Raw genomic sequence first — 57671 nt, forward strand, 5'->3', positions numbered from 1 at the left:
CCTTCTCGCCGTCGCGCTTGAACACGACCAGCGCCGGGTACTCGCTGCCGTCCGCGAGCAGCACGCCCAGGTCCTTCGCGTAGTCGTCGCCGACCGTCTGCACGAAGTTCAGGTCGCGCCAGCCGCGCTCCTGGGCGAAGGCGTACTGCCGCTCCACCGGCGAGCGCCCGAGGATCTTCAGCGCCACGCGCTGCTTGATGTCGGCCGCGTTGCCGTTCACCGCGCCGAGCCAGTTGGTGCACATCGGGCACGGGCGCTCGCGCTGCGGCCCGTACATCCAGAAGTAGGTGACGAGCGTGTCCTTGTCGCCGAAGAGATCGGCCAGGCCGACCTCGAAGGCCTGTTCGTCCTTGAAGCGGTAGTCCTTCTGGATCACGGGCCCCGGCGGCAGCGCGCGCCGCTGCTCGCCCAGCCGTGTCATGTGCCGGCGGAATTCGATTTCTTCGGCCAGCAGCGCCTGCCGGGCAGCGGCGTACGCCGCCGAGGCGCCGGGAAAAGAGGTCTTGCCCTGGGCCGCCAGCAGGGCGGCCGGAATGCGTGAGTCTTGCATGGGTGGCTCCTTGTAGAGAGAGGCCGTCGCGGCGCGACATGCACGAGGCGACCTGAAAGCATGCTCCTGCCGTCTTACAGCGCGCGAGGTAGGCGCAGGCCGCGCATCGGCTGTCGGCCCTGTCCACGAGAGGGGCATGGCAGGCGCTGATGCGTGCCCGCCACACCGCCCCTGCGGCGGCTGTGACCAATCGCGGCAATATCGTTACGGCCTGTTGAGCGCGGCGCCCAAGCCGCGTTGTCGGCGTCGCGCGCGCAGCGCAGCCTTCATCGGACCGGGCCCTCGGCGCCTCCCGAGACAAACGGGATCGCGCGGTGGTCCGGCGTGCCGACACGCCCGGCCCGTGTCAACCCCCCCGCGCAGCAAAACCAATGTAGGACTTCGCCCGGTCCGGGGCCGAAAAGTAGATGTGAAGTTCGCACATATTGTTTCTCCCGGAAGCAGCTCGCGCCGCGCTTTGGGCGTAACTTTATTGCACCGCAGCACGAGAAATCGAAGGCGCGGACCTGCGATCGGGCAGGGGTGCGTCAAGACTTTTTTCTTCATCTGAGGGCATGCCGGACATGGCAGGCCATCGACGTTTTCAAGAGGTGGCTATGCGAGTGCTCAGATCCAATTCTTCTCCATCGAAACCGGGCCGACAGCCCGCCAGGCCGCATGCGCGTGCCGGGCGCGGCCGGCGCCGACGCCAGCGAGGCGCCCTCGTTCCCAAGCTGGCGGGCTATGTGCTGCTGGCCTTCGTGCTGTGGCTCATGGTCGCCACGCTGGTCGAACCGTTGATGTCCTCGCAGGCCACGCGGGCCGTGCTGCAGGCGCCGGTCGGCATCGTCACCTCGCCGATCAACGGCGTGGTGACGCAGATGGCGGTGCGCTCGCGCGACGCGGTGGCGCCCGGCACGCTGGTGGCGACGGTGCGCAACCCGACCGTCAGCCAGGAGATCCTCACCACGCTGACCACGCAGCGCCTCGGCCTGCAGAGCCAGATGGCGCAGCTGGGCAACCAGTACAAGACCGACAGCCAGGAGATGCGCTCCATCGGCCAGCAGGCGCAGGTGACGCGGCAGGCCTCGCTGGCGCAGACCTGGGATGCGTGGGAGATCGCGCAGCGCCAGCGCGACGTGGCGCACAGCATGGTCGCCGAGCAGGAGAACAAGGTGCGCACCAACGAAGCGCTGCTGAAAGAGGGCGCCATCAGCGAACAGGTGATGAACGCGGCCGAGGCCCAGTTGAGCACCGCGCGCGCCGCCGCGGCGGTGGCCGAGCAGGCCTTCGCGGGGCAGGCGCAGACCGTGGCGAGCGCGGGGCAGGGCGCCTTCGTGGGCACCGGGGGCAACAGCATGTTCCAGACGCTCGCCAGCCGGCGCGAAGCGCTGCGCAACAGCACCGACCGCGCACGCCAGGACGGCACCGCGATCTACAAGCAGCTCAAGGAAATCTCGCAGCTCGAGGAAGAAGAGCGTCGCCGCGTCGAAAAGCTCGCCGCCTACGAAGTCAAGGCGACCCAGCCCGGCATGGTGCACACGGTGCTGACGCCCGAGGGCGCCTATGTCACGGCGGGTGCGTCGCTGGTGCGCGTGACCGACTGCAGCCGGATCGGCGTCGTCGCCGTGTTTCCCGCGCGGCTGGCCAAGCGCCTGAGCGTCGGCTCGATGCTCGATGTGAAGGTGGCGGAAAACGTCGCGGTGCCGGCGCGCGTCGAGCAGCTGCTGCCCGTGGCCTCCGACGCGCTGCAGAGCACGTACAGCGTGCCCTTCCCGTTTGCCGAGCAGGGCTCGATCTACGCCGTGGCGCGCATTGAGGCGGCCGAGCCGCCGCAGTCCGCCGACGGAAGCCGTCAGACCTTGTGCGTGCCGGGCAAGGTGGTGTCGGCCAGCTTGGCCAAGGCCTGAGCGCACAGCAGGTAAGAGTGCCATGCCGATTCCTGTTTCGCTCGTCCGAGGGGCGCGCTGCGCCGCTGCATCGATCGCGCTTGTCGGGGCTGCGGCTGCTGCTGCACCTTCGCCCGGCCCCACGCAGCAGGCCCTTGCGCGCGACAGCTGCGATGGCCTGCGGCGCGCCGTCACGCAGGAGCAGGGCAGCGCGGCCTCGGGGCCGCTGTTCCTGACCAGCTACCGCCCGGCGAATGCGCCCGGCGAGCCGCCGTTCGAGCCCGCGCTGGCGGGCGCCGGCTTCACCTACGACAACGCGCTGGCCGGCATCGCGCTGCTCGCGTGCGGCGACCGCGCTGCCGCACGGCGCATCGGCGATGCCGTGGTGCGCGCCGTGGCGCACGACCAGTCGATGCCCGACGGCCGCGTGCGCAACGCCTACCGCGCCGGGCCGGTCACCGAGGAAAAGCCCGCGCTGCCCGGCCGCTGGGACGCCGGGCGCAAGCAGTGGATCGCCGACGCGTACCAGGTCAGCACCGCCACCGGCAACGTGGCCTGGGCCGCGCTGCTGCTGCTGAACCTGCACCAGGCCGAGCCGACGCCCGCCTACCTGGCGACCGCGCGCCGGCTGCTGGCCTGGACCGAGCAGAACACGCGCGCCAAGAACGGACCCGACGGCTACAACGGCGGGCGCCATGGATGGGACAACGCCCAGCGTGCGCAGACCTGGAAGTCGACCGAGCACAACCTGGACATCGCGATGGCCGCCGCATGGGCCGCGCGCGCGGCGCGCGCCGATGGCCAGCCCGACGCAGCGGAGCAACGGCAGGCGCGCACCGCGCTCGATTTCGTGGGCCGCATGTGGAACCCGTCGGAGCAGCGCTTCCACATCGGCACCAAGGAGGATGGCGCCACCGTCTCCACCGAAGGCTCCGGCCTCGACACGCAGCTGTGGCCCTTGCTCGCGGCGCCCGAGGGCTCGTGCGCGTGGGGTCGCAGCCTCGACTGGGTGGAGAAGCACCACCGCTCCGGCGCGGGCTACGGTTTCTCGCGCGAGCCCGATGGCATCTGGACCGAAGGCAGCGCGCAGGCCGCCGCCACGCTGGTGGCCCGCAAGGGCGCGGCACCCGACGCGCTGTGGCAGCTGCTCGCTTCGCAGCGCGCCGGCAACGGCCTGTACTACGCCACGCCGAGCGCGCGCATCTCCACCGGCCTGGCCATCGGCCCCGATTCGACCGGTGCCGATTTCTTCTACTACCGCTGGCCGCACCTCGGCGCGACCGCCTGGATCGCCTTGGCCGCCACGGGCTTCAACCCCTTCACCGGCAAGACCATTGCCTCAGGAGCCGTTCCATCATGTCCAGCCTGATCGCCACTCCGGAATTCCAGCTCAACGCACTGGTCGGGGGGCTCGCCTTGCTCCTCATGTCCTGGGCCAAAGTCGAGCGCATCACCCACCGCGTGCTGTTTGGCGCGCTGACGGCGCTGCTGCTGCTGCGCTACGCCGTCTGGCGCATCGTGGCGACGATGCCGCCCTCGGACCTGGGCTTTGAAACCCTGTTCGCGTGGGTGTTCCTGTGCTTCGAGCTGACCGCCATCGTCTACACGCTGATGTCGATCCACATGCTCATGCGGCGTCGCGACAACCGTGCGCAGGCCGACCGGGGCGAGGCCGCATTGCGGGCGCGTGGCGAGGACGTGCCGGCCGTCGATGTCTTCATCTGCACCTACAACGAAGAGCTGGCCGTGCTCGAGAAAACCATCATCGCCGCGCAGGCCATCGACTACCCGCGGCTGAACGTCTGGGTGCTCGACGACACGCGGCGCGACTGGCTGCGCGACTACTGCGAGCGCCGCGGCGTGCACTACGCGCGGCGGCCCGACAACAGCCACGCCAAGGCCGGCAACCTCAACAACGGCCTGCGCCTGTCCGCGGGCGTGACCGATGCGCCGTTCATCCTCGTGCTCGACGCCGACTTCGCACCGCAGCGCCAGATCGTCTACCGCATGCTCGGCCTGTTCGAGGACCAACGCGTGGGGGTGGTGCAGACGCCGCAGTTCTATTACAACGCCGACCCCATCCAGCACAACCTGCGCGCCACCGACAGCTGGGTCGACGAGCAGCGCGTGTTCTTCGACGTGCTGCAGCCCGCGAAGGACGCGGTCGATTCGGCCTTCTGCGTGGGCACCTCGTTCATCGTGCGGCGCGACGCGATCACCGAGGCCGGCGGGTTCCCGGTCGGCAGCGTGTGCGAGGACATCCACACCACCTACCTGCTGCTGCGCCGGGGCCGCATCACGCGCTGGCTGGGCGAGCGGCTGTCGAACGGGTTGTCGGCCGAGAGCATCATCGACTACATCAACCAGCGCAGCCGCTGGTGCCTGGGCACCGTGCAGCTCGCGCTGTTGCCCAACGGGCCCTTGCTCGGCCGCGGCTACAGCCTGTCGGCGCGGCTGCACTTCGTGCACGGGCTGCTGCATTGGCTGGGCAAGCCGTTCATGGTGCTGATCCTGCTGGCGCCCGCGTTGTACTGGTATGCGGGCGTCTCGGCCTTCCATGCCACGCCGCAGGCCTTTGCGGCCTACGGCCTGCCGTCGCTCATGATGTTCTGGGCCTACAGCTACTGGATCAGCCAGCGGCGCTGCCTGCCCGTGTTCAGCGAGGTGAGCCAGCTGGTGGCGGCGATGGCCGTGAGCGGCACGCTGGCCCGCGCGATGCTGAAGCCTTTCGGGCATCCGTTCAAGGTGACGGCCAAAGGGCTCGATCGCTCGCGCACGGTGGTGCACTGGAAGCTGGTGGGCGTCTTCGGCGGCCTGCTCGTCGCGCTGCAGGGCGCGGCCGCGATGGCGGCCCTGAGTGGCGCGGCGCTGACGCCGGGCGACCAGCTCAACCTCGTGTGGACCGGCATCGCGCTGGTGCTGTGCCTGGGCGCGCTCATGGCCTGCGTCGACCTGCCGCGCCCGCAGCAGGAAGAGCGCTTTCCCTGGCGCGCACTGACACGGGTGCGCACGGCCGCGGGCGAGGGCGAGTCGCGCTTCGTCAACATCGCGACCGACGGCGCACTGCTCGAAGGCCGGGGCCTGCTGAAGCGCCTGCGCGTCGGTCAGCCGCTGGAGGTGCATGTCGAGCCGATCGGCTGGCTGTCGGCCCACCTCGCCGCGCGCGGCAGGGCGGGCGCCGAGTTGAAGTTTGCCGCCACCGAGGCGCAGCGCGAACACCTCGTGCGCCATGTCTTCAACGTGCCGCCAAGCCACGTGGCGGTGCAGGTGCGGCCCTGGCAAGCGGCGTCGGCCCTGATGGCGAGCGCGGGGATTCGCGCGCCCGGCGCGGGCTTTGCGCGCCTGTCGCTGCGACTGCTGCTGGCGGTGCTGGCCGTGTGCATCGTGCTGGTGACGACCGGATGCAACCTCACGCCGCCGCTCAAGGAGCCCGACCTCACGGTGCCGACGCAATGGCCGGCCGGCGCCACGGCGCCCAGCGCGCAGCCCGTGGACTGGCGCAGCTTCGTGCAGGACGAGGAGCTGCGCGGCCTGATCGCCACGGCGCTCGACAACAACCGCGACCTGCGCGTCTATGCCGCGAAGGCCCGCGAGGCGCGCGCGACCTATGCCGGCAGCCGCGCCTCGCTGTTTCCGCAGGTGGGCCTGTCGGCGCACGGCCAGCGGGCGCAGACCACGCCGCAAGGCTCGCTCAGCCCGGTCGGCAACCTGCCGTCGGACGGGCGCGTGTCGAGCAGCTTCGACATCCAGGCGGGCGTGATGTCGTACGAGCTGGACTTTTTCGGCCGGCAGCAAAGTGCTGCGCAACAAAGCGGCGCGCTCGCCGAGGCCGGCGACAAGGACCACGCCGCCGCGCGCATGAACCTGGTGGGCGAGGTGTCGAACGCCTACCTCACGCTGCGCGCCGACCGCGCCTTGCTCGCCCTCGCCATGGCCAACGAGACCGCGCTGAACGCCAACGCCGACATGATCGGGCGCGCCCGCGCCGTCGGCGGCGCCGCGCAGCTCGACGTGTACCGGGTGCAGTCGCTGCTGCAGAACGCGCGCGTGCGGCAGGAGGAATACCGCATGCGTGTCGCACAGGACCTGCAGTGGCTCAACGTGCTGGTCGGGCGCCCCGTGCCGCCCGAGACAGGCACTGCGCGACCCTGGCCGGAAAGCTCCACGGCGCAGGTCGCGGCCGGGTTGCCGTCGAGCCTGCTGCAGCGCCGGCCGGACCTGCTCGCGGCCTATGCGCGCGTCGAAGCCGCCAACGCGGGCGTGGGCGCGGCCAAGGCCGCCATGTTGCCGACCATCTCGCTCACGGCGCTGGCCGGCGGTGTCAGCAAGGAGCTGTCGACCTTGCTCGCCAGCAGCAACAGCAGCTGGGCCGGCGTGCTGGGCGTGTCGCTGCCGATCTTCGACTGGGGCCGGCGCTCCGCCAATGTCAGCGCCAACCAGGAGCGGCTGGCCGCCGCGATGGCCGGGTACGAATCCGCGGCGCAGGTGGCCTTTCGCGAGGTGGCTAACGCGCTGATCGCCGGCGACCACCTGCAGCCGCAGCTGGAGGCGCAGCAGGCGCGCATGCAGGTGCTCGAGAAGGTGGCCAGCATCTCGCGCACGCGTTATCGCAGCGGCATGGAAGACTACTTCTCGAGCCAGGATGCGCAGCGCGAGCTGTACACCGGGCAGCAGCAGCTCATCGAACTGCAGCTCAAGGCGGCGGTGAACACCGTGAACCTGTACAAGGCCTTGGGCGGGGGCTGGGGCAGCGCGTAAGGGGCAGGGGCCGCTGCGACGCTGACTTGCGGCCATTGGCGAACGAGGCCTACACCGCCGCCAGCGTCCCGGTGAAAGCTTCGGGGCATGGGTGAACGCCATGCGCAATCCAACGAAATCGATGTGTGCCGGATGCCTTGCGATCGCTGTGTTCAGCGTCGCGTCGCTCGTCGCCGGGCCAGCCGCCGCGCAGTCGGCCGACAAGCCGCCGCCACCACCGGTCAAATCGGAGGCGCAACCCGGCCCCGACCCCGAGTTCCTCGTGAAGCCGCCTCCCCATGGCAATCCGCGGCTGGTGAAACCCGCGCCGCCCGACCGGGACCCCGGCATGGTGAAAAAGCCACCGGCAGACGCCAAGCCGGTCGGCGAGAACAAGGACAGCAAGCCCCGCGTTGACGATCCCGGCGCGCCCTCGCGCCAGGACGACTGCCGGGGCACCGCCGAGGACTGCAAGCAGAACTCCCCGCGCTGACGCTGCGAACGGAAGGACGCGCTTCGACGCTTGAGGTGCTACTGATCGCGTCGCCGGGCTGCCTGCGCAAGACCTGCGACCGCGAGCGCGGCCTGGCGCTGATCGATATCGACGCCTGAGCAGGCGTCAGCTGTGCGCGGTGGGCTTGTTTACTGGCACTGGAACAGCACGCCCGATTCGGCGGGCGCCTTGCCAAGCCACTTGGGGTCCTGTCCCTTGGCGCTGCAGTAGTCCGAGGCCTGGGTGTAGGTCATGGCGCGCAGCACACCGTCGCGGAAGGGAACGATCTGGTTGGGCGGCGTCGAGCAGCCGGCAATGATCAAAGCCAGGGGAAACAGAGTGATGCGCCAGTTCATCGGGCCATTCTAAGGAGGTCGCACAGGCGCCGAAGTCCGCGCCGAGAGGGAGGGCGGGTCGACCCGCACCGGCTTCTTTTTGCGAGGGCACGGGGCTATAGTCTGCGAGCACTGCTGCAGCCCCTCCCGCTCCCCAAAGGACGTTCGTGCCGGACTCTCTGACTTCCACGCTCACCAGCTACTACGATGCGGTGCCCTACGACTCGCACCCGTTCCCCCAGTCCGCCGTGGAGCACCTGGAAGCCCTGGCTTTCCTGTTCGGCCTCGATGCGCCGCCGCCCCGGACCGCGCGCGTGCTGGAACTGGGCTGCGCCGCCGGCGGCAACCTGATTCCATTCGCGGTGCGCCACCCGGAGGCGCACGCGGTGGGCGTCGACCTGTCGCGCGTGCAGGTGGCCCAGGGCGCCGCCGCGCTCGATCAGGCGGGGCTGTCGAACATCGAGTTGAAGACCTTCAACATCGCCGACATCGACGCCTCGTTCGGCCTCTTCGACTACATCGTCTGCCACGGCGTCTACAGCTGGGTGCCGGGGCCGGTGCAGGACGCCATCCTGCGCATTTGCTCGGAGAACCTGGCGCCCAATGGCGTGGCCTACGTGAGCTACAACGTGTACCCGGGCTGGAAGGCGCGCGAGATCGTGCGCGACGCGATGATCTTGCGCGGCGGCCCGCGCGACACGCCCGAAGAAAAGCTCTCGTACGCGCGCGGCATGCTCGAATTTTTGGAGCAGTCGGCCCGGGCCGACAGCGTGCTCAAGAAGACGCTCGAAGAGACGATGCCGATCGTGCGCAACTCCGGCAATTACTACCTGCTGCACGAGTTCCTCGAGCCCTGCAACGAGCCCTGCTATTTCAAGGCGTTCGTCGCCCGTGCCGAGGCCCGTGGGCTGGCCTACCTGTGCGACGCCGAGCCCTCGACCATGTTCGTGCAGAACTACGGCGAGAAGGTGCGCGACCCGCTGTTGCGCGAATGCGGCGGCAGCCAGGTGATGATGGAGCAGTACCTCGACTTTCTGGTCAACCGCACCTTCCGCCAGACGCTGCTGGTGAAGCAGGGCAACGCCGCGAACATCCGCTACCGGCTCGAAGTCCCCCGCCTGCGCGCGCTGGAATTCGCCGGCATCTTCCGCGTCGATGGCGGTGATGCGCTCACCATCGACACTCGCGAGCAGCCCTGCACCGCGCTGCGCGACCTGAAGGTCACCTTGCGGCTGCCGGCGCACAAGGCGGTGGCGCAGGCGCTCGACGCGAGCTATCCGTGTTCGATGTCGACCGAAGCGCTGCTGGCCGCCGTGGTGACGCTCACCGACGAGCCGCGCGCGGCCGTCGAGCCGATCGTGCTCGCCATGCTCGAAGAGCTGTTGATTCTGGGCGCGCTGCGCATCCGGCGCACGCCGGTGCCGGCGGCTTCGTCGGTGTCCGCGTTGCCGCAGGTGCTGGCACCCGTGCGCCGCGCGCTGGCCGGCATGCCTGCATCGCAAGCGTCGGCCGTGCTCTGCAACCAGTGGCACGAGCCGGTGTCGCTCTCGGTGCTCGAGCGCAGCCTGGTGCCGCTGCTCGACGGGGCGCACACGCACGAGGCGCTGGCCGTTTTCCTGCTCGACGAGGTGCGCGCCGAACGCCTGCGCTTCCTCAAGGACGACCAGCCGCTGACCGACCCGTCGGCGCTCCACGCCTTCGCGCAGGAGCAGGTCGCGCAGGCGCTGCAGAGCCTGCGGCGCAAGGCGCTGCTCACGGCCTGACGGCCCGCACCATTCACCCCTCCCTCATTCTTCATCCAACGCACAGAGGAGACTTTTCCATGCAGCACTTCAAGTGGACCCCCACATTGCGCGCCGCCGTCGCGGCCGCGCTCACGTTGGCGGCGGCCGGGGCCTCGCAGGCCGCGTCGCAGGCGCCGGTCGCGGCCGAGCACGGCATGGTCGTGAGCGCGCAGCACCTGGCCAGCAAGGTCGGCGTCGATGTGCTCAAGCGCGGCGGCAACGCGGTCGATGCGGCCGTGGCCGTGGGCTATGCGCTGGCGGTGGTGTATCCGGCCGCCGGCAACCTGGGCGGCGGCGGCTTCATGACCGTGCAGCTGGCCGACGGCCGCAAGACTTTTCTCGACTTCCGCGAGAAGGCTCCGCTGGCCGCCACGGCCAACATGTACCTCGACAAGGACGGCAACGTCGTCAAGGGCCTGAGCACCAACGGCCACCTCGCCGTGGGCGTGCCGGGCTCGGTCTCGGGCATGGAATACGCGCGCGAGAAGTACGGCACGATGAAGCGCGTCGACCTCATCGCCCCGTCGGTCCAGCTGGCCGACAAGGGCTTCGCGCTGGAGCAGGGCGACATCGACATGCTGCTCACCGCCACCAACGACTTCAAGAAAGACCCGGTCTCCGGCGCCATCTTCCTGAACAAGGGCGAGCCCTTCGCGGTCGGCCAGAAGCTGGTGCAGAAAGACTTGGCCAAGACGCTGAAGGAAATCAGTGCCAAGGGCACCGACGGCTTCTACAAGGGCTGGGTCGGCAAGGCGATCGTGGCGTCGAGCCAGGCCGGCAAGGGCATCATCACGCAGGCCGACCTCGACCAGTACAAGACGCGCGAACTCGCGCCGGTCGAGTGCGACTACCGCGGCTACCGCGTGGTGTCGGCGCCGCCGCCGAGCTCGGGCGGCGTGATCATCTGCGAGATGCTCAACATCCTGGAGGGCTACCCGCTGAAAGACCTGGGCTACCGCTCGGCCGAGTCGGTGCACTACCAGATCGAAGCCATGCGCCATTCCTACGTGGACCGCAACAGCTACCTGGGCGACCCCGACTTCGTGAAGAACCCGCTCGATCGCCTGCTCGACAAGGGCTACGCCGCGAAGATCCGCGCTGCCATCGACCCGAAGAAGGCCGGCGTGTCCAAGGACATCAAGCCCGGCGTGGCGCCGCATGAAGGCAGCAACACCACCCACTACTCGATCACCGACAAGTGGGGCAATGCGGTGTCGGTCACCTACACGCTGAACGACTGGTTCGGCGCCAAGGTCACGGCCGACAAGACGGGCGTGCTGCTGAACAACGAGATGGACGACTTCACCTCGAAGGTCGGCGTGCCCAATCTCTACGGCCTGGTGCAGGGCGAGGCCAACAAGATCGAGCCGGGCAAGCGCCCGCTGAGCTCGATGAGCCCGACCATCGTGTCGAAAGACGGCAAGCCGGTGTTCGTGGTCGGCACGCCGGGCGGCAGCCGCATCATCACGGCCGTGCTGCACACCATCCTGAACGTGGTCGACTACGGCATGAACGTGCAAGAGGCCGTCGATGCGCCGCGCTTCCACCAGCAGTGGCTGCCCGACGTGACCAACGTCGAGACCTTCGCGATCAGCCCCGACACCCGCAAGATCCTGACCGACATGGGCCACAACCTGGGCGTGCCGCAGCCGGCCAACCACCTGGCGGCGATCATCGTCGGCGCGCCCTCGCTGGGCGGCAAGCCGGTGGGCGCGAATCGCTTCTACGGCGCCAACGATCCGCGCCGCAACACGGGCTTGGCCGCCGGGTACTGAACCTGCGGCACACTTGAAGGCGGTCGTGCCCCTGTCGGCACGGCCGCTTTTTTCATTTTTCATGCACCTGCAAGACATCCTCTATACCCAGGGCTTCGGCACCCGCCGCGTGTGCGCGGGCCTGGTCCAGCAAGGCCACGTGAGCATTGCCGGCGCGGCCGTGACCGATCCCTTTGCCGACCTCGACCCCGAAGGCCTGCTCTTCACCGTGCAGGGCACCGAGTGGGCCTGCCACGAGAAGGCCTACCTGATGCTGCACAAGCCGGCCGGCACCGAGTGCTCGCAGAAGCCCTCGACCTACCCGAGCATCTACACGCTGCTGCCGTCGCCGCTGCGGCTGCGGCCCAACAAGGGCGCGGTGCAGGGCGTGCAGGCCATCGGCCGGCTCGACCAGGACACGACCGGCCTGCTGCTGCTGACCGACGACGGCCAGTTCATCCACAAGATGGGCTCGCCCAAGCACCATGTGCCCAAGGTCTACGAGGTGACGGCCAAGCACCCGATCGACGAGGCGCAAATCGCCAAGCTGCTGGCCGGCGTGGTGCTCGACGACGACCCGAAGCCCGTGCGCGCGGCGGCCTGCGAATCGGACAGCCCGTTGCACCTGCGGCTCACGCTCACCGAAGGCAAGTACCACCAGGTCAAGCGCATGCTGGCCGCGGTCGGCAACCGGGTCGAGGGCCTGCATCGCTCGCGCATCGGCGGCCTGGCGCTGCCGGACGACCTGGCGCCGGGCCAATGGCGCTGGCTCACGGCCGAGCAGGTGGCTCAGCTGCGGGCGCCGGTGCCCCGGGCCGCGGCTTGACATAGGTCAAGGCGCGGGGCCCGACAGCGGGTGAGGGGGCACTGGCGGTCAGCTGTTTGTCGGGTTGGGCCGTTAAGATTGTTAACCCTCTCCCGGAACCTTCCCTTGCGACTCCCTGCCCGACCGAACGGCCGCATCGCGGCCTTCCTGCTGTCCTGCCTGACAGCCCTGGTGACCCTCCCCGCCGCGGCGGCGCCGCCGGCCCCCCCACCGGTCTTTGTGCTCAATTCGCTCGACGCCAGCGTGAGCGTGATCAACCCGGTCGACTGGACCGAAAAGCAGCGCATTCCGACCGGCAAGGAGCCGCACCACATCTACATGACGCCCGACGAGAAGTCGGTCATCGTGGCCAATTCGGCGGGCGACTCGCTCACGTTCCTGGACCCGCGCACGGCCGAAGTGCAGCGCGTGGTGTACGGCATCATCGACCCGTACCAGCTGCAGTTCTCGCGCGACATGAAGTGGTTCGTCACGGCGGCCAACCGCCTGAACCACGTCGACGTGTACCGCTGGGACGGCAAGGACCTGAAGCTGGCCAAGCGCATCGCCACCGGCAAGACGCCCAGCCACATCTGGATCGACAACACCAGCACCGTGGCCTACGTCACCATGCAGGACAGCGACGAGCTCATTGCCGTCGACCTGCCCACGCAGACCGTCCGCTGGCGCATGGCCACCGGCGCCATGCCGGCCGACATCTTCGGCGCCCACAACGACAAGACGCTGCTCGTGGGCCTCACCGGCAGCGACGGCGTGCAGGTGTTCGACGTGGCCGGCGCGCAGCCCAAGCTGGTCGGCAAGATCCCCACCGGCAAGGGCGCCCACGCCTTCCGCTCGGCCGGCGACGGCAAGACCGTGTTCGTGAGCAACCGGGTGGCCAACACCATCAGCCGCATCGACCTGAGCACGCTGAAGGTCGTCGCCACCTACAACGTGCCGGGCGGCCCCGACTGCATGGACGTGTCGGCCGACGGCAAGACGCTGTACGTGACCTCGCGCTGGGCCAAGAAGCTCACGGTGGTCGATCTGGCGAGCCAGAAGGTCGTGCGGCAGGTCAACGTCGGCCGTTCGCCGCACGGCGTCTGGACCCTCGACCATGCGAAGCGGACCTGAGCGGGTGCGCACCGCTGGTGTCGCCTTGGCCGTCGCGGCGCTCGCCTGCGTCACCGTGCCTGCGGCCGGCGCACAGGAAGCCGCCGCCTGCGACAAGCCCGTCTACCTGACGCTGGACACCGGCCACATGGGCGTCGCCCCGCTGGTGGCCGACGTGCTCAAGCGCCAGGACGTGCGCGTCACCTTCTTTGCCGCCGCCGAGCGGACCCAGACCGACGGCGACAGCCTGGACGACCACTGGGCGCCGTGGTGGAAGGCGAGGGCGGCCGAAGGCCACGAGTTCGGCTCGCACACCTATGACCACGCCTACTGGCGCGGCGACGTCAATGGCACGCCGCCGAGCTTTCGCATCAAGCCGTCGGCCGGCCCGCAGACCGGGAAAGAGTCGGTCTGGAGCGCAGCCCAGTACTGCGCCGACATCCGCAAGTCGTCCGACCGGCTGGCCGCCATCACCGGCAAGAAGCCGCTGCCGCTGTACCGCGCGCCGGGCGGCAAGACCTCGCCCGCGCTGCTGGCGGCTGCCAAGGATTGCGGCTATGCGCACGTGGGCTGGTCGCCCGCCGGCTTCCTGGGCGACGAGTTGCCGAGCGAGACGTTCAGCAACCCCAAGCTGCTGACGCAGGCGCTGGCGGGCATCCGCCCCGGCGACATCCTGCTGGCGCATCTGGGCATCTGGTCGCGCAAGGACCCGTGGGCGCCCGCCAACCTGGAGCCACTCATCGTCGGGCTGAAGGCCAAGGGCTTCTGCTTTCGCACGCTGCGCCAGCATCCGGACTACCGCGCCTGGATTGCCTCCCACCCTTGACTCCTGAGTTTTCGCCGTGATCGATTGGTTGACCGACGTTTTTTCTGCCATGCAGGGCTGGCTCTTCGAGACCGCCGTGCAGCCGCTGGTGTACGCCATCGGCCTGGGCGGCTGGGCCGAGGACGCTTTCGACGCCACCGGCTGGCTGCTGGTCGGCGTGGTCCAGATCCTGGTGTTGCTGGCCGTGATCGGCCCGCTGCAGCGCTGGCGCGCGGTCGAGCCCGTGACCGACCGCCGCGCCATCCGCACCGACGTGCTCTACACGCTGATCCACCGGCTGGGCCTGTTCCGGCTGGCGCTGTTCTTCGTGCTGCAGCCCGTGTTCGACGACCTGCTCGGCAGCCTGCGCATGGCGGGGTGGGGCACCTTCCACCTGGACGAGGTCTGGCCCGGCGTGACCGACGTGCCGTGGGTGGCCTTTGCCATCTACCTCGTGGTGCTCGACTTTGTCGGCTACTGGATTCACCGCGGCCAGCACCACTTCAACGCGTGGTGGAGCCTGCATTCGCTGCACCACTCGCAGCGCCAGATGACGATGTGGAGCGACGACCGCAACCACCTGCTCGACGACGTGATCCACGACACGCTCATCGTCATCGTGGCGCAGCTGATCGGCGTGGCGCCGGGCCAGTTCATCGCCGTCGTGGCCTTCACCCAGCTCAGCGAAAGCCTGCAGCACGCCAACCTGCGGCTGAGCTTCGGGGCCATCGGCGAGCGGCTGTGGGTCAGCCCGCGCTTTCACCGGCTGCACCACAGCATCGGGCTGGGCCACGAATCGCACGGCAAGAGCACGCTGGGCGGCCACAACTTCGGCGTGCTGCTGCCCTGGTGGGACATGCTCTTTCGCACCGCCAACTTCGAGAACCGCTACGACCCGACCGGCATCCGCGACCAGGTCGAGCCCGGCGCCGACGGCCGCCTGCGCGACTACGGCCAGGGCTTCTGGTCGCAGCAGTGGCTGGGGTTGAAGCGGCTGTTCGGCCGCGCCTGATTCCGTCGCCGAGGCACGGCGGGATCGTCGGGGCCTTGCGCTATCCTCGAACCTCATGCGCCTGCTCCTCGACTCCTTCTGGCGCGCGGTGGCCTATTGCATGCTCCCGCGCGTGATCGTGCTGTCGCTCCTGCCGCTGGCACTCATGGTGCTGCTGGCCGCGGGGCTCGGTTACTTCTACTGGGACGCGGCCGTCGCCTGGACGCGCGAAGCCCTCGACGCCTGGCCGCTGCTGTCCAGCTTCTGGGCCTGGATCGGGCGCCTGTTCTCGAGCGACGTCACGGCTGCGCTGGCGCCGCTGGTGGTGGTGTTCGGCGTCACGCCGCTGATCGTGGTGCTGTCGCTGCTGATCGTGGCCGGCTTCATGGCGCCGGCGCTCACCAAGCTCGCGGCCGAACGGCGCTTTCCGACGCTGGAACAGAAAAAGGGTGCCTCTTTCTTCGGCAGCGTGCTGCGTTCGCTCGGCGCCACCTTGCTGGCGCTGATTGCCCTCGTGGTGTCGATGCCGCTGTGGCTCATTCCGCCGCTGGTGCTGATCCTGCCGCCGCTGATCTGGGGTTGGCTCACCTACCGCGTGATGAGCTTCGATGCGCTGGCCGAGCACGCCAGCCCCGAAGAACGCGCCACGCTGCTGCGCACCCACCGGCTGCCGCTGCTGTGCATCGGCGTGCTGTGCGGCTACCTGGGCGCCGCGCCGAGCATCGTCTGGGCCTCGGGCCTGCTGTTCGCCGCCGCCTTCTTCGTGCTGGTGCCGATCGCCATCTGGATCTACACGCTGGTCTTTGCTTTCTCTGCGCTCTGGTTTGCCCACTACTGCCTGGACGCGCTGGCCCAGCTGCGCGCCCAGCGCGCGGCGCTGCAGCCCGCGGCCGGCAGTGGGCTGCAGCAGACGCTCGAGGCGGCCGAAGCCACCGAGGCCAACAAGGCCGCTCTCTCTCAATGGGGTTCACCATGACACGCGCATTCGGTCTCATCGTCGTCGGCGACGAGATCCTTTCCGGCAAGCGGGCCGACAAGCACATGGCCAAGGTCATCGAGTTGCTGGCCGCGCGCGGCCTGCAGCTGGGCTGGGCCGAGTACGTGGGCGACGAGCCCACGCGGATCACCGCGGCCCTCATGCGCGCCTTCGCCTCGGGCGACATCGTGTTCTCGACCGGCGGCATCGGCGCCACGCCCGACGACCACACCCGCCAGTGCGCCGCCCAGGCCCTGCGCGTGCCGCTGGCGCTGCACCCCGAGGCCGAAGTGCTGATCCGCGAGCGCATGCAGGACACGGCCAAGGAGCAGGGCGTGCCGTACGAGCCCGACCGGTCCGACAACATCCACCGCCTGAACATGGGCGTGTTTCCGCAGGGCGCGTCGATCATCCGCAACCCGTACAACAAGATTCCGGGGTTCAGCGTCGAGCACGTCCATTTCGTGCCGGGCTTTCCGGTCATGGCCTGGCCGATGATCGAGTCGGTGCTCGACAGCCGGTATGCCGACCTTTTCACCCGCAACGCCATCGCCGAGAAGTCCGTGATCGTTTTCGGTGCGATGGAAGCCACCCTCACGCCGTTGATGCAGGCCATCGAGCAGGCCCACGCCGGCATCAAGGTGTTCAGTCTCCCCAACGTGGATCACCCGCAGTACGGGCGCCACATCGAGCTGGGCGTCAAGGGCGACCCCGGGCTGCTCGATGCCGCCTATGGCCAGCTCATCGAAGGCCTGCACACCTTTGATGCGAAGCTTGGCCCTGAATTGGTGCGTTAATTCGTATCGCACCATTTTGGTGATTAATTCCTTTTCCGGCAGCCCCTGGGCCGTCACCCGGGCCTCATCCGGCGGGGTGACAATGGCACAGAAACTGCATCCTTCCGTTCCCGTATTCCTAACCACCATCCAACTCAGGAGAAACTGATGGCAAAGACCGTCGCCGATGTACTCAAGCTCGTCAAGGAAAACGAGGTCAAGTTCGTCGACTTGCGCTTCACCGACACCCGCGGCAAAGAGCAGCACGTCACCGTGCCTGTGTCGCATTTCGATGAAGACAAATTCACCTCGGGCCACGCGTTCGACGGTTCGTCCATCGCCGGTTGGAAGGGCATCGAAGCCTCGGACATGCAGCTCATGCCCGACCCGAACACCGCCAACATCGACCCGTTCTTCGAAGAAACGACGCTGATCCTGACCTGCGACGTGATCGACCCGGCCGACGGCAAGGCCTACGAGCGCGACCCGCGTTCGCTCGCCAAGCGCGCCGAGGCGTACATGAAGGCTTCCGGCCTGGGCGACACCGCCTACTTCGGACCGGAACCCGAATTCTTCGTGTTCGACGGCGTGCGCTGGAAGAACGACATGTCGGGCTGCTTCGTGAAGATCGAGTCCGAAGAAGCCTCGTGGAACACCGACAAGGAGTTCGAGCACGGCAACAGCGGCCACCGTCCCGCAGTCAAGGGCGGCTACTTCCCCGTGCCCCCGGTCGACAGCTTCCAGGACATGCGCTCGGAAATGAGCCTGGTGCTCGAATCGCTGGGCATCCCGGTCGAAGTGCATCACCATGAAGTGGCCAACGCCGGCCAGCTCGAAATCGGCACCCGCTTCAGCACGCTGGTTCAGCGCGCCGACTGGGTCCAGCTGCAGAAGTACGTGATCCACAACGTGGCCCACGCCTACGGCAAGACCGCCACCTTCATGCCCAAGCCCATCGTTGGCGACAACGGCTCCGGCATGCACGTGCACCAGTCGGTCTGGAAAGACGGCAAGAACCTGTTCGCCGGCGACGGCTATGCAGGCCTGTCGGACTTCGCGCTGCACTACATCGGCGGCATCATCAAGCACGCCCGTGCCCTGAACGCCATCACGAACCCCGGCACCAACAGCTACAAGCGCCTGGTGCCCGGCTTCGAAGCCCCGGTGAAGCTGGCCTACTCGGCCAAGAACCGCTCGGCCTCGATCCGCATTCCGTTCGTGGCCAACCCGAAGGGCCGCCGCGTCGAAGCGCGCTTCCCCGATCCGCTGATGAACCCGTACCTGGGCTTTGCCGCGCTGCTGATGGCCGGCCTGGACGGCGTGGAAAACAAGATCCATCCGGGCGAAGCCGCCAGCAAGGACCTGTACCACCTGCCGCCGGAAGAAGACGCGCTGATCCCGACCGTCTGCCACAGCCTGGACCAGGCCCTGGAGCACCTGGACAAGGACCGTGCGTTCCTGACCAAGGGCGGCGTGTTCACCGACTCGTACATCGACGCGTACATCGACCTCAAGATGCAGGAAGTCACGCGCTTCCGCATGGCGACGCATCCGGTCGAATTCGACATGTACTACTCGCTGTAAAAAGCGTGGTACCCGGCCCGCCTCGGCGGGCAGGTAAGACAAAAGGACGGCCCCGGCCGTCCTTTTTCCTTGGTGCGGAACATCCCATCGTGAGAGGGCCCGAATTGCATCAAAATGCGCGTTTGTCGCGCCCTCTCCGGAATCAAATGAAGACTGTCTCCCTGATTTTCCTGGCCGCCGCCTCGTTCGCCACCGCCACGGCGGCGCTCGCGCAAGAGCGCGTCTGGCGTTGCGGCAACGAGTACACCAACAACGCGACCGTGGCCCAGCAAAAGGGCTGCAAGATCATGGAAGGCGGCAACGTCACCGTCGTGCAGGGCACGAAGCCCTCGGGCGGTGGTGGTGGCGGCAGCGCGTCGTCGTCGGGCGGCTCATCCGCCGCGCGCGCTCCGGCGGGCAGTCCGCGCGTCGAAGGCGTCGACCAGCGCGCCCGCGACGGCGAGGCGCGCTCTGTGCTCGAAACCGAGCTGCGCAAGGCCGAGGCGCGCCAGACCGAGCTCAAGAAGGAATTCAACAACGGCGAGCCCGAGAAGCAGGGCAGCGAAGGCCGCAACTACCAGAAGTACCTCGACCGCGTGGCTGAAATGAAGGCCGAACTCGCGCGCAACGAGAGCGACATCGCCGGCATCCGCCGCGAAATCGGCCGCCTGCCCGGCAAGCCGCAAGCGCAGTAAGCGGCGTCACCATGGTGTTCGGGAAGAAGGCGACTGGCGCCAATCCGCGCTTTCGTGCCTTCGACCTGCTGTCCACGCTGATCGCGGTGGTCAACAGCGACGGCTCGGTGCTGTTCGCCAACGCAGGCCTCGAAGACGCGCTGGGTACCTCGCGGCGCACGCTAGAGGGCTCGCAGTTCGGCGCCTGTTTTCATGAGCCGCAGGTGCTGCGCACCGCGCTCGACGGCGCCAGCAGCAACGACTTCGCCACGCTGCGCTACGAGGCTTTTTTGCGGCGCGTGAACCACGAGCTGATGCCCGTGCAGGTCACGCTCGCACACGGCGACAAGAAGGGCGAGCTCATCATCGAGATGTCGCCGCTGGAGCAGCAGGTGCGCCAGGACCGCGAAGAGCGCCTCATCGACCAGGCGCAGGCGAACAAGGAACTCATCCGCAACCTTGCGCACGAGATCAAGAACCCGCTGGGCGGCATCCGCGGCGCGGCGCAGCTGCTGCAGATGGAGGTCGAGTCGCGCGACCTCATCGAATACACCCAGGTCATCATCCATGAGGCCGACCGGCTGCAGACGCTGGTCGACCGGCTGCTGGCGCCGCACCGGCGTCCGCACGTGGTGGGCGACGTGAACATCCATGAGGTGTGCGAGCGTGTGCGCTCGGTCATCCTGGCGGAGTTCTCGCGCGACCTGCACATCGAGCGCGACTTCGACGTCTCCATTCCCGAGTTCCGCGGCGACCGCGAGCAGCTCATCCAGGCCACCCTCAACATCGCGCACAACGCGGCGCAGGCCCTGGCCGAGCGCCGCGCGGCGGGCGATGCGCAGATCACTTTCAAGACCCGCGTGGCCCGACAAGTGATCTTCAACAAGCAGTGGTATCGATTGGCACTGGAATTGCATGTCATCGACAATGGACCGGGTGTGCCGGACACGATCAAGGACCGCATCTTCTATCCGCTCGTTTCGGGCAGGGAAGGCGGAACCGGGCTGGGACTGACGCTTGCGCAGACTTTTGTGCAGCAGCATCACGGCGTGATCGAGTGCGACAGCGTCCCGGGCCGAACCGATTTCAAGATATTGATTCCGCTGCCCTAGGGCAGCCCCGGCAACAGAGGAGATGCATGAAGCCGATCTGGATAGTTGATGACGACCAATCGATACGCTTCGTGCTCGAGAAGGCACTGCTGCGCGAAGACATGCCCACGCGCAGCTTCACGAACACACGCGAAGTGCTGGCCGCACTCGAACAGGCCGAGGGTGACGAGCAGCAGGGCCCGCAGGTCCTGGTGAGCGACATCCGCATGCCGGGCGGCTCGGGGCTCGACCTGCTCGACAAGATCAAGGCCAAGCACCCCGGCCTGCCGGTCATCATCATGACCGCCTTCTCCGACCTCGACAGCGCGGTCTCGGCCTTCCAGGGCGGCGCCTTCGAGTACCTGCCCAAACCCTTCGACCTGCCGCGCGCCGTGGAGCTGATCCGCCGCGCCGTCGACGAAAGCCAGCGCGAAGAGGTGTCCGAAGAGCGCATGGTCGCCGCCCCCGAGATGCTCGGCCAGGCGCCCGCGATGCAGGACGTGTTCCGCGCCATCGGCCGGCTGTCGCAGAGCAACGTCACAGTGCTCATCACCGGTGAATCGGGCTCGGGCAAAGAGCTGGTGGCACGCGCGCTGCACAAGCACTCGCCGCGCGCCAACGGCCCCTTCGTGGCGATCAACACCGCCGCCATTCCTAAGGACCTGCTCGAGAGCGAACTCTTCGGCCACGAGCGCGGCGCCTTCACCGGCGCGCAGACCATGCGCCGCGGCCGCTTCGAACAGGCCGAGGGCGGCACGTTGTTCCTCGACGAAATCGGCGACATGCCTTTCGACCTGCAGACGCGCCTGCTGCGCGTGCTCAGCGACGGCCACTTCTACCGCGTGGGCGGCCACAACTCGGTCAAGGCCAACGTGCGCGTCATCGCCGCCACCCACCAGGACTTGGAGCAGCGCGTGAAGCTCGGCGGCTTCCGCGAAGACCTGTTCCACCGCCTCAACGTGATCCGCCTGCGTCTGCCCGCGCTGCGCGAACGCGGTGAAGACGTGCCCGCGCTCACGCGGCACTTCTTGCAGCAGAGCGCGCGCCAGCTGGGCGTCGAGCCCAAGCGCATTTCCGACGCCGCACTTGCCAAGCTCGCGACCTTCGGCTTCCCCGGCAACGTGCGTCAGCTCGAGAACATCTGCCACTGGCTGACCGTGATGGCGCCGGCGCAACTGATCGAGTCGAAAGACCTGCCGCCTGAAGTGATGGCGGTCAGCGGGGCGGACGTGCATGCGGCAGTGGCCGAGGTTGCGGCGCCCGTGCAGGCTGCAGCGCCATTGGCAGTCGAGCGCGACGCTTCGGCACCAGTTGCCGCCGCCCCCGAGGCGGTGTCAGGCGCACCGACCGGCCCCAGCGCCTGGGAAAGCGGCCTCGAAGCTGAAGCCCAGGCCCTGCTCGCCGCAGGCCGCACCGACGTGTGGGACGTGCTCACGCGCCGCTTCGAATCGCGGCTGATCCTCACCGCGCTGGCCAACACGCGCGGTCGGCGCATCGAGGCGGCCCAGAAGCTGGGCATCGGGCGCAACACGATCACCCGGAAAATCCAGGAACTCGGTATCGAATGAAAAGGCCCTCTCAGGGCCTTTTTTTATTACCGGCTGCGTTGGCCTAGCGTGAGCGAGTCGAGCTGGAACTTGCCGCTCTTGTCCCAGAGCCAGGTGTCGACGTACGTGTGGCCGCCGAGCTTGCCGGGGCTCGGCAAGGGCGAGGTCGCCTTGATCAGGTCCGCGATCATCGGCGGCACTTCGGGCGCATGGCTGGGCACGCGGCTGAAGGTCACGTTGGTGATCTTGCCGTTCGCGTCGATCTCGGTCTCGACCACCACCACGGCGTACACCAGCGGCGGGATCTTGCCCTTGTAGATGCGGCTGGCGTAGGCCTTGTAGATGTGGCGCGCGCCGGTCTTGCGGTAGGTGCGGATCGCGGGCGTCTGCGCGGTGATGAGCCGCACCGTCGGCACGTCGCGACTGCCTTCCGTGGCGGTTTCGCCGCTGGGCGATGTGCTGCCCGTGCCGCTTTCCGAGCCGCCGCCCGGCTTGAGGACCGAGCAGGCGGCCAGCGCGAGCGCCGCCGCGGCGATCGCGGCAGAACGGGCCAGGCGTGCGGCGATCGGCGTCGTCATGGCCGTCAGGCGCCTGGGCCGAGTTCGAGCACCACCGGGGTGTGGTCGCTCGGCTTTTCCCACTTGCGCGGCACGCGGTCGATGACGCAGCCCTTCACGCGCGGCAGCAGCGGCTCGCTCACGAGGATGTGGTCGATGCGCAGGCCGCGGTTCTTCTGGTAGCCCAGCATGCGGTAGTCCCACCACGAGAAGCTCTTTTCGGGCTGTTCGAACATGCGGAAGCTGTCCGTCAGGCCCAGGCCGAGCAGCGCCTTGAAGTGGTCGCGCTCTTCGGTCGTGTGGTGGATCGTTTCCTTCAGGCCCACCGGGTCGAAGCTGTCGCGGTCTTCGGGCGTGACGTTGAAGTCGCCCAGCAGCACGAGGTTCGGGTGCGCCGCGAGCTCACGGGCCACGTAGGCGTGCAGTGCGTCGAGCCACTTCATCTTGTAGGCGAACTTCTCGCTGCCCGGCTCCTGGCCGTTCACGAAGTAGCCGTTCAGCACGCGCAGCGGGCCCGAGGGCGTGTCGACGGTGGCCGCGATCACGCGCGACTGCTCGTCGGCGAAGTTCTCGATGTTCTTCACCACGTCGCGCAGCGGCGAGCGGCTGAGGATGGCGACGCCGTTGTAGGTCTTCTGTCCGAACACCGCCGCCTCGTAGCCGGCCGACTTCAGCACCTCGAGCGGAAACTTGTCGTCGGTCATCTTGAGCTCTTGCAGGCAAAGCACATCGACCGGGTTGGCGATGAGCCAGTCGAGCACGTGCTGCAGACGCGCGGTGAGGGAGTTGACGTTCCACGTGGCGATTTTCATGGCGGCGCTGAGTGATTGATTTCGAAAATTCTGTTGCGGGTGCGTGGGGTGCCGTGGGCGTGTGTGCCCGGCCCTGTACGCGGCGGGGGCGCTGCACCGTGGCCGGGCGCGCCTCGCCAGCTTAGCAAAAGCTTCGTGGGGCCCGGGCAGGGTATGGGTAAGCGGGCGCAACAGCAACACCCGCAGGGCGGGTGTGCGGCGCATGGGCCGGGCGGGGGGGCGAGTCGCACCGGGGCCGGGCGACGGGTCTCAGTGGCGGATGGACGCCGGAATCAGGGCGCCGCGCCCACCGCGTTGGCGGCCCGGCAGGTGTCGACCTCCAGGCGCGTGGGCAGCGCAAAGCAGCGGGCGTCCGCCTCGCGCGCCACGGCTTCGCGCAGTTGCCGTTCCTGCGCCGTCTCCACCTGCAGCTCGACGAGCCACTTCATGAGCAGCGCCATCACGATCAGCAGCACCACGGAGGCCGCGAGCAAGGTCGTGCGCCAGCTCTGGACGCGGAAGACGGAAGCGTTGGACGTGCTCATGTGTTGATCCTCAGCGCGACAGCTGCGGAAAGATCCAGATGCTCATGCCGAGCACCACGCCCGCGCCCAGCGACATCGCCGCCGCGGTCGCGAACAGGCAGGCCACGACCAGGCTCGGCACGACCACCGACATGCTCAGGAATGCGATGGCGACGAGCACATAGGCCAGCACGGGCAGCAAGGCGATGTAGGCCGGCCGCGGGGTGCCGGCAGGCAGCTCGTCGGGACTCATGTCACGCAGAAACGGGTTCAGCATGGCGAGTCGGTGGCGAGGTCCGAAGGCGCAGGCGCGCGCATCGCGCTGGCGATCGTGGATGTGTTCATGGGGCTCCCTGCGGTCACTGTTTTTTTCTCGCACGCCGCGCCGGCCCTCGCCGAACGCACGCGGTGCAACGAACGGGACGATAGTTGCGTCATTAACAATTGCACAGGGAAATGCGCACATTTGTGAGTGATTTGCGTGCGACACGGCCAATCTCCGCGCCGGTTTGCGCAGTACGTCACACGCATGCGGCGCCGGACCCTGCAGACCCCGCCAGGCGCGCCCCGTCCGCAGAACCGCTACATTGCATGCCCCATGGACCGCCTCGAGAACATAGAGACCTTCGTGCGGGTCGCACAGACCCAGAGCTTTGCCGAGGCCGCGCGCCAGCTGCGGGTGTCGAAGTCGGTGGTGACCAGCCGCGTGAAGCAGCTCGAAGACCATGTCGGCGCGCCGCTGTTCCACCGCAGCACGCGCGTGGTCCGGCTCAGCGACGTGGGGCAGGCCTTCCTGCGCGACTGCGTCGAGCTGGTCGGCCGGGCCAACAACATCATGGACCAGATGCGCGACGCCAAGGACGGGCCCACCGGCACGCTGCGCGTGCATGCGCTCACCGGTTTCGTGCTGGGGCATTTCGCCACATTGCTGCGGGCCTTCCAGGTGAGCTTTCCGGACATCCACCTCGAACTCATCGTGAGCGATGCGGTGGTCGACCCGGTGAAGGCGGGTGTCGACTGCGCGCTGCAGATCTTTCCGGCGGCGTCGACCGATCTGGTGTCGCGCCCGCTGTTTCCGGTGCGCCGCGTGTTCTGCGCCACGCCCGAGTACCTGGGCGCGCACGGCCGGCCCGCGAGCCCGCGCGAGCTGCACAAGCACACGCTCGGCCTGTACTCGGGCTACCCCACGCGCGACCGCTGGACCTTCCACCACGCGGGTGAACAGGTCACGATGTACATGAGCGCCGCGTTGCTCACCAACAGCGTCCACCTGCTGCGCGAATACGCCATGGAGCACGCCGGCATCGTCTGCCTGCCGACGCTGGTGGCCGGCGAGGCGATCCTGCGCGGCGACCTGGAAGTGGTGCTGCCGGCGCACCAGCTGTCGTCGTTCTCGCTGAACGCGGTGTACGCGGGCACCTCGCGCAATGCCTTCAAGCTGCGGCTGTTCATCGAGCACCTGACCCAGGCCTTCTCGAAGGTGCCGCCGTGGGACGCGGCCATGATCGAACGGGGCCTGCTGCCGCCGGGCCTGATCTCGGACGCCTGACGCGAACGTCGTCCGTTCCGGGGTAAACCCTGTGCATTGACCGGATTTGCCGAACAATGCGGCCCGCGTTTCGGGCCTACCGCTCCGGCCCCCCGTTTCCTACAGTGCAGACATCGCAGCCGCCACGCTGCATCGTCCGGCACCTCAGGAGACACCCATGACCGTCGCATACCAGACCCGCTTCGGGTCCCTCAAGCATTTCGAGAAAGGCCACGTCGAACCGATCGACGACGACGTGCGCCACTACGCGTTCTCCAACTGCTTCGAGATCGCCAGCATCAGCGCACCGTACGAGAAGGTCGTGTTCGGCCAGAACCAGATCTACGTGCTGGAAACGCTTCGCGCCGAAGGCACCTCGCCCTGGTACACGAGTGCGCACGACGAGTTCGCGCTGGTGATGGACGGCGAGGTCGAAGTGCACCTCGTGCAGCTCGATGCGGCCCAGACCGTGGCCGACACCGAGAAGAACGGCGCCGTGTGCGTGAAGGGCGAACCCCAGGGCAAGAAGATGGGCTGGATGAAGCTCTCGCGCGGCCACCAGGGCCTGCTGCCGAAGAACACGGCCTACCAGTTTCGCGTGACCGGCGACCCCGGCGTGATCGTGCTGCAGACCTGCAAGGGCGATTTGTCGGTCGAGAAATGGGCCGACATCTGCCAGACGCACTGAACGCACCCGCCATCCAGGAGCCACACCATGAACGCACCCGCAGAACTCGCCAAGGTCCTCGCATCACAGCCCCACGCCACGCTCGGCTACAAGGATTTTTCGCTCGGCAGCTTCGGCTTCCGCCGCGACGAGTACTTTGCCCACATCACCTGGAAGACCCGTGACGGCCGTCCCATGAGCCACACCATGGACGCCGGCAGCTACCTGCGCGCGCTGATGCGCGACGTGGCCTGGGGCTTTTTCTACGGCTGGGTCAACTTCGACAACGTGTTCGGCACCGTCAACCACTACGAGTCGGTCGACCTCTATGCCGGCAGCTTCAACGGCACCATGAAGGACGCGGGCATCGACCTGCTCGAGAACTTCCCCACCGCGCAGATCCGCGCCACCTTCGAGGCCATGCTCGACGACTGGACCAACGAGAGCTTCGACCCTTTTGCCGCGCCGCAGGAAACCGGCTCTCCCTACGGCCGCAAGAGCGGCAACAACACCGCCAAGATCACCCGGGCGCGCGAGCTGGCCAAGCGCTGCGTGGGCCTGAAGGGCGATCTCGACCTGCGCAGCGACGCGCGCGGCGCGCCCATCAACCGCGCTTTTGCCGACGTGCCGCAGGGCCAGCCCGAGCTGCACCCCGAGCCCGGCTTCGAGAACGAGGTGCACGCCTTCAACCTCTTCGGCTTCCTGAGCCGTTCGCAGGTGACGTGGAACCCGAGCTTCACCTCGGTGGTGAAGCACAGCTACATGTGCCCGACGACCGAGGAGCACATCCTGCCGATCATCCACGGCAACGACCGCGTCGAGTGGTTCTTCCAGATGACCGACGAGATCCACTGGGACTGCGGCGACAAGAACACCGGCAAGCCCATGGCCCGCGTGATCATGAAGGCCGGCGACATGGCCGCCATGCCCGCCTACTGCCGCCACCAGGGCTTCAGCCCCAAGCGCTCGATGCTGCTGGTGTGGGAGAACGGCTCGCCGAGCCTGGTCTTCGAGATCCAGAAGGGCGAAAGCCCGGAGATTCCGGTCGAGTTCTGAATGGCTCCCTCTCCCGCGAGCGGGAGAGGGCTGGGGTGAGGGTGGTGTTCGAGCCACCGCCGCCCCCTCACCCCAACCCTCTCCCCAAGGGGCGAGGGAGGAATGCAAAAACATGAAGCCCAATGACATTGCCACCGCGGCAGGCCTTCGCACGCCCATCCGCCACCAACTCTTCATCGACGGCCGCTTCGTCGACGCCGAATCCGGCGAGACCCTGGCCACACTGAACCCGCACGACAACACGCCCATCGTCCAGGTCGCGCTGGCCGGCAAGGCCGACGTCGACAAGGCCGTGGCCGCCGCGAAACGTGCGTTCCCGAAGTGGAGCCGCATGGCCGCCGCCGACCGTGGCCGCATCCTGCTGAAGCTGGCCGACCTCATCGAGGCCAACGGCGAAGAGCTCGCACGGCTCGAATCGCTGGACACCGGTCACCCGATCCGCGACTCGCGCCGGCTCGACGTGCCGCGCACCGCCGCGTGCTTTCGCTACTTCGGCGGCATGGCCGACAAGTTCCAGGGCGAGACCATTCCGGTGGAAGAGGGCTTTCTCAACTACACGCTGCGCGAGCCCGTCGGCATCGTCGGGCAGGTGGTGCCGTGGAACTTCCCGCTCATGTTCACGAGCTGGAAGATGGCGCCCGCGCTCGCGGCCGGCAACTGCATCGTGATGAAGCCGGCCGAGATCACGCCGCTCACCTCGCTGCGCATCGCCGAGCTGATGGCCGAGGCGGGCGTGCCACCCGGCGTGGTCAACATGCTGCCGGGCCTGGGCAGCGTGGCGGGCCAGTACATCGCCGAGCACCCCGAGATCGCCAAGATCGCCTTCACCGGCAGCACCGCCACCGGCCGGCGCATCGTGCAGGCCAGCGCGGGCAACCTGAAGAAGGTGCAGCTCGAGCTCGGCGGCAAGGGCCCCAACATCGTGTTCGAGGACGCGAACCTGCGGGCCGCCGTGAACGGCAGCGCCTGGGCCATCTTCCACAATCAGGGGCAGGCCTGCATCGCGGGCTCGCGGCTGATGCTGCACGAGAAGATCGCCGATGCGTTTCTCGAGCAGTTCATTCCGCTGGCCCAATCCATCCGCCTGGGCAACCCGCTCGACGAGAACACCGAGATGGGCCCGCTCACGAGTGCCCAGCATCGCGACCGCGTGCTGAGCTATGTCGAGGTCGCGAAGGCGCAGGGCGGCGAGGTGCTGGCGGGCGGAACCTCGCCCGGCGGCGATCTGGCACAGGGCTGCTACGTGGCGCCGACCGTGGTGCGCGCCAAGTCGTACCGGGACCGCGTGGCGCAGGAAGAAGTGTTCGGCCCCTTCGTCACCGTGCTCACCTTCAAGACCGACGAAGAGGCGATGCAGATCGCCAACGGCACCGACTACGGTCTGGGCAGCGGCCTGTGGACCAACAACCTGCAGCGCGCCCACAAGGTGGCGCGCGACCTGCACGCCGGCATGGTCTGGATCAACAGCTACAAGCGCGTGAACCCCGGCTCGCCCTTCGGCGGCGTGGGCCAGAGCGGCTACGGCCGCGAGATGGGCTTCGACGCGATGCGCGAGTACACGCAGGTCAAGAGCGTGTGGGTCAACGTCGATGCGCAGATTCCGCCGCATTTCGTGCGCTGACGCTTTCCTTTTTTCTCAACCCAACGGGCGCACACGATGTCCTTTTCGATCCTTTCCCGGGCCTTGGTCGCCTGCACGTTGCTGTGGGGAATGGCCGTGCAGGCCCAGACGCCGGCCTGGCCCGCCAAGCCCGTGCGGCTGGTCGTCGGTTTTCCGCCGGGCGGCATCGTCGACACCGTCGCGCGCCAGTTGCAGCCGCGCCTGCAGGCCGCGCTCGGCCAGACCGTGATCGTGGACAACCGCAGCGGCGCTGGCGGCACGCTGGCCGGCGCCGAGGTGGCCCGCGCGGCGCCTGACGGCCACACGCTGCTGATGGTGTTCGACAGCTACGCGACCTACCCGCTGGTCTATCCCAAGCTGAGCTTCGACATCGTGAAAGACCTGCAGCCCGTGACACAGGTGGCGAGCAACCCGCTGGTGCTGGTGGTCAATCCGAAGGTCGAGGCCAAGGATTTCGTGCGCTTCGTCGGCCTGCTCAAGGCGCAGCCGGGGCGCCTCAACTACGCCAGTGTCGGACCGGGCTCGAGCAACCACCTCACGGCCGAGTACTTCAAGGCCGTGAGCGGCACGTTCGTCACGCACATCCCTTACCGCGGCGGTGGGCCGGCCCAGCAGGACCTGCTGGGCGGACAGGTCGAGATGATGTTCCTCTCGGCCGTGCTGGCCCAGCCGCATGTCAACGCGGGCCGGCTGCGCGCCCTGGCCCAGACCGGCGCACAGCGCGTGGCCGCCTATGCCGAGGTGCCGACCGTGGCCGAGAGCGGCTACCCCGGCTTCGAAGTGAATTCCTGGGTCGGCCTGCTGGCCCCGGCCGGCACGCCGCGCGCCGTGGTCGACCGGCTGCAGGCCGAGGTGCGAAAGATCGTGACCGAGCCCGCGTTCCAGCAGCGGCTGCGCGAACAGGGCCTGACGGGCATCGCCAACACGCCCGAGCAGTTCGCCGCCGTGTTGCGCACCGAGCAGGACAAGTGGACCCGGCTGGTGCGCGAGCGCGGCCTGAGCCTCGAATAGCCAGAAAGAAAGAGCACGCCATGCACGACTTCATCCACACCACCCATCCGCAGCGCGTGGTGTTCGGCGCCGGTTCGCTGCGCCACCTGGCGCGCGAGATCGATGCGCTGGGCGCGAAGCGGGCGCTGGTGCTCTGCACGCCCGAGCAGCGCCCGCAGGCCGAGCGCGTGGCGGCGTCGCTCGGTGCGCAGGCGGCCGGCCTGTTCGACCGCGCCGTGATGCACGTGCCCGTCGAGACGGCGCGCGAGGCGCGTGACCTGGCACGCCAGCTCGGCGCCGACTGCGCCGTGGCGCTCGGTGGCGGCTCCACCACGGGGCTGGGCAAGGCCATCGCACTGGAATCCGGGCTGCCGATCGTCGCCATTCCCACCACCTACGCGGGCAGCGAGATGACGCCGATCTACGGCCTCACCGAGAACGGCCTGAAGCGGACCGGCAAGGACCCGCGCGTGCTGCCGCGCACCGTGATCTACGACCCCGAGCTGTCGCGCACGCTGCCCGTGGGCCTGAGCGTGACGAGCGGCATCAACGCCATCGCGCACGCAGCCGAGGGCCTGTACGCGCAGGACAGCAACCCGGTGATGGACCTGATGGCCGAGGAGGGCATCGCCGCGCTCGCACGCGCACTGCCGGCGATCCGCGTCCAGCCCGACGACCTGGCCGCGCGCTCCGACGCGCTCTACGGCGCCTGGCTCTGCGGCGGCGTGCTCGGCGCGGTGGGCATGGCCTTGCACCACAAGCTGTGCCACACGCTGGGCGGCAGCTTCAACCTGCCGCACGCCGAGGTGCACACGGTGGTGCTGCCGCATGCGCTCGCGTTCAATGCGCAGGCCGCGCCACGTGCCATGGCGCGCATCGCGCGCGCGCTCGACGGCGTGTCGGCGCCGGCGGCGGTCTATGCACTGGCACGCGACAACGGCGCGCCGGTGGCGCTGAAGGACATCGGCATGCGCGCCGCCGACCTCGACCGCGCGGCCGACATCGCCGTCGCCAACCCCTACTGGAACCCGCGGCCTTTCGGCCCGGCCGAGCGCGACGCGATCCGCGCGCTGCTGCAACGCGCCTTCGACGGCGAGCCGCCGGGTTAGCCCACGGCGCGGGCGCAGACACACACACGAACAACGAAGGAGACAGCCATGACATTCAACCGCAGACAGTTCACGCAGGCCACCGCCGCACTCGTGGCCTCGGGCGCCACACCGCTGGTGTTCGCGGCCGACACGCTGAAGATCGGCTACGTGTCGCCGCAGACCGGGCCGCTCGCGCCCTTCGGCGAGGCCGACAAATGGGTGATCGAGCAGATGAAGGTCGCCTTCAAGGACGGCATCTCCGTCGGCGGAAAGAAGTACGCCGTGCAGATCGTGCTGAAGGACAGCCAGTCGAACCCCAACCGCGCGGGCGAGGTGGCGAACGACCTGATCCTGAAGGACAAGGTCGCGCTGGTGCTCACGGCCGGCACGCCCGAGACCGCCAACCCGGTGAGCGACGCCTGCGAACTCAACGAGGTGCCATGCATCTCCAGCGTGGTGCCGTGGCAGCCGTGGTTCTTCGGCCGCAAGGGCGACCCGGCCAAGGGCTTCAACTGGACCTACCACGTGTTCTGGGGGCTCGAGGACGTCATCGCCACCTTCACCGCCGGCTGGAAGACCGTGGCCACCAACAAGAAGGTCGGCGGGCTGTTCCCGAACGACGGCGACGGCAATGCCTGGGGCGACAAGGAGCTGGGCTTTCCGAAGCCGCTCGCGCAGATGGGCTTCACGCTCACCGACCCCGGCCGCTTCCAGAACGGCACGCAGGACTTCAGCGCGCAGATCGCGGCCTTCAAGCGCGACAACGTCGAGATCGTCACCGGCGTGGTGATTCCACCCGACGCCAAGACCTTTCTCACGCAGGCGCGCCAGCAGGGCTTCAAGCCCAAGGTGATCACGCTCGGCAAGGCGCTGCTGTTCCCGGGCGCCATCGAGGCACTGGGCGAGCTGGGCGACGGTCTCTCGACCGAGGTGTGGTGGAGCCCGTCGCATCCGTTCAGCTCCAGCCTCACGCAGCAAAGCGCCAAGGCGCTGGCCGAGGCCTACGAGGCCGGCACGAAGAAGCAGTGGACCCAGCCCATCGGCTTTGCGCATGCCTTGTTCGAGGTGGCGGCGAACGCGCTGTCGCGATCGAAGTCGCTGAAGGCCGGCGACGTGCGCGACGCGGTGGCTGCGACCTCGATCAACTCCGTGGTCGGCCCCGTGAAGTGGGGCGGGCAGGGCCCGTTCAAGAACGTCAGCAAGACGCCGCTGGTGCTCGGCCAGTGGGGCAAGGGCAAGCAGCGCAAGGTGGAGCTGACGCTGGTGAACAACGAGGCCGCGAAAGCGATCCCCACCAGCGGCGCGCTGCGCCTGCTCTGAGTGGCCGCTGCCATGACGCTGCTGGCATTGCATGGGGTGAGCAAGTCCTTCGGAGCGCTCAAGGTCACCGACGGCATCACGCTGTCGGTGACCGAGGGCGAGACGCTGGGCATCCTCGGGCCCAACGGCGCGGGCAAGACCACGCTGTTCAACCTGATCTCGGGCGACGCGCGCGTCGATGCCGGCCGCGTGGAGTACGCGGGCCGCGACGTGACGCGGCTGCGCCCGCACCAGCGCTGCCGCGCCGGCATCGGCCGCAGCTACCAGGTGCCGCAGCCCTTCGGCCACATGAGCGTGTTCGAGAACCTCGTCACCGCCGCCTGCTTCGGCGGCCAGCAGGCCGAGCGTGAGGCGTGGGAGACGGCGCACGAGGTGCTGGGCCAGACCGGCCTGGTGGCACATGCCAACAAGCCGGCCGGCGGCCTCACGCTGCTCGACCGCAAGCGGCTCGAGCTGGCACGCGCGCTCGCGACCAAGCCGCGCCTGCTGCTGCTCGACGAAATCGCGGGCGGGCTCACCGAGCCCGAGGCGGCGGTGCTGGTGGCGGAACTCCAGCGCATCAAGGCGCGCGGCGTGACCATGATCTGGATCGAGCACGTGGTGCATGCGCTGCTGTCGCTGGCCGACCGGCTGTTCGTCATCAACTTCGGGCAGCGGCTCGCGGAAGGCGCGCCGCGCGCGGTGATGAACGACCCGGAGGTGCGGCGCGTGTACATGGGGATCGAGGCATGAACCACGTTGCGTCCCCGTGTTGTCCCCTCTCCCTCTGGGAGAGGGCCAGGATGAGGGCATCGGCCTTTGAATCGCCGTGTCCCTTGCCATCGCCGTCTGCCCTCACCCCAACCCTCTCCCAGAGGGAGAGGGAGCAAGAGGGGAGGGAGCACAGACCATGACCGCACTGCTCGACACCCACGGCCTGCAGGCCTTCTACGGCGATGCACAGGCGCTGTTCGGCATCGACTTCACGCTGTCGGCGGGCGAGCTGGTGGCGATCATCGGCGCCAACGGCGCGGGCAAGTCGACCTTTCTCAAGAGCCTCACGGGGCTGCTGCGCGCGCCATCGGAAGCGATCCGCTTCAAGGGCGCGCCCATCGGCGGCCTGCCGCCCGGCGAGATCGTGCGGCGCGGCCTGGCGATGGTGCCGGAGGGGCGGCGCCTGTTCCCAAGCCTGAGCGTGGAAGAGAACCTGCTGATGGGCGCCACGCCGCGCCGCGCGGGGCCGTGGAACCTGCAGCGCCTGTACGGCCTGTTCCCTATCCTGGCCGAGAAGCGGCGCCAGCCTGCCACCTCGCTGTCGGGCGGGCAGCAGCAGATGGTGGCGCTGGGCCGCGCGCTCATGAGCAACCCCGAGGTGCTGCTGTGCGACGAGCTGTCGCTCGGCCTCGCACCGGTCGTCATCCGCGAAATCTATGCGGCCATGCCGGCCATCACGGGGGAGGGCATGACAGTCGTGATCGTGGAGCAGGACGTGCGCATGGCGCGGCAGGTGTCGCAGCGCGTCTACTGCTTCCAGGACGGGCGCGTGTCGCTGACGGGGCGCTCCGACGAACTCACGGCCGAGCAGATCTCGCAAGCCTATTTCGGCAGCGTCGGCATCGAGGACTCCCATGCTTGAAACCCTGCTCCAGGGCGTGCTGCTCGGCGGCCTCTACACGCTGTTCGCGCTCGGCCAGTCGCTGATGTTCGGTGTCATGCGGCTGACCAACACCGCGCAGGGCGACTTCATCATCCTGGGCGCCTTCGCGGTGATCGCCGGCGTCTCGATGACCGGTGCGTCCGTGCCGTGGCTGGTGGTGCTCGCGGTGCTGCCGCTGGCCTTCGGCTTCGGCTATCTGCTGCAGCGCCATGTGCTCAACGGCACGCTGGGCAAGGACCCGCTGCCCTCGCTGGTCGTGACCTTCGGCCTGTCGATCGTGATCCAGAACCTGCTGCTGGAGCTGTTCTCGGCCGACCCGCGCGCCATCGAGGTCGGCGCGCTGGCCACCGCCTCGGTGCCGCTGGGCGACACGCTGGCGCTGGGGGCGCTGCCGCTGGTGATCCTGGCGGTCGCGGTGGCGGCCACGGCCGTGATGCAGTGGTTGTTCGCGTGCACGCCGCTGGGCCGCACCTTCCGCGCGGTGTCCGACGACCGCGAGATCGCCGAGCTGATGGGCCTGAAGGCCAAGCAGGTCTACGCGCTGGCCACGGGCATCGCCTTCGTGCTGATCGCCATCGCCGGTGCGCTGCAGGGCATGCGCACCACGGTGTCGCCGTCGGACGGCCCGCTGCTGCTGCTGTTCGCCTTCGAGGCCGTGATCATCGGCGGCATGGGCTCGTTCTGGGGCACGCTGGCCGGCGCCATGATCCTGGGCATCGCGCAGCAGATCGGTTTTCGCATCGACTCGGGCTGGGGCATCTGGTTCGGCCATCTCGTGTTCCTCGCGGTGCTGGTGCTGCGGCCGCAGGGACTGTTCCCCAAGACCCGCTGACGACAGCGCCTGACATGACCGACAAGACCTCTCCCGCGCCGCTCAAGCACGTGCTGTTCATCATGTGCGACCAGCTGCGCGCCGACCATCTCTCGTGCTACGGCCACCCGCGGCTGCAGACCCCGCACATCGATGCGCTCGCCGCGCGCGGTGTGCGCTTCAGCCACGCCTATGCGCAGGGCGCGGTCTGCGGCGCCTCGCGCATGTCGACCTACACCGGCCGCTATGTCAGCAGCCACGGGACCATGTGGAACTTCGTGCCGCTGTCGGTGGGGCAGAAGACGCTGGGCGACCACTTGCGTCCGCACGGCGTGCGCTGCGCGCTGGTCGGCAAGACGCACGTCGAGGCCGACACCGAGGGCGCCCATCGCCTGGGCATCGACCCGACGCAGGGCGCGGGCCAGCTCGCGATGGAAGGCGGCTTCGAGCCCTATGCGCGCGACGACGGCATCTGGCCGCCGGGCTTCAAGGTCACGGGCAATGCGTACTGCGACTGGCTGCGCGCACAGGGCTACGCGTCCGACAACCCCTGGCACGACTTCGCGAATTCGGGCCGTGGCCCCGACGGCGAGATCCTCAGCGGCTGGCAGATGCGCTGGGCCGACCGGCCCGCGCACATTGCCGGCGCGCACAGTGAGACGCCCTACACGACCGACCGGGCGATCGACTTCATGCGCGAGGCCGGCGATGCGCCCTGGGTGCTGCACCTGTCGTACATCAAGCCGCACTGGCCCTACGTGGCGCCTGCGCCGTACCACGCGATGTATGGGCCCGACGACATGCTGCCCGTGGTGCGCAGCGAGGCCGAGCGCGTCGATGCGCACCCGGTGGTCGAGGGCTTCCGCCGCGAGACCGTGAGCCGCAACTTCAGCCGCGACGAGGTGCGCAACACCGTGGTGCCGACCTACATGGGGCTCGTGAAGCAGGTCGACGACGAGCTCGGCCGGCTCTTCGCCTTCATGGCCGAACAGGGGCTGGACCGCGACACGCTGGTCGTCTTCACCAGCGACCACGGCGACTACCTGGGCGACCACTGGCTGGGCGAGAAGGAGCTGTTCCACGACCCGATCGTGAAGGTGCCGCTGATCGTGGTCGACCCGCGCGCCGAGGCCGATGCACGCCGCGGCACGGTGAGCGACGCGCTGGTCGAGTGCATCGACCTCGTGCCGACCATGCTCGATGCGCTGGGCCTGCCGCAGCCGGCCGAATGGCTCGAAGGCCAGTCGCTGCGCCCGCTGCTGCACGGCCATGCCGGCGCGGCCGGCAAGGACCTGGTGGTGTGCGAGAACAGCTTCGCCTTCCGCGACGAGGTGCGCCTGCCGCTGGCCCAGCCCGTCGAGCGCTGCCACATGACGATGCTGCGCACGCGCCGCTGGAAGTTCGTGCACTTCGAAGACCTGCCGCCGCAGCTGTTCGACATGCAGGCCGACCCCGACGAGCTGGTCGACCTGGGCCGCGACCCGGCCTTGGCCGCAGTGCGCGAGCAGATGCTGGGCCTGCTGTTCGACTGGCTGCGCCAGCGGCGGCGCTTTCCCACGGTGGCGCCCGAGGACATCGCGCGCTGGAACGAGCGCGAGCTGGCGGCCGGCATCCTCATCGGCGCCTGGTAGGCCACGCCGGCCGATCCGCGCACCCCATTTCAAAAAAAGGAGACATCCCATGAACGCTTTCCGCCGACCTCTCGCGGCCTGCCTGGCGGCAGCCGCCGCATTCGCCTCCCTCGCAGCCAGCCACGCTGCCGACACCTGGCCCACCAAGCCCGTGCGGCTGGTGGTGGCCTTCCCGGCCGGTGCGCCGGGCGACATCGTCTCGCGGCTGATGCAGCCGGCCCTGCAGAAGGCGCTGGGCCAGCCCGTGGTGGTCGACAACAAGCCGGGGGCGGGCGGCAACATCGGCATGCAGGAAGTGGCGCGCGCCACCGACGGCCACACGGTGCTGGTCGGGCCCGACACCATGCTGACCATCAACCCGCACCTGTACCGCAAGCTCGCGATCCGCCCGATGGAAGACCTGGTGCCCGTGACCCAGCTGGCCGCGTTCAGCCAGGAGCTGGTGTGCTTTCCCGGCGCCGGCATCAAGACCCTGCCCGAGCTGCTGGCCGCGGCCAAGGCCAAGCCCATGAGCTACGCCTCGGGCGGCCCCGGCGTGCCCGGCCACATGGCCATGGAAATGCTGCTGGCCGACGCCGGCGTGCAGATGCAGCACGTGCCCTACCGCGGCCCGAGTCCGGCCATGCAGGACGTGATGGGCGGCATGGTGCCCTGCGGCTTCCTGGCCTCGCCGACGGTCGGCCCGATCATCCGCGACGGCAAGCTGGTGGCCATCGCCGTGTCGGGCAGCAAGCGCCTGGGCAGCCAGCCCACGGTGCCGACCGTGGCGCAGGCGGGCATCCAGGGCTACGACGCCAGCTTCGCCGAGATGATGGCCATGCCGCGCGCCACGCCGCCGGCCGTGGTGGCGCGGCTGCAGGCCGAGGTGGCGAAGGCGCTGGCCGCGCCCGAGCTGCGCGAGCGGCTGGCCACCATGGACCTCGAGGTGGTGGCCAACACGCCCGAAGAAGCGGCGCGTCGCCTGCGCGCCGAGCACCAGCGCTGGGGCCAGGTGGCCGCGCGCGTGCAGCTGCAGCTGGACTGAGCGCGATGGCCCCCGTCGTCGTCACCATCGACACCGGCAGCAGCCGCCGCGCGGGCTGGACCGCCGCCGCGCTGGTGGCGGTGGCCGCCACGCTGCCCTTCTGGGGCGAGCCCAGCTGGATGCGCGAGTTCGTCGAGATCGCCTGCTACTTCATCTTCGCGATGATGTGGAACCTGCTGGCCGGCTACGGCGGCATGGTCAGCATCGGGCAGCAGGCCTTCTTCGGCTTCGGCGGCTACGTGATGCTGATGCTGGGCAACTTCGCGGGCGTGAATCCGTTCGTGGCGATTCCGCTCGGGGCACTGGCCGCGGCGTTGATCGCGGTGCCGGTGTCCTTCGTGGCGTTCCGGCTGTCGGGCGGCTACTTCGCCATCGGCACCTGGGTGATCGCCGAGGTGTTCCGGCTCAGCTTCGCCAACGTGTCGGCGGTGGGCGGCGGCTCGGGCACCACGCTCACGGCACTGCGCGGCATCGAGCGCGCCACGCGCGAGAGCGTCACCTACTGGATGGCGCTGGGCTGCGTGGTGGCGGCGGTGTCGCTGGTCTACCTGTTTTTGCGCAGCCGCTTCGGGCTGGCGCTGCTGGCGATCCGCGACAACGAGATGGCCGCCGAGTCGCAGGGCATTCCAGTGGCGCGCATGAAGCTCGCGGTGTACGTGGTGGCGGCCTTCGGCGCCGGGCTGGCGGGGGCGCTGTACTTCGTGGGCAACCTGCGCATCAGCCCCGACGCGGCCTTTGCGCCGAACTGGACCGCCTTCGCGATCTTCATGGTCGTGATCGGCGGCATCGGCCGCATCGAAGGGCCGCTGGTGGGCGCGCTCGTGTTCTGGGCGCTGAACAAGTTCTTCAGCGACTACGGCACCTGGTACCTGCTCGGGCTCGGGCTGCTGGCCATCGTGGTCACACTCTTCTTCAAGCAGGGGCTGTGGGGCTGGGCGCAGCAGCGCTGGGCCTGGTCCCTGTTCCCGACGCAACGGCGCCTGATGATGCCGCCGCACGCGCTTTCTTCTTCCGACCTGGAGCCCGACGCCCATGCGCAACATCGATGAACACACCATCACCGCCGCCGTGCTCGACCGCATGGCGGGGTGCGAGGACGCGCGGCTGAAAGAAGTGCTGTCGGCGCTCGTGCGCCACCTGCACGACTTCGCGCGCGAGGTGAAGCTGACCGAGGCCGAGTGGGCCGCCGGCATCGACTTCCTCACCGCCACAGGCCAGAAGTGCGATGCGCAACGCCAGGAGTTCATCCTGCTGTCGGACACCCTGGGCCTGTCGATGCTCGCCGTGGCGATGAACCACGCCAAGAGCCCGCAGGCCACCGAGGCCACGGTGTTCGGCCCCTTCCACGTGGCCGATGCACCGCGGCTGCCGCTGGGCAGCGACATCGCGGCCGGCGCGGTGGGCGAGCCGCTGTTCGTGGAAGCCACCGTGCGCGGGCGCGACGGCGAGCCCGTTGCCGATGCGGTGGTCGATGTGTGGGAGGCCGATGCCGAAGGCTTCTACGACGTGCAGCGGTCCGTAGATCACGCGCAGGGGCGGGCGGTCTTCCGTACGAACGCCGAGGGCCGGCTGTGGTTTCGCGGCGTGGCGCCAGTGGCCTATCCGATTCCCACCGACGGGCCCGTGGGCGCGATGCTGCGCGCGACCCGGCGGCATCCGTGGCGGCCTGCGCATGTGCACTTCATGGTGCAGGCGCCGGGCTACGAGACGCTGATCACGCACGTCTTCCGCGAGGGCGACCCGTACCTCGACAGCGATGCGGTGTTCGGCGTGCGCAGTTCGCTGATCGGCGACTTCGCGGCGCATGCCCCGGGCCGCGCGCCCGACGGCAGCGTGCAGGACGGGCCGTTCCACACGCTGGACTTCGCGTTCGTGCTCGAGACGGCCGAGGGCTGAGGGCCCGCGAACCGTTTTGGCGTTTCGGCGCCTCTATGGCAGGTGTCCATCCTTGAGGAGCCCTGCACCATGTGTCCTGTTTCCATCACCTGGCATCTGCTTCGTGGCGCGGGAGCCTTGGCGCTCATTGCGTTGGCCGTGCTGCTGTCGTCCGCGCATCCCTGGATCGCGCCGCCCGCCGTCGTTGGCGCCTTGCTGCTGCTGCGCGGCTGCCCGATGTGCTGGCTCGTCGGGCTGCTCGAAAGGCTGTCTGCGCGCAAGGCGGCAAAGGCGTCCGAGGCCACTTCCCAGAGGGCTTCGTGAGCGTTCGGCCCTCCTGAAATGGAAGGTTGATCCGGGATTCCATTGACCCGTTTCGACGGGGTGATGCCCCATTAGTGTGAGTTTGTTTGCACACGATGACAAAAGAACAGGCCTACCTGTTTCCGTTGGTCAATATCGGCACTTTTCCCTATCGACTGTTCATAAACGTTAATACATTCCACTCCATTGTGAGAGGCATGTGGGGAGCGATGAAAAGGGAACCGATGGTGGACAGGGTGGAAACAAAAAACGGCCGTGTGGTGGTGCTGACGGACTCCGGCGAAGAGATCGACTGGCTGCGAAGCCGGTTGAAGGACGCTGGCTTCAGCCCGTTGTGTGTCGTCAACGAGGAAGACCTGCTCGAGGCTGCGTCGATGCCGGGCGTCGGGCTGTTCCTGCTGATGGGCGAGGCGATGGAGTGCGCGCTGCCGGAGATCCTGTTCGGCATCGGTGCCAGCCGTTCGGCCACGGCGCCGGTGGTCGTGCTGACCCGGTCGCGCGGCGTGATGGAAACGGCCCGCGTGTCGGTGTTCGACGTCGACGATTTCCTGGTGAACCCCTGGAATGCGGAAGAGGTTGTGGCGCGCGTGTCATCGCTGTGCGGCACGAAGTCGCTGCGCAGGAACGCGAAGCCGCACGGCCTCTACGGTTTCCAGCTCGTGCGCAGCCGCCTCGCGGTCGAGTACGCGAGCCGCGAAGCCATCATGACGCCGAGCGAATTCGAGATCGCCCGTGTGCTGGTGCGCCACCTCGACACGCCCGTGTCGCGGCAGCAACTGCCCCAGGGACCCCGCAGGAATGAAGAGCACGGGGCCAGCCGTTCGCTGGACGCGCTGGTGTCCCGGGTGCGCAAGAAGCTGGAGTCGATCGTGGGCGATGAATTCCGGGTGCGCTCGCTCTACGGGGTGGGTTACACGCTGGAGCGCGCGCACAACCGACGCGGCGGGTGAGGAGGGCGGGCAACGCCCCGCGATAGCCGAGGCCCGAAGGGCGGCGCAACGCCGTCCTGAATAACGAGGCCTGTCGATTCGATTTCGAATTGAAATCGGGTTTCAAAAGAACAACGAGTGAATTCCGGTGAGGTGAGCCGGTCGCCATTGGCTTGAATTGAATTCGAGCCAATGGCGCAGCCGTGCCTGTCGAAATGGAATTGAATTTCGAATATTCAGTGCATGAAATTTCATGTGAATTACCCGAGGGGCATCGGCGGGTGAGATTTGGTGGCTCGTCTGCCAGATGTCATGGCGCCTGCTTACAGGGCCTGTGAATTTGTAAATTCGGTTGCAAAGATGCCGAAAAAAGCCGTCTGCAGGCCGTCGGGCGTTGCGCCGAATTGACCTCGGGGCTCTGCAAGCTGCCCGGGAGTGATCGCTGGCGGCATGAAATTATTCAAACGTATCAACCACTTGTTCGAAGTCTGCATGTGAAATTGATCACGAACGAATTGCGCCATTATTCACAATCCATGCAATCGTCCAAATTGCATCCGTATTCACAGTTGTTAACTTTGGAGGGCTCGTCGTGACATTTTCACGGAACCCATGGCGATTGGAAGAGGCGGATCACTGAGGCGCGATTGATTTTGTAAACATCTAGAAAATAATATGAACGTGGTAAATGGCTCATCGATGCGGCTGAAAAAGTGCTCGCGCATGAGGTCTCGAACGGGCGTCGGAGGCGGTCGAAGTGTCGTCGCCGGTGCGATGTGTCAGTGGTGTGCTGCAAGTGGCTGGGAAATGGCTTTGACGCCAATTCGCGAGGCCACAGGTCAAGTCGGTTGATCTTTGTGCTGCCTCGGTCTGGCTTTGAAGTTGTTTTTAGGAGTTGTCTATGTCTATCGGAAGTTCATCTCAATTGAATTCGTTCATGTCGCCGGTCGTCCGGCTGACCGTTCGCCTGGGCCTGGGGCTCGGCGTGGCCATGACCCTGGGGCTGGGCGGCGTGGCCGCTGCACAGGGCACGCAAGCCGCGCCCGCACCCACCGAGGCCGCGCAGAAGAAGACCGTCGCGGTCGTGCTCACGCAGGCCAAGGTGGTCAAGGACGCGCAGGGCAAGGAGCAGCTGGTGTCGGCCGATTCGGTCAAGCCGGGCGACGTGCTCGAGTACACGGCCACCTACACCAACCACACCGGCAAGAACGTCAGCGGCCTCGTGGCCAACCTGCCGATTCCCGAAGGCCTGGAGTACCTGCCGAAGACCGCCAAGCCGGGCGCAACGCTGGTCAAGGTCGCGACCAAGGACGGTGCCTTTGCGGCCGAGCCGCTGGCGCGCACCGTCAACGGCAAGTCGGAGCCGGTTCCGTACAACGAGTACCGCTCGCTGCGCTGGACGCTGGGCCAACTGCCCGCCAACGGCTCGGCTGCCGTGACCGCGCGCGCCAAGGTCGAGGTGGTCGTGCCGCCCGCGCCCGTGGCTGCTGGCGAACCGCAAAAGGTTGCGCGCATCGCGCCCTGAGTTCCCCGCGCTGACGACGACCGTCGGCGGCACTGAGCCGCGCTGACGGCCGGTTCTCTTTCTTTCCCAAAACCCCGCTGGTTTTTCCATTGCCGGTTTCCGTTCGCGGAAATCCCCGGCCGGGGTGAGTTCGTCCTTTTTTTGACCTTTTTGACCCCAACCCGAGGAGAAACCCAAGTGACCCCAACCTTGTCTGCCCGTCGCACCGGCCCCGCGCCGCGCGCGCTCTGGGCGGGCGCAGCAGCCTTGACGCTGAGCTTCCTGTTCGGAAGCTCCGGTGCCTTCGCTGCGGCTCCACCCGCCAACACCATCATCGGTAACCAGGCTTCGGCCACTTACCTGGACCCCAACGGCGCCAGCCAACTGGCCACCTCCAACCTCGTGCAGACGACGGTGCAACAGGTCGGCTCGTTCAACCTGGACACCTACACCTCCGTGACGACCAACGTGGTCAACACGAAGACCGGCGCTGCAGGCACGACCGTGTACGCACCGCACGTGCTGACCAACACCGGCAACGGCAGCGACACCTTCACGTTCACCGTGACCGCACCGGCCAGCCCGAACGGCTTCACCAAGGTCGAAGTGTTCGCCGACGCGAATGCCGACGGCGTGCCTGACAGCACGACCGCGCTGTGTTCGGTCGTTCCGGGTGCCGTGTGTAACGTCCCGGCCCAGACCGTGGCGGGCAACAACGGCACCTTCCCGTTCGTCGTCGCGTACTCGATCCCGAGCACCGCTTCGTCGGGCACGTTCACCTCGCCGGTGGCCGCGACCATCACGGCCACGGCAGGCACGCCGGCGCTGTATGCCGCCGGCAACCTCACGGCAGCCGACGTCGACAACGTGAACCTCACGGACAAGGCGGCCTTCAATGCCACCAAGAGCCTGAGCGTTCCGTCGGTCGCCTGGTCCGCCAATGGCGGCGCCTGGCCCGCGGCTTCGACGAGCGGTCCGCGCTCGGTCGCCGGTTGCGCCGCCACCGTGGCAGGCGCGACCGCGCCGGCCGCAGGCTGCGTCTACACCACCTACACGTTGAAGTTCAACAACACGGGTGGTGCGGCTGGCCGGTTCGCCTTGACGGACACGCTGCCTGCTGGCTTCACGTACGTCCCCGGTTCAGCGGTCTGGAGCAACGCCCCCGGCGTCGCGCTCACGGACGCGGCAGCGGGCGACACGGCCGGGATCGATTTCAGCGCCGCTGGAAACGACCTGACCGTCGTCGTGAACACGCTGCAGCCGAACGTCACGCAGACGGTGAGCTTCGTGGTGATGGTCAATGACACGGCGGCCATCGGCACGTCGACCACGACCAACACGGCCAAGTACAACCCTGTCGACGCACCGGGTGCGACCTCCACGACCCCGGGCACGACGGGTTCGCCGACCAACCCGGCGAGCTACAACGTCATCGGCACCTTCGGCATCATCCTGGGTTCGGCTGACGCCACCGCCAGCCCGACGGCCTCGAAGGACACCGGCGCAGGCAACCCCAACACGAGCGTGGCCGACACCACGACCGTCGCCAGTGCAGGGGCAGGCACCACGGTGAAGTTCACGCAGACCGCGTTCAACACCGGCAATGCCACGGACGTCGTGAACCTCGCAGTGGCTGCGGGCAACACGTTCCCGGCGGGCACGACCTTCAGGTTCTTTGCCGCCGACGGCCTCACGCCGTTGATCGACAACAACAGCGACGGCGTTCCCGACACCGGTCCGATCGCAGCCAACGGCAGCGTGAAGTTCGTGCTGGCGGCCACGCTGCCGGCCTCGGCAGCGCCGGGCACGGGCGGCACGGCGATCGTCACCGGTACCTCGACGGGCGACAGCACGAAGACGGAATCGACGCGCGACACGCTGACCAACGTGACGGGTGTGCTGGTCGACCTGACCAACACCACCGGCGGTAGCAACGACGCGCTCAAGGGTGACCTGGGCACCGGTCCGAGCGCACAGCCGACGACCGTGAACTCGACGCCTGCGGGCACGGGCACGATCTTCACGCTGTTCGTGAAGAACAACGACTCGACGGCCAACACCTACAGCCTGGCGGCCAGCCAGAGCAACAGCTTCCCGGGCAGCCTGCCCGCGGGCTGGACCGTCAAGTTCGTGGCGGCAGGTTCGACCTGCACGGGCGCAGCGGTCACCACCCTGGCTGTCGGCGGCAATGCGCAAGCGCCGGTCGATGCCTGCGTGACGCCGCCTGCTTCGCAGACGCCGGTCACCGGCCAGGCGATCTACTTCCAGGTGCGTTCCACCATCGCGACCTCGACGGGCGTGGTGGCCATCGACACGAAGCTGGACGCAGTGACCGTGACCACGGCCAACACCTTCGGCGCGACCCTCACGCCGAACAACAACGGCCAGGTCGCTCCCGGCGGTTCGGTGGTGTATGCCCACACGGTGACCATCACCGGCGCGCAAAGCTGCGGCACCAAGTACAACGTCACGGCCACGCTGCCCGCAGCCGACGTGACGGCGGGTTGGACCACGGCGCTGTACGTTGACGTGAACGGCGACGGCCAGATCGACGGTGGCGACACGCTGGTGACGAACGGCACGGTCACCCCGACCGCACCGCCCACCGGCACCGCGCTGGACAGCGGCAAGACGCACAAGCTGCTCGTCAAGGTGTTCGCACCAGGCGGTGCCACGGCAGGCGCCACCGACACCGCCACGGTGACGGTGACCTTCCCTGACGTCGCAGCTTGCGGCTCGCCGACGGCCACCGACATCACCACGGTCATCACGGGCCAGATGCGCCTCGTGAAGACGCAGGCGCTGGACGTGAACTGCGACGGCACCGAGGTCCCGACCTCGTCGGCTCCGCTGGTCGCCAAGCCGGGTCAATGCCTCGTGTACCGCGTCGTCGCGACCAATGAAGGTTCCGCTCCGGTGACCAACATGTCGATCAATGACGCCGTGCCGGCCTACACCACCTTCACGGGTGCCACGCAGCCTCCGGCGCCCACGCGGTGCACGTCGACCGGTGTGACGCCCGCCTTCGCGGCAGCGAACTACACCTCGACCGCCACCACGGTCGCTTGCGGCAGCGCAGCCAACACGGTCGCACCTGGCGGCACCGCCACGCTGCTGTTCTCCGTGATGGTCAACAACTGAGCTTCACCCGAGTGAAGCGGAACCGATGGGCGTCCGCCCATCGGTTCCCTCGCACAGGGCCTGCGAAAGCCTGTGCGTTTTTCCTTTGCGCCTTCCCTCTCTTTCTCTTTCGAGAAGAGGGCGCAAACGAAAAAGTTCTTTCGTTTCTTCTGATCCCCCAGCGGTGATCGATCAAGGGTTCGCGGCATGCTGTTCACTTTCAATCCCAGAAGCACACACCGGCCATCGTGGCGCGGATGGGCTGCTGCGCTCGCCGCTGGCGCCGCGCTGCTGGTGGGTGGTGTCGCCCAAGTGAACGCCGCTCCGGCCCCCGCCGGCATCGTGATCCGCAGCATTGCCACGGGCACGTATGTTCCGAACGGCCTGGCGCAGACCGAGACCATCTCGTCCAACGAAGTGATCGCCACGGTGCTGCCCGTGGAAGCCCTGGTGCTCACGCAGGACCAGTCGCTGTCGCGCCCGCCGGCAAGCATCGTCACGCTGAGCCACCTGCTCACCAACACCGGCAACGTTGCCTCGACCTACACGCTGGCGCTGGCCAACAACGCGGGCGGCTGCGCGGCCGACACGCTCGATCTGTCGGCACTGCGCGTGGTGCGCGACACCAACAACAACGGCGTGGTCGATCCGGCCGATCCGGTGGTGCAGCTCAACGCAGCAGGCGCGATCTCCCTCAAGCCCGGCGAGACTGCTGCACTGCTGGTGCAGGGCACGATCCCCACGGCTGCGACCGGCGTGGCCTGCGTCGGTTTGACCGCCACCACCGCACTGCAAGGCCTCGTGGCGACGAACCGCGACATCGTCACCGTCGGCAACGCCGCCGCACTGCAGCTCGTCAAGTCCGCCAGCTACCCCGGCAACGTCATCCCCGGCCAGACGCGCATCGACTTCTCGGTCTCGGGCACCAACATCGGCGCGCAGGATGCGCAGCCGTCCAACGTCATCGCCCCCACCAACACGCCTTTGCTCGTGAACGGCGCGCCGTCCGCACTGGTCCTCGTGCGCGACCCCGTGCCCGCCGGCACCCAGTACGTGCCCGGCACGCTGCGCACCACGGCCGCCAACGCCGTCAAGCTGTACCGCCTGGCTGCAGACCCTGCCTTCAGCTACCGCACCGCAGAAGACGCCTCCGCCGTCGAAGTCGCCATCGGCATCTCCGCGCCTGTCGCACGCAACGTGTCCGTGGCGATGCAGTTCGCCGTCAAGGTCAACGCCGACCAGGCCGGCGAGATCCGCAACACCGCGCACAGCGCCTACAACGATGGCACCGGCCCGGCCACCGTGCCTTCGAACACCATCGTCATCAGCTCCAGCCAGGCCCGCATCGGCGTGGCCAAGTCGGCGTCGACCCCGCGCGTCAACAGATCCGCTGACGGCAAGACCGACGGCACGGCCACCGTGCGCTTCAGCGTCAACGTGCGCAACTACGGCACGTCATGGCTGTACGGCGTGCAGGCCGCCGACGTGATGGAAGGCGCAGGCGCCACGCAGTTCGGCGCCTACAGCACGGGCGATGCACGCAGCCCCAACCAGTACACCATCGTGCCCGGCTCGATCGTGATTGCTCCGGCGCCCAGCGGCGGCACCATCGCCGCTGCGAACCCCGGCTTCAAGGGCACCGCCGCCGCCTCGAACCTGCTGGCCGACGGCGCCGTGCTGCCCGCGGGCGCACAGCTCACGATTCAGTTCGATGCCCGCATCAACTTCACCGGCCGCACCGGCACCTTGTTCAACACCGTCAAGGCCTCGGGTGCATTGAATGCCGGCGGCCCCGCCGTGGCCCTGGACGATTCGGTCAACGGCGACAACCCCGACGCCGACGGCGACGGCAACCCCAACAACGACACCTCGCCCACACCGGTGTCCACGCAGTTGCCCACGCTCACGCTGACCAAGCAGGCCTCCATCGCCCGGCGCGTGTCGCCCGGCGTCTACGAGCTGGACTACACCTTCAAGGTCACCAACACCGGCGCCGTCGCCGCACCCAACGTGCGCGTGATCGACAACCTGAACTGCACCTTCGACATGGACAAGTCGAGCGGTCAGGTCGCCGCCTGGGAACTGCTGGGGCCGCCCAAGAGCGCCAACGGCAACCTCAACGCCGCCACCGGCTTCACCGGCCGCGCGACTTGCAACCGCTCCACGCAAGACAGCGCCGACCCGTTCCAGCTGCCCACCGAAGTGGCGCTGAGCCTGACCGATGGAAGTCGTGCATTGGCCCCCGGCCAGAGCGAGCAGATCCGCCTGAGCGTGCGCATCACCGAGAAGCCTGCCGCCATCGGCGGCCGCGTCTCGCTCACCAACAAGGCCTGGGCCGCCGCCTTCGAGCAGAACACCGTCAACGTCACACCGCAGATGCTGCTGGCCGCCACGGCCACCTCGGTGCAGTCGCTGCTGGTCGATCCGCAAGGCACGGTCTACAACGCCTTGACCCGTCAACCCGTGGCCGGTGCCCTGGTCACCTACACGCGCCAGTCGTGCAGCAGCGGCACGGCCGGCCCCATCACCGCCGCAGAGATCTACGGCGCGGATTCGGGCAGCTACACGCTCAACCCCAACGGCAGCATCTCCATGACCACGGGCGCCGACGGCGCCTACCAGTTCTACCTGCAGACGCCGCCGGTGACGGGCCTGTGCACCTACGGCATCTCGGTCACGCCCCCCGCAGGCAGCGGCTACGTCTACCCCTCGCAGTTGATCCCCGTCACTGGTGGCTCCTTCACCAGCTGCGGCGCCGTCGTGCCCAGCGCCGTGCCCCCGAAGGACGCCGACCCGACCAGCTACTACTTCCAGGTGCAGGCCGGTGCCAAGCCCGATGGCACGCCCTGCGACGCCGTGCACAACCACATCCCGCTCGATCCGGGCAACATCCTGGGCCTGGTGCTGCGCAAGGACGGCAGCAAGCGGCAAGTCGAGTTCGGCGACTTCATCGACTACGCACTGACGGTCACCAACAAGACCGGCTTCCCGGTCACCGGTGTGACCTTCAACGACACGCTGCCCCCGGGCTTCGCCTACGTGGCCAACAGCGTGCGCCTCAATGGGCAAGTGGTGCCCAACCCCGCTGGCGGCGCTGGCCCCGGATTGATCTTCAACTACCCCTCGCTGGTCGTTGCGCCGGATCAGTCGGCGATGGTGCGCTACCGCGTGCGCATCGGCGTGGGTGCGCCCACCAATGGCGATGCCATCAACCGCGCCCGCGCCACCTCGGGGCCCATCCAGTCGAACCTGGCGAACTGGACCGTGCGCGTGACGGGTGGCGTGTTCTCCGACGACGCCTTCGCCTTCGGCAAGGTATTCCTGGACTGCAAGCGCGATGGCAAGCAAGAGGGCGCCGACGAGATCGGCGTCCCAGGTGTGCGCCTGTACATGGAAGACGGCACCCACGTCGTCACCGACATCGAAGGCAAGTGGAGCCTGTACGGCTTGAAGCCCGTCACCCACGTGCTGCGCCTGGACCAGACCACGCTGCCGCTGGGCGCCAAGCTCGAAGTGCTGGACAACCGCAACTCGGGCACCCCCGAGAGCCGCTTCGTCGATCTGAAGAAGGGCGAGTTCCACAAGGCCAACTTCATCATCACGAACTGCGATGAGAAGAGCGTCATCGCCGAAGTGGCCGCGCGCCGCGCCGCCATCGCCGCACGCCCCGACACCGAGGCCGAAGCCCAAGTGCGTCTGCGCCTGGACCCCGAAGGCAAGGTGATTCCCGTGGGCGACGTGCGCGGCCTGCCGGCCACCGGCCAGGCATTGATCAGCGGCAGCACCGGTGCAGTGCAGACGACCTCGGCACCACTGATCGCACTGCCCGTGGCCCCGGCCAACGCCAGCAGCTTTGTGAGCGGTGGTGGCGGCAGCATGGGTGGCACCCTCGGTGTGCAACCTGCAGCGCCGCTGGATGGAACCGTCCCTGCGATCCCGACGGGCAGCCTGTTCTCGCCGCTGGGCGGCCTGCCCACCTCAGGCCTGCCGTCGTCTGCTACCAGCGGATCGGCCACTGGCGTCGGCTCGCAAGCCATGCGCCCCATCGGCATGGGTGGTTCCATGTTGGAACCCCGCACCAACCCGCTGCTGCCCCAAGCAGCGCCGAGTCCCATCGAACTCGAGACCCTGCTGCCCCAACTCGAGAACAACACCCTGGCCTTCATCGGCCTGAAGGACCGCGACACCGTCGCCGGCCAGTCGATCAACGTGCGCGTCAAGGGAACGGCCGGTACCTCCCTGCGCCTGAGCGTGAACGGCACCGCGCTGGAAGAACGCCGCGTCGGCAAGAAGACCCAGCTGGCCTCCAAGAACATTGCGGCCTGGGAATACATCGGCGTCGCCCTGCGCCCCGGCGCCAACACCCTCAAGCTCGAAGCCGTCGACGGCTTCGGCAACGTGCGCAGCAGCGCCGACGAGATCACCGTCATCGCCCCCGACAAGCTCGGCGCCATCGAGGTCGACCTGCCCGAGGTGGCCCGCGCCGACCTGCGCACGCCCGTCGTCGTCAAGGTGCGCCTGATCGACGCGGCCGGCGTGCCCGTCACCGCCCGCACCCAGCTCACGCTGGAGAGCGACCGCGGCCGCTGGATGGCCGAAGACCTGAACCCCACCGAACCGGGCACGCAGGTCTTCATGGACGGCGGCGTGGCCGAGTTCCAGCTGATGCCCCCGGGCGAGCCCGGCGATGCCCGCCTGCGCGTGAGTGCCGGCACCTTCGTCAAGGAAGTGCGCCTGGCGCTGCTGCCCGAGATGCGCCCCATGATCGGCGTGGGCATCGTCGAAGGCGTGCTGGACTTCACCAAGCGCGGCAAGCTGCCCCTGGGCGCCATGCCCGCAGGCGCTGCCTTCGAAGCCGAACTCTCGGGCCTCAAGGACGAAGGCACCCACAGCCGTGCCAGCGGGCGCGCTGCCTTCTTCTTCAAGGGCACCGTCAAGGGCGAGTACCTGCTCACCGCCGCCTACGACTCCGACAAGACGCGCAAGGACCGCCTGTTCCGCGACATCCGCCCCGACGAGTTCTATCCCATCTACGGCGACTCCGCCGTCAAGGGCTTCGACGCTCAGAGCACGCAAAAGCTCTACGTGCGCATCGACAAGAACCGCTCCTACCTGCTGTACGGCGACTTCACCACCGCCAGCAGCACCGAGGTGCGCAACCTCAGCCAGAGCAACCGCTCGCTCACGGGCCTGAAGCACGTGTACGAAGACGAGAACGTGCGTGCCACCAGCTACGTCTCGCGCACCGCCCAGACGCAGCAGGTGGAAGAGTTCCGCGCGCTGGGCACCTCGGGCCCGTACTACCTGAGCGCCAGCAACGGCGAGTTCGTGGACAACAGCGAACAGATCGAGATCGTGGTGCGCGACCGCAACCAGCCCAACATCGTGCTGCAGCGCACGGCCGTGGCGCGCTTCGTGGACTACACGGTGGAGCCGCTGACGCGCCGGATTCTCTTCACGCACGCCATCGCCTCGATCGATGCGAACCTGAACCCGCAGTCGATCCGCGTGACCTACGAAGTGGATTCGGGTGGTCCCAAGTTCACCGTGGCCGGCACCGACGTGCAAGTGAAGATCGACGACCGTCTGCAGCTGGGCGTGGTGGCCTCTACCGACGAGAACCCGCAGAACAAGCGCAGGCTGATGGCGCTCACGGGCGTGGCGCGCATCGGTGAAAACACCAGCGTCGCCGGCGAGATGGTCAAGACCGAATCCGACGAGAAGGGCAACGGCCACGGTGTGCGTGCGGAAGCGCGCTACCAGGACGAGAAGCTCGCCGTGGTGGCCCTGGCGGCCAAGACCAGCACCCGCTTCGACAACCCCGGCGCGAGCTTCTCGGCCGGGCACGCCGAGGTCTCGGCGCGTGCCGAGTACCGCGTCGCCCCGACCCTGGCTGTGCGCGGCGAGGCGCTGTACAGCAAGGATGCGGCACAAGTCGACGAGCGCAAGGGCGCCACCGTGAGCGTGCAGAAGAAGCTCAGCGACAAGACCGTCGCCGAGGTGGGCCTGCGCCACGGCCAGAGCAACAACGCATTGGGTTCGAGCTCGGGCTTCGACTACGGCCAGATCTCCACCTACAACGGCCAGATGGGCAGCAGCATCGGCGCCAACAGCGTGACCACGCTGGGTGCAGCCGCAGCAGCGGGAAGCATCGACACCCAGAGCCAGACCACCGTGCGCGCACGCCTGTCCACTGAAGTGCCCGGCGTGGCCGGTGCGCAGGTGTTCGTCGAAGGCGAGCAGGACATCAAGGACGGCAAGCGCCACGTGCTGGCCATCGGCGGCAACTACGCCATCACCGACAAGACCCGTGTCTATGGCCGCTACGAACTGATCTCGACGCTGAACGGCCCCTACGAGCTGGACAGCACGCAGCGCAACAACACGGGCATCGTCGGCATCGAGAGCAACTACATGGAGGGCGGGCGCGTCTACAACGAGTACCGCATCGCCGACGGCGCCGAGGGGCGCGGGGTGCAGGCGGCCATCGGGGTGCGCAACACCTTCAAGATCAACGAGCAGATCCGCGTGACCGGGGGCGTGGAGCACACGCGCGACATGAGCGGCTACAGCAACAGCAAGAACACCGGCACGGGCTATGCCGGCGGGCTGGGCGAGTCGACCGCGATCACCAGCGGCATCGAGTACATCACCGACACGATCAAGGCCAGCGGCGTGTACGAGGCGCGCTGGGGCGACGACGCGAACACGCGCCTGTTCAGTGCCGGCTTCGGCTTCAAGCTCGATGCGTCCTGGAGCCTGCTGGCGCGCAGCATCGTGAGCGACAGCGAAGGCCAGGGCACGAATGCGGGCAACGAGCGTCACCTGCAGCGCCACCAGATCGGCATCGCCTACCGGCCGGTGGACGACGACACGTGGAATGCACTGGCGCGCTACGAGCGCCGTTCGGAGAACGTGGTGGGCGCGGGCAATGCCGCAGGGTCGCTGCAGGGCAGCAGTGTCTTCGGCGCCGACAACGGTGCGAGCCTGCCGGGAAAGACCAGTGCAGACATCGTCTCGGCGCACCTGAACTACAACCCCGAGCCGGGCAAGGCGGTGATGGCGCGCTACGCCTTCAAGCTCAGCCGCGCGGATGACGGCATGCTCGCCAGCAAGTACTGGGCGCACCTGGTGCAGGCGCGCTACACGCAGGACATCAACCAGGACTGGGACTTCGGGGTGCAGGCCGGCTTGCTGTATGGCAAGGGCGGCGCGCTGCAGAAGACCTTCGGGGTCGAGGTGGGCTACCAGGTGCAGAAGAACATGTGGGTGTCGGCGGGCTACAACTTCGTGGGGTTGAGCGACCGGGACCTCACCGCCAACGAGTACACGAGCAAGGGTGCCTATGTGCGCCTGCGCTTCAAGTTCGATGAGACGCATGTGGGGTTTGCTTCGGCGGGGGAGACGAACACGGCCAAGGCTGCGAAGGCAGAGAAGCTGGCTGCGGATGCGCCTGAAGTGGCACCGCTGCCGGCACGCACCGTGCTGCAGGCCGAGGCGCTCTTCGAGCCCACGAAGTCCCTCATCAAGCCGCAGGCGCACGACACGCTGAACACGCTGGCCGCGCAGATCAAGGCGACCGAGGCCGAGGTGGTGATCCACATCAGCCACGCCGATGCGCAAGGCAGCGCCGACGACCGCCTGCAGCTGATCGCGCAGCGGACCAACGCGGTGCGCAGCTACCTCATCGGGCACGGCGTCGATGTGCTGCGCCTGCGCACCGACACCAAAGAAGACACACCGCCCGTGGCAAGCGATGACAACGGCCCTCAGAGCCGCTGGGTCGTGATCGCCGCAGCCGCGCAAGAAACCCGCTGAACGAGACCATGATGCAAAGCAGAACGAGAAACGAAGCGGGCGGGATGGCGGTGCTCGGCGGGGTGCTGAAGGGCATGCTCGCCGCGACGGCCCTGTGGCTCTTTGCCATGCCGGGCGCGCAGGCCGCGACCGCGCCGTGCACGCCGCAGGCGGGCTTCAACACCTGCGTGGCCTTCACCTATTCGGGCTCGGCGCAGACCTTCACGGTGCCTGCGGGCGTGTCGTCGGCGCGCGTGACGATGTGGGGGGGCGGCGGCGGCGGCTCGCTGACGGCAGGTGGAAATTCGGCCAACGGCGGCGCCGGTGGCTTCGCCGACGGGACCGTGTCGCTCACACCGGGCACCGCCATGGCGGTGACGGTGGGGCAGGGCGGACAGAACGGAGGCACCGGCTCGACCTACGGCCGCGGTGGTGGCGGCGGCGGTGGTGCGAACGCGGGCGTTGCCGGTTCTTCCGGCGGCGGCATGAGTGCGCTGTGGAACGGCAGCACGGAGTTTTCGACAGCCGCCGCACGACTGGTCGCAGGCGGTGGCGGCGGCAGCGCCTTCTGGACTGACGTCGGCAGCCCGGTGCCGGGCGGCGGCGGTGGCACGCTCGGCGGGTCTTCCTCAGGCACGGGCGGGCGGGGCGGTACACAGTCCGCCGGCGGTGCGATCGGAACCCCGACGACTGCGGGGACGGCGTGCCCAGGCGGTTCCGCCGGCAGTGCCTTGCAGGGCGGCACCGGGTGTTCGGCTTCGGGGGGGACCTTCGCCCAGTACGAAGGCGGCGGCGGTGGCGGCGGCGGCTGGTTCGGCGGCGGCGGGGGCCTGGCCCAGTGCAGCAACACGCCCAATCCTGTCACGGCCGGGTGTTCCTACAACGGCCCCGGTGGCGGCGGCTCGGGCTTCATCGGCACGGGGGTCACCGGTGGCGTGCTCACTGCAGGGGCCAACGGGAGCTACTCGGCGACTTCCAATCCGGGGAACACGAGTGCGCCTTACCAGTCGGGTGTCGGCGTGGGCGGGTCGCGCAGCTCGTTGACCGGGGACACCGGCGGCAACGGCCTCGTCGTCATCCAGTTCAACGTGGTCACGCTGCAGCTCGCGAAGGCCTGGTCTGCCGGTAGCAACACCAATGACGTCGCGCGCATCGTGGCCACCACGGGCGGCTCCAACTTCTTCGGCGCCAGCAACACCGCGACCTTCACCGCGACGGCACCCGCAGCCGGCAACAGCGGCACGCCCGTGGGCGTGAACATCGGCAACGTCATCACGCTGCCCGCTGAAACACTGACCACCGGCACGCTCGCGAACTACAACACCGTGCTGTCGTGCACCGTGAACAGCGGCACGATGGCCAGCACGCTCAGTGGCACCAACGGGCAGGTGTCGAACACGCTGACGGTCGCCCTCGGCGACATCGGCAAGGACATCGTCTGTACCTACACCAACACGCGCAAGACGGCGACCTTGCAGCTGGCCAAGTCCTGGAACCCCACCAGCGTGACGGGCAATGTGGCAAACATCGGCGCCACCACGGGCGGGGCTGCAAACACCACGGCGTTCGCATCGACGGCACCGACGGCGAACACCAGCACGACCGTGACCGTCGCTGCCGGCAACACGATCACGTTCCCGGCGGAAACCATGAGCTCGGGCGCACTGGCGAACTACACGACCGTGTTGTCTTGTACCGCCGGTGGCGGGACGACGGCCAACACGCTGAGCGGCACCAACGGGCAAGCGACCAACACGCTGGTGATCGGTGCGGCCGACGAGGGCAAGGCCATCGTCTGTACCTACAGGAACACGCCGAAAACCTCCACGCTGCAACTGGCCAAGGCGTGGGGAGCGAACAGCCTCACGGGCAACGTGGCGAGCATCGGCGTGTCGTCGGGCGGCACGAACAACACCGCGGCGTTCACGGCGACGGCACCCACGGCGGCCACCAGCGGCACGGCCGTGACCGTGGCCACGGGCAACACGATCACGCTGCCGGCCGAGACCCTGACCACAGGCACGCTGGCCAACTACAACACCGTGCTGGCGTGTACCGCGGATGGCGGCACCACGGCCAACACGCTGAGCGGCACCAACGGGCAGAACACGAACACGCTGGTGGTCGGTGCGGCCGACGCCGGCAAGGCGATCGTCTGTACCTACACCAACACGCCGAAGCAGGCGACCTTGCAGATCGCCAAGGCGTGGGGTGCGAACAGCATCACCGGCAACGTGGCGAGCCTCGGCGCGAGCACGGGCGGTGCGAACAACACCACCGCCTTCACGGCGACGGCGCCCACCGCCGCCAACAGCGGCACGGCCGTGACCGTGGTCGCCGGCAACACCATCACCTTCCCCGCGGAAACGATGACGACGGGGACGCTGGCCAACTACAACACGGTGCTGGCCTGTACGGCCGGTGGCGGCGCCACGGCCAACGCGCTGAGCGGCACCAACGGACAGGTCACCAACACTTTGCTGATCGGCCCGGCCGATGCGGGCAAGGCCATCGTCTGCACATACACGAATACAGGTCGTCCTCCACCTACCGTATTGCTGGGCAAGGCTCCCGGTGCGGGACCCGTTGCCAATACGACGTTCGATTTTGTGTTGACAGGGCTTTCAAGAACGACGGCTTCCATCACCACCACGCGCTTGCAATCAGTCAATGACCCGCTAGGCAGCTCGACCGGATCGATTGGCGTGCCAGTAACGATCACCGAAGTCGGAATCCCATCCGCCTGGTCCAACTACATCACCAGTCTCGGCTGCACAGACAGCAATTCGGCCGTCAGTGGCAATCCAGCTTCGTTTGCCGGGACAGTGAGCGGCAACGTTGCAACCATTCCCGCCGCCAACATGAGGGCCAATGCCATCCTCACCTGCACGGTGCAAAATCGCCGGCCCTCCGTACAGATCGGAAAGGTCGTCGTGGGCACCGCCCCCGACGGTGGCAAGTTCAACCTGACCGTGTCAGGCGGGCGTCCGCAGACTGAGTTTCTCACCAATCCCGTGATCGATGTGTCGAGTGGCGGTTTCGGCGATCGCGTTGGTGTCGATGCGGGCAGCACGATAACGATATCTGAAACGGCTGGCACGCTGACTTCCTTGAGCAACTACACCGCGACCGCGAGTTGCAGTTCGGGTGTCGCAGTCACACCGGTGTCGGGCACGCCGGGTGCTTTCACGCTCACTGCCCCGTCAGCGTCCGCGACGCCCGCTGCGCGAGACATTACCTGCACTATCACCAACACGCCTATCCCGCACAAGCTCCAGCTGAGAAAGACTTGGAGCGCCGGATCCTTGGCCGGCGACGCAATCAGCGTGACCACCATGGGCGGCAGTGCGAACGCAGCGATCACGTCTGTGGCGACTGCCGCGGGTAACACGACCAACGGCACGGCCGTTGATGTAGCTGTTGGCGACAACATCACGCTGCCAGTGGAGAACTTCACCAGTGGAAGCGCTGTCAACTACACCTCGACGGTCAGCTGCAACAACAGTGTGTCGCCGCTGAGCAATGCGACTTTGCCCGCGAGCTTCACAGTAGTCGCGGCCGACACGGCAGTGTTGTGTACCTACACGAACACGCAGAAAACGGTCACCCTGCAGGTGCACAAGGCCTGGGGCACGAACAGCGAGGTGGGTAACGTCGCCAGCATCGGCGCCACCACGGGCGGGACCAACAACACGGCTCTGTTCACCGCGACCGCACCCACGGCCGCCAACAGCGGCACGGCGGTGGTGGCGGCGGTCGGCAACACCATCACCTTCCCGGCGGAAACGATGACCACCGGCACGCTGGCCAACTACACGACCGTGCTGTCGTGTACCGCCGATGGCGGCGCCACGGCCAACGCATTGAGCGGCACCAACGGCCAGGCCAGCAACACGCTGGTGATCGGCGCGGGCGACACTGGCAAGACCATCGTCTGTACCTACACCAACACGCGCAAGACCGCGGCGGTGACGTTGTCCAAGACCTGGACCGGCGCCATCGCCGGCGACAAGGTCAACCTGACGGTCAGCGGCAGCGCCGCCGAGGTGACAGGCGCGACCGCCGGCACGTCGACCGCGCCGGCCACCACCACCAACGCCACGGCCACCGCGGCCAGCGGTGCCACGGTGACGCTGGCCGAAGCCTTCACGGTTGGCAGCGCGGCCAACTACACGACGACGCTGGCCTGTACCAAGGTGTCGGACGGCAGCACGGTGACGCTGGCTGGCAGCGGCCTGAGCCGCACCTTCACCATGCCGTCGGACAGCGCGGTGAACTGCGCCTACACCAACACGCGCAAGACCGGGACGCTTCAGCTGTTCAAGGCCTGGAGCGCGGGCAGCACCACGGGCCACGTGGCGAGCATCGGCGCGACCACGGGCGGCGCGAGCAACACCACCGCGTTCACGGCGACGGCGCCGACGGCCGGCAACAGCGGCACCGCAGTGTCGGTGGCCGCGGGCGACCTGCTCACGTTCCCGGCCGAGACGATGACCACGGGCACGCTGGCGAACTACACCACCGTGCTGTCGTGTACGGCCGATGGCGGCGCCACGGCGAACACGCTCAGTGGCACCAACGGGCAGGTCAGCAACACGCTGCTGGTCGGCGCGGGCGATGCGGGCAAGGCTATCGCCTGTACCTACACGAACACGCCGAAGACTGCCACGCTCCAACTGGCGAAGGCCTGGAACCCCAACAGCATCGCCGGCAATGTGGCGAACATCGGCGCGAGCACCGGCGGATCGAACAACACCACGGCGTTCACCGCGACGGCACCCACGGGCGCCAACAGCGGCACGGCGGTGACCGTGCAGGCAGGCAATACGATCACGCTGCCGGCCGAATCGATGGCGCCGGGCACGCTCGCCAACTACACCTCCGTGCTCGCATGTACGGCCGGCGGCGGCGCCACGGCCAACGCGCTGAGCGGCACCAACGGCCAGGTGAGCAACACGCTGCTGGTCGGCGCGGGCGACGCGGGCAAGGCCATCGTCTGTACCTACACCAACA

Annotated in this window: 42 protein-coding genes (2 of these 42 running past the window's edge); 36 read left to right on the forward strand and 6 right to left on the reverse strand. The window is 68.0% G+C overall.

Annotated elements, in window-relative coordinates; genetic code table 11:
- A protein-coding gene (locus CLU95_RS24525; RefSeq protein ID WP_099795999.1) for a DUF899 family protein crosses the window boundary here: on the reverse strand, positions 1–550 show its 5' portion. Its footprint begins 152 nt before the window's first position; only the first 550 of its 702 coding nucleotides appear in the window; it begins with the start codon at positions 548–550; its stop codon lies off the left edge, out of view.
- 596 nt (positions 551–1146) lie between these two features.
- On the opposite strand from CLU95_RS24525, the gene CLU95_RS24530 reads away from it, so the two are divergent.
- From CLU95_RS24530 to CLU95_RS24545, 4 genes are all read left to right on the forward strand, one after another.
- A complete protein-coding gene (locus CLU95_RS24530) occupies positions 1147–2439 on the forward strand; it encodes an HlyD family efflux transporter periplasmic adaptor subunit (RefSeq protein ID WP_099796000.1) in 1293 nt (430 codons plus the stop codon).
- Between the two features lie 22 nt (positions 2440–2461).
- Positions 2462–3787 carry a hypothetical protein gene (locus CLU95_RS24535; RefSeq protein ID WP_099796001.1) on the forward strand — a complete coding sequence of 442 codons (1326 nt, stop codon included), beginning with the start codon at positions 2462–2464 and terminating at the stop codon, positions 3785–3787.
- Positions 3775–7176: an efflux transporter outer membrane subunit gene (locus CLU95_RS24540; protein ID WP_099796002.1), complete on the forward strand. Its 3402-nt coding sequence runs from the start codon at positions 3775–3777 to the stop codon at positions 7174–7176. The genes CLU95_RS24535 and CLU95_RS24540 overlap by 13 nt, the downstream gene beginning before the upstream one ends.
- A 100-nt stretch (positions 7177–7276) precedes the next feature.
- Entirely contained in the window at positions 7277–7648 is a 372-nt protein-coding gene (locus CLU95_RS24545) for a hypothetical protein (RefSeq protein WP_143606058.1), read from the forward strand.
- A 149-nt stretch (positions 7649–7797) separates the two neighbouring features.
- On the opposite strand, the gene CLU95_RS24555 is transcribed toward CLU95_RS24545, so the two are convergent.
- Positions 7798–8004, reverse strand: coding sequence for a hypothetical protein (locus tag CLU95_RS24555; protein ID WP_099796004.1), 207 nt, complete (start codon positions 8002–8004; stop codon positions 7798–7800).
- Positions 8005–8150: 146 nt separating this feature from the next.
- Between CLU95_RS24555 and CLU95_RS24560 the strand changes: the two genes are divergently transcribed.
- The 12 genes from CLU95_RS24560 (at position 8151) to ntrC (ending at position 21883) form a co-directional block, all read left to right on the forward strand.
- Complete coding sequence (locus tag CLU95_RS24560; protein ID WP_099796005.1) at positions 8151–9746, forward strand: class I SAM-dependent methyltransferase; 1596 nt, start codon at positions 8151–8153, stop codon at positions 9744–9746.
- 59 nt (positions 9747–9805) lie between these two features.
- Positions 9806–11542: a gamma-glutamyltransferase gene (ggt, locus tag CLU95_RS24565; RefSeq protein ID WP_099796006.1), complete on the forward strand. Its 1737-nt coding sequence runs from the start codon at positions 9806–9808 to the stop codon at positions 11540–11542.
- Between the two features lie 61 nt (positions 11543–11603).
- Positions 11604–12347, forward strand: a complete 744-nt coding sequence (locus tag CLU95_RS24570) for a pseudouridine synthase (RefSeq protein ID WP_099797466.1) — start codon at positions 11604–11606, stop codon at positions 12345–12347.
- A 105-nt stretch (positions 12348–12452) separates the two neighbouring features.
- The gene (locus tag CLU95_RS24575) at positions 12453–13460 is read left to right on the forward strand and encodes a YncE family protein (protein ID WP_099796007.1); all 1008 of its coding nucleotides are present in this window, start codon (positions 12453–12455) and stop codon (positions 13458–13460) included.
- Positions 13444–14265, forward strand: coding sequence for a polysaccharide deacetylase family protein (locus tag CLU95_RS24580; RefSeq protein WP_099796008.1), 822 nt, complete (start codon positions 13444–13446; stop codon positions 14263–14265). The genes CLU95_RS24575 and CLU95_RS24580 overlap by 17 nt, the downstream gene beginning before the upstream one ends.
- 16 nt (positions 14266–14281) lie before the next feature.
- Positions 14282–15256, forward strand: a complete 975-nt coding sequence (locus CLU95_RS24585) for a sterol desaturase family protein (RefSeq protein ID WP_099796009.1) — start codon at positions 14282–14284, stop codon at positions 15254–15256.
- 55 nt (positions 15257–15311) lie between these two features.
- Complete coding sequence (locus tag CLU95_RS24590) at positions 15312–16211, forward strand: EI24 domain-containing protein (RefSeq protein WP_099796010.1); 900 nt, start codon at positions 15312–15314, stop codon at positions 16209–16211.
- On the forward strand, positions 16208–17008 hold the full coding sequence (locus tag CLU95_RS24595) for a competence/damage-inducible protein A (RefSeq protein WP_180288671.1): 801 nt from the start codon (positions 16208–16210) through the stop codon (positions 17006–17008). Before CLU95_RS24590 ends, CLU95_RS24595 begins: the two co-directional genes overlap by 4 nt.
- A 147-nt stretch (positions 17009–17155) precedes the next feature.
- A complete protein-coding gene (gene glnA, locus CLU95_RS24600) occupies positions 17156–18571 on the forward strand; it encodes a type I glutamate--ammonia ligase (RefSeq protein ID WP_062470904.1) in 1416 nt (471 codons plus the stop codon).
- 146 nt (positions 18572–18717) lie between these two features.
- A complete protein-coding gene (locus CLU95_RS24605; protein ID WP_099796012.1) occupies positions 18718–19245 on the forward strand; it encodes a hypothetical protein in 528 nt (175 codons plus the stop codon).
- 11 nt (positions 19246–19256) lie between these two features.
- A complete protein-coding gene (gene glnL, locus CLU95_RS24610; protein WP_099796013.1) occupies positions 19257–20336 on the forward strand; it encodes a nitrogen regulation protein NR(II) in 1080 nt (359 codons plus the stop codon).
- Between the two features lie 26 nt (positions 20337–20362).
- A complete protein-coding gene (gene ntrC / locus CLU95_RS24615) occupies positions 20363–21883 on the forward strand; it encodes a nitrogen regulation protein NR(I) (RefSeq protein WP_099796014.1) in 1521 nt (506 codons plus the stop codon).
- A 26-nt stretch (positions 21884–21909) separates the two neighbouring features.
- On the opposite strand, the gene CLU95_RS24620 is transcribed toward ntrC, so the two are convergent.
- The 4 genes from CLU95_RS24620 to CLU95_RS24635 all read right to left on the reverse strand — a co-directional run bounded on the left by CLU95_RS24620 (position 21910) and on the right by CLU95_RS24635 (position 24011).
- Positions 21910–22440: a hypothetical protein gene (locus CLU95_RS24620; protein WP_099796015.1), complete on the reverse strand. Its 531-nt coding sequence runs from the start codon at positions 22438–22440 to the stop codon at positions 21910–21912.
- Between the two features lie 5 nt (positions 22441–22445).
- On the reverse strand, positions 22446–23231 hold the full coding sequence (xth, locus tag CLU95_RS24625) for an exodeoxyribonuclease III (protein ID WP_099796016.1): 786 nt from the start codon (positions 23229–23231) through the stop codon (positions 22446–22448).
- Positions 23232–23503: 272 nt separating this feature from the next.
- Positions 23504–23755, reverse strand: coding sequence for a general secretion pathway protein GspL (locus tag CLU95_RS24630; protein WP_099796017.1), 252 nt, complete (start codon positions 23753–23755; stop codon positions 23504–23506).
- A 10-nt stretch (positions 23756–23765) separates the two neighbouring features.
- Positions 23766–24011, reverse strand: a complete 246-nt coding sequence (locus CLU95_RS24635) for a hypothetical protein (RefSeq protein WP_099796018.1) — start codon at positions 24009–24011, stop codon at positions 23766–23768.
- Positions 24012–24332: 321 nt separating this feature from the next.
- Here CLU95_RS24635 and CLU95_RS24640 point away from each other — a divergent pair, with 321 nt between their 5' ends.
- From CLU95_RS24640 to CLU95_RS24735, 20 genes are all read left to right on the forward strand, one after another.
- Positions 24333–25283, forward strand: a complete 951-nt coding sequence (locus tag CLU95_RS24640) for a LysR family transcriptional regulator (RefSeq protein WP_099796019.1) — start codon at positions 24333–24335, stop codon at positions 25281–25283.
- A 157-nt stretch (positions 25284–25440) separates the two neighbouring features.
- The gene (locus CLU95_RS24645; RefSeq protein WP_099796020.1) at positions 25441–25950 is read left to right on the forward strand and encodes a hydroxyquinol 1,2-dioxygenase; all 510 of its coding nucleotides are present in this window, start codon (positions 25441–25443) and stop codon (positions 25948–25950) included.
- Positions 25951–25977: 27 nt separating this feature from the next.
- A complete protein-coding gene (locus tag CLU95_RS24650; RefSeq protein WP_099796021.1) occupies positions 25978–26985 on the forward strand; it encodes a hydroxyquinol 1,2-dioxygenase in 1008 nt (335 codons plus the stop codon).
- Between the two features lie 157 nt (positions 26986–27142).
- Positions 27143–28606, forward strand: a complete 1464-nt coding sequence (locus tag CLU95_RS24655; RefSeq protein WP_099797467.1) for an aldehyde dehydrogenase family protein — start codon at positions 27143–27145, stop codon at positions 28604–28606.
- 36 nt (positions 28607–28642) lie between these two features.
- Complete coding sequence (locus CLU95_RS24660) at positions 28643–29617, forward strand: tripartite tricarboxylate transporter substrate binding protein (RefSeq protein ID WP_257214720.1); 975 nt, start codon at positions 28643–28645, stop codon at positions 29615–29617.
- Between the two features lie 20 nt (positions 29618–29637).
- A complete protein-coding gene (locus tag CLU95_RS24665) occupies positions 29638–30705 on the forward strand; it encodes a maleylacetate reductase (RefSeq protein ID WP_099796023.1) in 1068 nt (355 codons plus the stop codon).
- A 48-nt stretch (positions 30706–30753) separates the two neighbouring features.
- The gene (locus CLU95_RS24670; RefSeq protein ID WP_099796024.1) at positions 30754–32007 is read left to right on the forward strand and encodes an ABC transporter substrate-binding protein; all 1254 of its coding nucleotides are present in this window, start codon (positions 30754–30756) and stop codon (positions 32005–32007) included.
- A 12-nt stretch (positions 32008–32019) separates the two neighbouring features.
- Positions 32020–32739 carry an ABC transporter ATP-binding protein gene (locus tag CLU95_RS24675; RefSeq protein ID WP_099796025.1) on the forward strand — a complete coding sequence of 240 codons (720 nt, stop codon included), beginning with the start codon at positions 32020–32022 and terminating at the stop codon, positions 32737–32739.
- A 157-nt stretch (positions 32740–32896) separates the two neighbouring features.
- Complete coding sequence (locus CLU95_RS24680) at positions 32897–33622, forward strand: ABC transporter ATP-binding protein (protein ID WP_099796026.1); 726 nt, start codon at positions 32897–32899, stop codon at positions 33620–33622.
- Positions 33615–34475, forward strand: a complete 861-nt coding sequence (locus CLU95_RS24685; RefSeq protein ID WP_099796027.1) for a branched-chain amino acid ABC transporter permease — start codon at positions 33615–33617, stop codon at positions 34473–34475. Before CLU95_RS24680 ends, CLU95_RS24685 begins: the two co-directional genes overlap by 8 nt.
- Positions 34476–34489: 14 nt before the next feature.
- The gene (locus CLU95_RS24690; protein ID WP_099796028.1) at positions 34490–36085 is read left to right on the forward strand and encodes a sulfatase-like hydrolase/transferase; all 1596 of its coding nucleotides are present in this window, start codon (positions 34490–34492) and stop codon (positions 36083–36085) included.
- 49 nt (positions 36086–36134) lie between these two features.
- A complete protein-coding gene (locus CLU95_RS24695; RefSeq protein ID WP_099796029.1) occupies positions 36135–37109 on the forward strand; it encodes a Bug family tripartite tricarboxylate transporter substrate binding protein in 975 nt (324 codons plus the stop codon).
- 5 nt (positions 37110–37114) lie between these two features.
- Positions 37115–38158, forward strand: a complete 1044-nt coding sequence (locus CLU95_RS24700) for a branched-chain amino acid ABC transporter permease (protein WP_257214721.1) — start codon at positions 37115–37117, stop codon at positions 38156–38158.
- Entirely contained in the window at positions 38142–39005 is an 864-nt protein-coding gene (locus tag CLU95_RS24705) for an intradiol ring-cleavage dioxygenase (RefSeq protein WP_099796030.1), read from the forward strand. Before CLU95_RS24700 ends, CLU95_RS24705 begins: the two co-directional genes overlap by 17 nt.
- A 69-nt stretch (positions 39006–39074) precedes the next feature.
- Positions 39075–39308: a hypothetical protein gene (locus CLU95_RS24710; protein ID WP_143606059.1), complete on the forward strand. Its 234-nt coding sequence runs from the start codon at positions 39075–39077 to the stop codon at positions 39306–39308.
- A 95-nt stretch (positions 39309–39403) separates the two neighbouring features.
- Complete coding sequence (locus CLU95_RS24715; RefSeq protein WP_099796032.1) at positions 39404–40258, forward strand: winged helix-turn-helix domain-containing protein; 855 nt, start codon at positions 39404–39406, stop codon at positions 40256–40258.
- A gap of 916 nt (positions 40259–41174) precedes the next feature.
- On the forward strand, positions 41175–41762 hold the full coding sequence (locus CLU95_RS24720) for a DUF11 domain-containing protein (RefSeq protein ID WP_099797469.1): 588 nt from the start codon (positions 41175–41177) through the stop codon (positions 41760–41762).
- A 177-nt stretch (positions 41763–41939) separates the two neighbouring features.
- Complete coding sequence (locus CLU95_RS24725) at positions 41940–44882, forward strand: DUF11 domain-containing protein (RefSeq protein WP_099796033.1); 2943 nt, start codon at positions 41940–41942, stop codon at positions 44880–44882.
- A gap of 186 nt (positions 44883–45068) precedes the next feature.
- A complete protein-coding gene (locus tag CLU95_RS24730) occupies positions 45069–52679 on the forward strand; it encodes an OmpA family protein (protein WP_099796034.1) in 7611 nt (2536 codons plus the stop codon).
- Positions 52680–52690: 11 nt separating this feature from the next.
- Positions 52691–57671, forward strand: partial view of a prealbumin-like fold domain-containing protein gene (locus CLU95_RS24735; protein WP_143606060.1) — the 5' portion only. 2246 nt of this gene lie beyond the right edge of the window; the window shows 4981 of its 7227 coding nt (coding positions 1–4981); the start codon lies at positions 52691–52693; its stop codon lies beyond the right edge, outside the window.

Source organism: Variovorax sp. 54, from assembly GCF_002754375.1.
GTDB lineage: Bacteria > Pseudomonadota > Gammaproteobacteria > Burkholderiales > Burkholderiaceae_C > Variovorax.

Bases quoted from the DNA above. Each gene is read 5' to 3' on its own strand.
- CLU95_RS24530 (WP_099796000.1), top strand. From the start codon at position 1,147: ATGCGAGTGCTCAGATCCAATTCTTCTCCATCGAAACCGGGCCGACAG.
- CLU95_RS24535 (WP_099796001.1), top strand. From the start codon at position 2,462: ATGCCGATTCCTGTTTCGCTCGTCCGAGGGGCGCGCTGCGCCGCTGCA.
- CLU95_RS24540 (WP_099796002.1), top strand. From the start codon at position 3,775: ATGTCCAGCCTGATCGCCACTCCGGAATTCCAGCTCAACGCACTGGTC.
- CLU95_RS24545 (WP_143606058.1), top strand. From the start codon at position 7,277: ATGCGCAATCCAACGAAATCGATGTGTGCCGGATGCCTTGCGATCGCT.
- CLU95_RS24555 (WP_099796004.1), bottom strand. From the start codon at position 8,004: ATGAACTGGCGCATCACTCTGTTTCCCCTGGCTTTGATCATTGCCGGC.
- ggt (WP_099796006.1), top strand. From the start codon at position 9,806: ATGCAGCACTTCAAGTGGACCCCCACATTGCGCGCCGCCGTCGCGGCC.
- CLU95_RS24570 (WP_099797466.1), top strand. From the start codon at position 11,604: ATGCACCTGCAAGACATCCTCTATACCCAGGGCTTCGGCACCCGCCGC.
- CLU95_RS24580 (WP_099796008.1), top strand. From the start codon at position 13,444: ATGCGAAGCGGACCTGAGCGGGTGCGCACCGCTGGTGTCGCCTTGGCC.
- CLU95_RS24590 (WP_099796010.1), top strand. From the start codon at position 15,312: ATGCGCCTGCTCCTCGACTCCTTCTGGCGCGCGGTGGCCTATTGCATG.
- CLU95_RS24595 (WP_180288671.1), top strand. From the start codon at position 16,208: ATGACACGCGCATTCGGTCTCATCGTCGTCGGCGACGAGATCCTTTCC.
- glnA (WP_062470904.1), top strand. From the start codon at position 17,156: ATGGCAAAGACCGTCGCCGATGTACTCAAGCTCGTCAAGGAAAACGAG.
- CLU95_RS24605 (WP_099796012.1), top strand. From the start codon at position 18,718: ATGAAGACTGTCTCCCTGATTTTCCTGGCCGCCGCCTCGTTCGCCACC.
- glnL (WP_099796013.1), top strand. From the start codon at position 19,257: ATGGTGTTCGGGAAGAAGGCGACTGGCGCCAATCCGCGCTTTCGTGCC.
- ntrC (WP_099796014.1), top strand. From the start codon at position 20,363: ATGAAGCCGATCTGGATAGTTGATGACGACCAATCGATACGCTTCGTG.
- CLU95_RS24620 (WP_099796015.1), bottom strand. From the start codon at position 22,440: ATGACGACGCCGATCGCCGCACGCCTGGCCCGTTCTGCCGCGATCGCC.
- xth (WP_099796016.1), bottom strand. From the start codon at position 23,231: ATGAAAATCGCCACGTGGAACGTCAACTCCCTCACCGCGCGTCTGCAG.
- CLU95_RS24630 (WP_099796017.1), bottom strand. From the start codon at position 23,755: ATGAGCACGTCCAACGCTTCCGTCTTCCGCGTCCAGAGCTGGCGCACG.
- CLU95_RS24635 (WP_099796018.1), bottom strand. From the start codon at position 24,011: ATGCTGAACCCGTTTCTGCGTGACATGAGTCCCGACGAGCTGCCTGCC.
- CLU95_RS24640 (WP_099796019.1), top strand. From the start codon at position 24,333: ATGGACCGCCTCGAGAACATAGAGACCTTCGTGCGGGTCGCACAGACC.
- CLU95_RS24645 (WP_099796020.1), top strand. From the start codon at position 25,441: ATGACCGTCGCATACCAGACCCGCTTCGGGTCCCTCAAGCATTTCGAG.
- CLU95_RS24650 (WP_099796021.1), top strand. From the start codon at position 25,978: ATGAACGCACCCGCAGAACTCGCCAAGGTCCTCGCATCACAGCCCCAC.
- CLU95_RS24660 (WP_257214720.1), top strand. From the start codon at position 28,643: ATGTCCTTTTCGATCCTTTCCCGGGCCTTGGTCGCCTGCACGTTGCTG.
- CLU95_RS24665 (WP_099796023.1), top strand. From the start codon at position 29,638: ATGCACGACTTCATCCACACCACCCATCCGCAGCGCGTGGTGTTCGGC.
- CLU95_RS24670 (WP_099796024.1), top strand. From the start codon at position 30,754: ATGACATTCAACCGCAGACAGTTCACGCAGGCCACCGCCGCACTCGTG.
- CLU95_RS24675 (WP_099796025.1), top strand. From the start codon at position 32,020: ATGACGCTGCTGGCATTGCATGGGGTGAGCAAGTCCTTCGGAGCGCTC.
- CLU95_RS24680 (WP_099796026.1), top strand. From the start codon at position 32,897: ATGACCGCACTGCTCGACACCCACGGCCTGCAGGCCTTCTACGGCGAT.
- CLU95_RS24685 (WP_099796027.1), top strand. From the start codon at position 33,615: ATGCTTGAAACCCTGCTCCAGGGCGTGCTGCTCGGCGGCCTCTACACG.
- CLU95_RS24690 (WP_099796028.1), top strand. From the start codon at position 34,490: ATGACCGACAAGACCTCTCCCGCGCCGCTCAAGCACGTGCTGTTCATC.
- CLU95_RS24695 (WP_099796029.1), top strand. From the start codon at position 36,135: ATGAACGCTTTCCGCCGACCTCTCGCGGCCTGCCTGGCGGCAGCCGCC.
- CLU95_RS24700 (WP_257214721.1), top strand. From the start codon at position 37,115: ATGGCCCCCGTCGTCGTCACCATCGACACCGGCAGCAGCCGCCGCGCG.
- CLU95_RS24705 (WP_099796030.1), top strand. From the start codon at position 38,142: ATGCGCAACATCGATGAACACACCATCACCGCCGCCGTGCTCGACCGC.
- CLU95_RS24710 (WP_143606059.1), top strand. From the start codon at position 39,075: ATGTGTCCTGTTTCCATCACCTGGCATCTGCTTCGTGGCGCGGGAGCC.
- CLU95_RS24715 (WP_099796032.1), top strand. From the start codon at position 39,404: ATGACAAAAGAACAGGCCTACCTGTTTCCGTTGGTCAATATCGGCACT.
- CLU95_RS24720 (WP_099797469.1), top strand. From the start codon at position 41,175: ATGTCGCCGGTCGTCCGGCTGACCGTTCGCCTGGGCCTGGGGCTCGGC.
- CLU95_RS24730 (WP_099796034.1), top strand. From the start codon at position 45,069: ATGCTGTTCACTTTCAATCCCAGAAGCACACACCGGCCATCGTGGCGC.